This window comes from Arthrobacter sp. SRS-W-1-2016, assembly GCF_002009585.1.
GTDB lineage: Bacteria > Actinomycetota > Actinomycetes > Actinomycetales > Micrococcaceae > Arthrobacter > Arthrobacter bambusae_A.
The window spans coordinates 1-45,367 of sequence record NZ_MTPV01000012.1; the positions used below are offsets into that span (position 1 = coordinate 1).

Sequence of the window (45,367 nt, forward strand, 5' to 3'; positions counted from 1 at the left end):
TTCCTCGGCGTCATGTCCGGCCCCCTGGTCCGCTCCTCCTACCGCGCCGGACGCCTCTGGGCCACCGCGATGCGCAAAAAAGGCCGCGAAATCCCGGCCCACCTCGCCCACATCGCCGAAGGCATCCAGGACTCCGGCACCACCCGCCAGGAAGCCCGCACCCTCCTCGCACACCACGCATAGCACGTCGGCAAAAGCACGGTCAAAGGACCGGATCCCGGACAAATCCGGCGTCCGGTCCTTTGGCATAAATCACGTAGAATTAAGGCACTATGGCGAAATCCCCTGATTCCAGCAACTCGACAACATCGGCTGCCGACGCTCCCAAGCGCGGCTTGTTTTCCCGCAAGCCCAAGGAAGCCAAGGCCAAGAAGCCGAGCCAGCTGAAGCAGATCGGCGAGGTCTTCAAGATGACCCGCCGGAACGACCCCATCGTCGTGTGGCTCATGCTGCTGGCGTTCCTCGGCGTCGTTGCTGTCAGCCTCATCGTCGGGCTCCTCCTGAACAACTGGATCACTGGCTTGATCATCGGCATCCCCTTGGGCCTGCTGGCAGCTGTCTTCATCCTCTCGCGCCGCGCGGAACGGGCTGCCTTCGCGCAGATCGAAAACCAGCCCGGAGCATCCGGTGCGGCGCTGGGGACCCTGCGCCGCGGCTGGATCACGGAAGACCAGCCGGTCGCCGTCAACCCGCGCACCCAGGACGCCGTCTTCCGCGCCATTGGCCGTCCCGGCGTCGTGCTGGTCAGCGAAGGACCTTCGCACCGCGTCAAGCCGCTGGTCGACGCCGAGCGCAAGAAGCTCTCCCGCATTCTGCCGAACGTCACCATTCACGTGATCGAAAGCGGCCGAGGCGAAGGCCAAGTGCCGATCAGCCAGATCGCAAAGACGATGAACAAGTACAAGAACGAGCTCACCAAGGTTGAGGTCGGCGCTGTCAGCAAGCGGATCTCTTCGCTGGGCAACCGCCTGCCGATCCCCAAGGGAATCGACCCCTACAAGGCACGCCCTGACCGCAAGGCAGCACGCGGACGCTAACTACAACGCCAGCCGCCCGTTCCTGGAATCCCCCGGAACGGGCGGCTTTTTCGTCTGCTGTTATTCTTTGTCGCCGTAAAAGTTACATCCGAATGAGGATGGTATTCATGGCCCGGTCGTGGAGGCCGCGTTGGTCGGGGTCGAAAACGACCGCAGGAATCACCAGGCACAGGAGGACCGTCCTGACGAAGGCGGCCAAGGGCCCCGCCTGTGATCCTCCGAGCCGTACGACGTGGATCCCGGCCACCCGGTGCCCGATGCTGTAGCCCAGCGTGCCGATGAGAAGGATCTGCTCCACCGCAAACACTGCAAGCGTTGCCCATTGGTTGCCACCGAAGGCAAAGTTGCTGATCGCCAGGGCAATGACCCAGTCAATGCAGATCGCCAGGATGCGACGACCGGCCCGGGCCATGGAGCCGGGACCGGACTCGGGCAGGCCGAGCCGCGCTCCCGGGTACTTGGAAATTCCGGACGTGTCCGGCCCTGTGAGCCATGAACCAATATCTTTACGATCAACCACACGTCAAGCTTACGGCTTCACCACCCGATGCCCGGCGGCGGGGGCCGCGGGCAGTGGATCGTTCACGGTGCTCACAAGGAAACGGACACACGGACGAAAGACATAGACTGGCACTGCAGTAGACAAGTAGCGTTTACATGGCAGGCAGTTCTGTAACCTGCTCGAAACAATACTGACACTCCGGGGAAATCCCATTTCCCTATGGTTGGAGAAGTTGCTAGCCGCCGCTTCGGGGATACTTTTTTGTTTCCCTGCTTTCGGTTTGCGCTGGATCAGACGGCCCAAGGGCCTGTTACCTGTATGCGTTAGGAGCATAGATGTTCAAGACTGCGGACGAAGTCCTCAAGTTCATCAAAGACGAAGACGTAAAGTTCGTCGATATCCGCTTCACCGATCTTCCGGGCGTCCAGCAGCACTTCAATGTGCCGGCCAAGAGCGTCGACGCTGACTTCTTTGTCAACGGCCAGCTCTTTGACGGATCTTCCATCCGCGGTTTCCAGGGCATCGCCGAGTCCGATATGCAGCTCATCCCGGACGTCACGACGGCCTTCATCGACTCCTTCCGCATCGAGAAGACCCTCGCGTTGAACTTCTCCATCGTGAACCCGCGCACTGGCGACCCGTACCACCGCGACCCTCGAGGCGTTGCCGAAAAGGCCGAAGCGTACCTGGCCTCCACGGGCATTGCCGACACCGCATTCTTTGCTCCCGAAGCCGAGTTCTACGTCTTCGACAACGTACAGTTCGAATCCTCCCCGCAGGGTTCCTTCTACAAGGTCGACTCGATTGAAGCCCCGTGGAACACGAGCCGCGAAGAAGAAGGCGGCAACCTCGGTTACAAGACCCCGTTCAAGGGCGGCTACTTCCCGGTTGCGCCGGTTGACCACCAGGCCGACCTCCGCGACGCCATGTGCATCGCCCTGGACGAAGCAGGCCTCGAAGTTGAGCGCTCCCACCATGAGGTCGGTGCCGCCGGCCAGGCAGAGATCAACTACAAGTTCACCACGCTGGTGCACGCTGCCGACGACCTGCAGAAGTTCAAGTACGTCATCAAGAACACCGCATGGGAGTACGGCAAGTCCGTAACCTTCATGCCGAAGCCGATTTTCGGTGACAACGGCTCGGGCATGCACTGCCACCAGTCGCTGTGGAGCAACGGCGATCCGCTGTTCTACGACGAGAAGGGCTACGCCGGCCTCTCCGACACCGCACGCTGGTACATCGGCGGTCTGCTGAAGCACTCCTCTGCCGTGCTCGCGTTCACCAACCCGACGGTCAACTCCTACCGCCGCCTGGTCAAGGGCTTCGAAGCTCCGGTCAACATGGTCTACTCGCAGGGCAACCGCTCCGCCGGTATCCGCATCCCGATCACGGGCTCCAACCCGAAGGCCAAGCGCATCGAGTTCCGCGCTCCGGACGCCGCGTCCAACCCGTACCTGGCGTTCTCCGCCCAGCTCATGGCCGGCATCGACGGCATCCGCAACCGCATCGAGCCCCCGGCTCCGATCGACAAGGACCTGTACGAACTGCCTGCCGAGGAAGCCAAGGACATCCCCAAGGCTCCGGGCTCCCTTGAGGAAGCGCTTGAGGCCCTGCGCGAGGACAACGAGTTCCTGCAGGCCGGTGGCGTGTTCACCCAGGACCTGATCGACACCTGGATCGAATACAAGTACGAGAACGAGATCCGCCCGCTGTCGCTGCGCCCGAACCCTTACGAGTTTGAGCTCTACTACGGCGTCTAGCCAGACCACGCGGCGACATCGGGCATAGTCCGCAGACAGTCCGCAAGAATCCGCACACAGAAAAGCCGGCCTCAGGTTTCACCACCTGGGGCCGGCTTTTTCGTCCGCCGGGGCTCGTTCGGACCACCTTGATGTCCCCGCCTGGAGCGCCGCCCACGTCTCCTTCCCCAACGTGCCTTGGGAGCAGCGTGACGACTCTGGAAGCCGTGCATGCCAGACGGCCTGTGGCGCATGAGTCTTGCTCTACGATGCATCCATGACTCAACAACTCTGGCGCCGCCACATGGAGTGGCCGCTCATTGTGGCAGCCCTGGTTTTCCTCGCGGCCTACTCCGTCCAAGTCATCGGCAACCTTCAAGAACGGGCATCCGGCGTGGTGGACACGATCGTCTGGCTTACGTGGGCGCTGTTCGTTGTGGACTATCTGGCAAACCTGGTCCTCGCGCCGCAGAGGGGACGGTGGTTCATCAGGAACCTTCACGAGCTCTTGATCCTCGCCCTGCCTGTCCTGCGTCCTTTGCGCCTACTCCGGCTGGTGACCTTGTTGCGGGTGCTCCGAAAGACTGCCGGGACTGCGCTGAGGGGACGGATTGTGACCTTCGTGCTCGGAGCCGCCCTGCTCCTGACCTATTGCGGAGCGCTGGCTGTTCTCGATGTCGAAGAAAACGCTGACGGTGCAAATATCCGTAATTTCGGAGATGCCCTGTGGTGGGCGCTGGTCACAATTACCACTGTCGGCTATGGGGACCACTATCCGGTCACGTTCACGCGTCGATGCGTGGCGGCCGGCCTCATGGTCTGCGGCATCGCGGTCCTCGGAGTGGTCACAGCATCGGTCGCATCATGGCTGGTGGAGCAGGTTTCCCAAGGGGCGGCAAGCGCAACGGCAAAGGCGGAAGAACCCCTTCGACTCGAAGTCCGGCGGCTTTCCGAGCAAGTGGAACGGCTCGCCGCCCTCCTCGAGACAGAAGCCGTGGCGCCGTCGGATCATCCGCGTCCATAGCTGCTTTGGTCAAAAAGAAGAACGGCTGTGTCCGTTAAGACACAGCCGTCCTTGCCGTAAAGACCCCGGATCCCCGGGGCCGGACCCCCAAATTTTTCCTACACCCGCCGGCGCCCGCTAATCAACCTGAAGAGGAAGACGATAATCGCCAAGACGATCAGTATCGGGGCGATCCACAGAAGGAATCCCAGGGCCTTTACGGTTCCGCCAATGATAAAGAAAACGATCGCGATGACCGCGACGATTCCGAGGATGACATTCATGATGTACCTTCCGTTTCAGTCGTAAACATTCTGATGATTGCCTTTATCGTTGTGCAAACCTCAGCAACCTTACTGTAAGCATGCTTATTATTCTAATCCGGCAAGACCCTTTGACCCGATTGACGGCATAGGTGAGCGAGCGTCCGGCCAAACACCCGCATAGGTGAGCGAGCGTCCGGTTCTGCCAATCCGACGGCACTGTCGCCGCTGTGGACACCGTGGTACGTTCGGCATGATCAGGATGCTCAAGAGAGTCCTCATCCCTTCCGGCTCCTGGCGAAACTACTCAAAGCGGAGGCATACGATGACAACCTTGGTGATCTTCCATGAGGTCGACGACGTTGAGCACTGGCTGGGCTCACCGAAAAGGCAAGAGATCTTCGGACCCATGGGCTTCACGGTCCGCACGTTCGTGGATCCGGCAAAAACCAACCGGGTCGGGCTGATCGTCGAAGTCCCGGACATGGAAACGTTCCAACGCATGATGGAGTCCGATGCGGCGGCCGAGGCGATGAAATTCGACGGCGTGCGTCCGGAAACAATCGTGACGCTCGTCGAGTCCTAGATACGGCCTAGTCGCCGAAACCCCGGTACATGGTCCATTGCGGGCCGGCGGAACCGCCCAAGTACCTGCCCGCTTCGACAAAACCGGCCTTTGCGTAGGCAGCCTTGGCGGCGGGATTGCGTTCGTTGACGGAAAGCACGACGCCGGCCTGCCCGCCGCCCAGCCTCGCGGTCAGCTTCTGCGCTTCCCGGGCAGCGGCCGCAGCCGACAGGGCGCCCAGCCCCCTGCCTTGGTGCGGGTGGTCGATCAGGAACCCCCGCAAGAGCCAGGCCGAGTGGTCGTCGGGCCATCCAGCCAAGGTTGCGGCACACGCCTGCAAGGTGAAGACTCCTACGGCGGCACCGGCCGCTTCGATCACATACGGCAGGCGGCTTTCGTCCTCCAGACCCATGATCATCATCGTGAACGGGTCCCCGACGAAGTCTTCCTGTCCCGCAGCCAGTTCCATGGTGGCGACGTCGCCCAGCGTGACGGCGCGGGCGTCGTCGTCGAGGTCCTTCAGGGGAATGAGCCACACGGTTTCCGGCATCCTTCGAGCTTAGCCGTCGCAGAGCACTCCATGGCGCGGCTCAGGCCGGCGCTCACTGGCCGTAGAAGTCCTTCTCAAACACGGCCCGGGTCCGCCGGCTCAGGCGCAGATAGTCTTCTTCGAACACCGCGGCTTGCCCTGGAGCGTAACCACACCACCTGGCGACGGCCTCCAGATCCCTGCGGGAGGCCGGGAGGAGATCGGAAGCGCGCCCGGTGCAGATCACATTCGCGGAGCGGATTCGGCTCGCGAGGCGCCAGGCTTTGCGAAGCAACACGATGTCACCCTTGGCGATCAAATCCAACGACTCGATCGCGTCGAGGGCCTGGAGGGTGGATGTAGTCCGGAGTTGCGGCTGCTTCCCTGCATGTTGGAGTTGCAGCAGCTGCACAAGCCATTCGACATCGCTGAGTCCGCCCCTGCCGAGCTTGACGTGCCTGGCCGGGTCGGCGCCCCTGGGGAGCCTTTCCGACTCAACCCGTGCCTTCACGCGCCGGATCTCCCGCACATCCGTCTCAGGGAGCGATTCCGGGTAACGGATCGGGTTGATCAGCCGGACGAACTCCGCAGCCAATTCGTCGTTGCCTGCCATGGGTTGCGCCCGCAACAGCGCTTGTGCTTCCCAGATGAGTGACCAGCGACGGTAATACTCGGCGTATGACTCCAGGGACCGGACCATGGCCCCGTTCTTCCCCTCGGGGCGAAGATCGGCGTCGACGGCGAGGACCCGCTCGGCCAGGATGGCCGGTTTGAGGGGTTGGGTCAGCAAGGTGGAAATATGTCCCACAATGGCAAGGGCTTGTTGCTGGGCCTCGGCTTCACTCGCACCGGGAAGTGCGCGATGGACGTACATGACGTCCGCGTCCGAGCCGTAGCCAATCTCCCGCCCGCCCTGCCTGCCCATGGCAACGACGAGCACCTGTGTCTTGAGGGGTCCGTCGGAACCCACGATGGCCTCGGCGACATGCAGCGCGCCCAAAACGGCGGCCCGGTCGGCATCGGCCAATGCCGCGCCCACTGCGTCTTGCTCCAGGAGGCCCGCACTGTCCGCGATGGCTATCCGGAGGATTTCCCGGCGCCTGATGAGCCGGATCAGCCGCATCGCGTTCGCGGGATCGGCATGGCGCGACATCTTGGACTGGATTTCCTGCCACTGGGCTTCGAAGCTGAGCGGCAGGAGTTCCTTGTCGGCGCCAAGCCAGGCAACGGATTCCGGGGACACCTCCAGCAGATCGGCGATCAACCGTGAGTTGGAGAGCACATGGCAAAGCCGCTCAGCTGCCGCTTGGGAATCCCGGAGCATCCCGAGGTACCAGTGGGTGGTTCCGAGGGCTTCGCTGACGCGCCGGAAGGCGAGCAATCCGGCGTCGGGGTCTACGCCTTCGGCGAGCCAGCCGAGCAGGATGGGAAGCAGTTGCCGCTGCAGGGCGGCACGGCGGCTGACCCCCGCGGTGAGGGCCTCGATGTGGCGCATGGCGCCTTGCGGGTCGCGATAGCCGAGCGCCGCAAGCCTTCCTTGGGCGGCTTCGGGAGTGAGGCGGGCATCTTCGGTGCTCAACTTCGCGGCCGTGTTGAGGAGCGGCCGGTAGAAGATGCGGTCGTGCAGTTCTCGAACAGAGCGTTTTGTCTTCTGCCAGGTTTCGATCAGGGCGTCCGGATGTGGCCGCCCCGTGGAAAAGGGCCCCAGGACCGCCTTCGCAAGGAAACGGAGGGACTCTTGGCTCGTAGGCATGAGGTGGGTACGGCGCATCTGGAACAACTGGATGCGGTGCTCGAGAACGCGCAGGTAACGGTAGGCGGCGTCGAAGGCAGCGGCATCGACCCGTCCGATGTAGCCGCCCGCGGACAGCGCGGCTATCGCCGAGGTCGTATCCCGGCAGCGGAGCGTTTCGTCGGACTTTCCGTGGACGAGTTGCAGGAGCTGGACCGTGAACTCCACATCGCGCAGGCCACCGGGACCCAGCTTGATCTGGCGCTGTTCTTCCGCGGGCGCAATGTTGTTCGTCACCCTCCGGCGCATCGCCTGCACCGATTCCACGAAGCCTTCCCGCCCGGCCGAAGCCCACACGAGCGGCTGGACGGCTTTCTCGTAACGCGAACCCAGATCCCGGTCCCCTGCGATGGTCCGGGCCTTGAGGAGGGCCTGGAACTCCCAGCTTTCGGCCCACTTCGCGTAGTAACTCAGATGCGAAGGCAACGTCCGGACGAGGGGTCCCGATTTCCCCTCGGGCCTGAGGTTCGCGTCCACTTCCCACAAACCGGGTTCGGTCCCCGTGGACGAAATGGCGCGGGAGATCCCGGCGGCCAAGGCCGTCCCGATCGTCGCAGCCTCGGCGTCCTCCAGGTCCGGCGCCTCGATCACGTAGATGACGTCGACGTCGGAAATGTAGTTGAGCTCCCGGGCACCGCATTTGCCCATCCCGATGACGGCCAGCCCGACGCCGGCAATATCGGCGGGGTCGAAAGTCGCCGCGGCTTCTGCCCTGGCAACCGCCAACGCCGCTTCTATCGCCGCACCGGCGAGGTCGGCCAGTTCGGCGCCGACGGCGGGCATGAAGTCCTGGGGACTGGCTGCGCAAAGGTCCTTGATGGCCAGTTCGGTGAGCCCGCGCCGGTAAGCCGTCCGGAGGGCGGCATAGGCGGAGGCTCCCGTCGTCGCGGCAACGGGCCTGGGCGAGTTGGGATCTGCCTTCACCGAGCGGAGAAGCTTCCGCCGCAGCTCACCCGCATCGGCGGACAAAGGTTCCGGGCTGACGCGGACATCGAAGACGTCCAGGTGTTCCGGATGCCTGATCAGGAACTCCCCCAAGGCCTCGGATGCCCCCAGCAAGCGGTAAAGCGGCTCACTGCGATCCGGGTGCTCCCCCGCGAGCTGCCTGAGTGAGGGATGCTTCTCAATCAACCGGACGAGCGACTGGAGCGCGGTGTCAGGGTTCGCGCTCAGGTGCAGACCGGCAAAGATCGTTTCCTGGTCGATGCCGTCGAGTTCACGCGCGGCAAGGAAACGTTCACCTTTCTCGAGATCGCTGAATCCGGCCGAGATGAGCCGGCGGGCCAGGCTCACACTCACGGCTTAGAGAATGCCGAGATTGCGCTTGAGCTCGTAAGGCGTGACCTGGAGCCGGTAGTCCTGCCATTCCGCACGCTTGTTGCGCAGGAAGTGGTCAAAGACCTGTTCGCCGAGGATGTCAGCTACGAGTTCCGAATCCTCCATGGCGCGGATGGCATCGTGCAGGCTTGCCGGCAGCGGAGTGTGACCCATCGCCCTGCGCTCGGCCGAGGTCAGCGACCAGACGTCGTCTTCCGCGGCGGCCGGAAGGTCGTAGCCTCCCTCGATACCCTTGAGTCCTGCCCCGAGCAACACGGCGTAGGCGAGGTACGGGTTGGTGGCGGAGTCAATCCCGCGGTATTCGATCCGTGCGGACTGGCCCTTGCCCGGCTTGTACAGCGGGACGCGAACCAGGGCAGAACGGTTGTTGTGGCCCCAGCTCAGGTAGCTGGGCGCTTCGCCGCCGCCCCAGAGACGCTTGTACGAATTGACGAACTGGTTGGTGACGGCGGTGAATTCCGGAGCGTGGCGCAGGATGCCGGCGATGAACTGGCGTGCGGTCTTGGACAACTGGAATTCGGCGCCCGCTTCGTAGAAAGCGTTCGTGTCACCCTCGAACAGCGAGAAGTGCGTGTGCATGCCCGAGCCAGGGTGGTCGGTGAACGGCTTCGGCATGAACGTGGCGTAGGTGCCCTGCTGCAGGGCCACTTCCTTGATGACCGTGCGGAAAGTCATGATGTTGTCCGCCGTCTGGAGGGCGTCCGCGTACCGGAGATCGATCTCGTTCTGGCCGGGTCCACCCTCGTGGTGGCTGAACTCCACGGAGATTCCCACGGATTCAAGCATGGTGACGGCCGTGCGGCGGAAGTCCTGTGCCACGCCGCCCGGCACGTGGTCGAAGTAGCCGCCCTCGTCAACGGGAACAGGGACGCCGTTGGCATCGAGGTCCTGGGACTTGAGGAGGTAGAACTCGATCTCAGGATGCGTGTAGCAGGTGAAGCCCATGTCCGCTGCCTTGGCGAGGGTCCGCTTGAGCACGTTCCGGGGGTCGGCGGCCGACGGCTCGCCGTCGGGGGTCAGGATGTCGCAGAACATCCTCGAGGTCTGCTCGGTTTCACCGCGCCACGGCAGGATCTGGAAGGTGGAGGGGTCAGGCTGCGCCAGCATATCGGACTCGAAAACCCTCGCGAGGCCCTCGATCGCCGAGCCATCGAAACCCAGGCCTTCTTCGAAGGCGCCTTCCACTTCTGCCGGCGCAAGAGCCACCGATTTCAGGGAACCGACGACGTCGGTAAACCACAAGCGTACGAAGCGCACATCACGCTCTTCGATAGTTCGCAGAACGAACTCTTGCTGGCGGTCCATGGGGCCTCATTTCCGGGTCAACGTCCATGCCGCGGATTCGGAATTCGAAGCCGACGACAACTCAGCATTCACTCTACTAAGCATTGGCCCGGATTGGCTGCACCCTTGGTTCGCGTAACACAGCGTTTACAAATGTGAGGCTCCCCATGCGCCGGTGGCTAGGACGGCCGGTACCGCATACGCTCTATTCATGGCCCCAAGCAACAGTTCCGATTCCAGCATGCCCGCCGAAATTCCTGCTCCTTACGGAACGGGACCTGCCGCTGCAGGTTCCGGGGCTTCAGCGGATGCTTCGACGCCGAAGCCCGCCGCAAGGATCCGCACCCATCACCTTCAACAGGCCAAGGCCAAGGGTGAGCGCTTTGCGATGTTGACTGCCTACGAGCAGTACACGGCAGAGATTTTCGACCAGGCCGGCATCGAGGTCCTGCTGATCGGCGATTCGGCTTCCAATAACGTCTTCGGGAACGAAACCAGCCTCCCCGTGACTGTCGACGAACTCCTCCCCTTGTGCCGCGCGGTGGCTCGATCCGCCAAGCGTGCCTTGGTAGTGGCCGATCTGCCCTTTGGCAGCTACGAAGTGTCACCCGAGCAGGCAGTGGCAACAGGCGTCCGCTTCCTGAAGGAAGGCTTGGCGCACGCTGTCAAGATCGAAGGCGGCGCGTTCTACGCCGGAACGGTGCGGGCCATGGTCCAGGCCGGCATTCCCGTCATGGCACACATCGGCTTCACTCCGCAGAGCGAACACTCACTGGGCGGCTACCGCGTCCAGGGCCGGGGCGAAGACTCCTCGCGCCTGGTCGAAGACGCCGTTGCCCTTGCAAATGCCGGAGCATTCTGTGTGCTCATGGAGATGGTCCCCGCGGACACGGCTGCCGCCGTCGACGCCGCGATCGAGGTTCCCACCATCGGCATCGGCGCAGGCAACGCGACCACGGGACAGGTTCTGGTGTGGCAGGACATGGCCGGGCTCCGCGGCGGCAAGATGGCCAAGTTCGTCAAGCAATATGCGGACCTGCGCACCACGCTGAGCGACGCTGCGAAGGCCTACGCCGACGACGTCAGGTCCGGCCAGTTTCCCGGCCCGGAGCACTCTTTCTAGGACCGGAACCGGCCCTCGTCGCCGCTAGTCCTCGTCGTCTTTGTCCCAGGCTTCGTTGCGGGCCTTGACCTTTTCGAGCGCGTGCTCCGCTTCTTCCCGGGTCTTGTAGGGACCGATCAGCTGGGACCAGTCGGACATCGCGTCCTCTTCGATTTGGTGCGTCTGAACGTTGTACCAGAACTCCGCCACTGTTTCTCCTTTGCGATTCCCGCCGTAACCCCGGCGGGCCGATTGCCCGTCGAACGGGCCGATATTTAGCTACTTAGTTACTTGCGTCTCGTGCGTCCCTTATATGATCAATCTATGCCTTCTCCCGCTCTGACCGCACCCATCGGCACGCTCACCCGTGGAACCGTCAGCCCGCAGCTGCCCGTACCGGCGTCCATCCCGCGCCCGGAGTATGTCGGCAAGCCAGGACCCGCGAAGTTCACCGGGTCGGAGGTCAAATCGGCGGAAACCATCGAGAAGATCCGCATCGCCAGCAAAATCGCGGCGCAGGCGATCGTCGAGGTCGGCAAGCACATCGAGCCTGGCATCACAACGGACCAGTTGGACCGGATCGGCCACGAGTTCATTCTGGACCACCACGCCTACCCGTCGACTCTTGGCTACCGCGGCTTCCCCAAGTCCCTGTGCTCCTCGCTCAACGAGGTCATCTGCCACGGCATTCCGGACAGCACCGTCGTGCAAGACGGCGACATCCTGAACATCGACATCACGGCCTACATCAACGGAGTCCACGGCGACACGAACTACACCTTCCTGGTGGGCGACGTCGACGACGAGTCCCGGCTGCTGGTTGAACGCACCCAGGAGTCGCTCAACCGGGCCATCAAGGCCGTAGCCCCCGGCCGCGAAATCAACGTGATCGGCCGGGCCATCCAGTCATACGCGAAACGCTTCGGCTACGGCGTGGTCCGTGACTTCACGGGCCATGGCGTCGGCGAGGCGTTCCACACGGGCCTGATCATCCCCCACTACGACGCCGCACCGGCCTACAACACCGTGATCGAAGCCGGCATGGTGTTCACCATTGAGCCCATGCTCACCCTCGGAACGATCGAGTGGGACATGTGGCCCGATGATTGGACGGTAGTCACCCGCGACCACAAGCGGACCGCGCAATTCGAACACACCCTGTTGGTCACCGAGACCGGCGCCGAAATCCTGACTCTTCCTTAAGCTCTCCGGAAGGTCACCTGCAGCCGTTCGTGCTGCGACCTGCCCACCCCTCCTGCCATGAACGGAAACGCATTGACCAAGAAGGATGAGAAGATCCACAAGAACGGCCCGCTGATCGGCATCGACGTCGGAGGCACCGGCATCAAGGGCGGCATCGTCGACCTCAAGAAGGGCAAGCTGCTCGGGGACCGCCTCCGTATTCCGACGCCGCAGCCCGCCACACCCGAAGCTGTCGCCGAAGTGATCGCACAGATCGTCGAGGAGTTGTCGGCACGCGAGGATGCTCCGGCCCAGGGTTCGCCCGTGGGAGTCACCTTCCCCGGAATCATTCAGCATGGCGTGGTCCGCTCCGCCGCGAATGTGGACAAGTCCTGGCTCGACACCGACATTGATTCACTGCTCACCAAGCGTCTGGACCGTCCCGTCGAGGTCATCAACGACGCCGATGCAGCCGGACTCGCCGAAGCCCGCTACGGCGCAGGCGAAGGGGTCGACGGCACGGTCCTGGTGATCACGCTCGGTACGGGCATCGGCTCGGCCTTCATCTTCAACGGGCACCTGGTTCCCAATGCCGAGCTCGGCCACCTCGAGGTGGACGGCCACGACGCCGAAACGAAGGCATCCGCCGTCGCGCGCGAACGGGACGGCTTGAGCTGGGAAGAATACAGCGTGCTCCTGCAGCGCTATCTCTCCCACGTCGAGTTCCTGTTCTCCCCGGAACTCTTCATCATCGGCGGCGGCATTTCGAAGCGCTCGGACGAATACTTCCCCCACTTGGATCTGCGGACCCGCATCGTGACGGCGGAACTGAAGAACGACGCCGGGATCGTGGGGGCCGCGCTCGACGTCGCCCTCCACCACAAGCTGGCCAAGTAGGGTGGTGCCGGTGGTGGCTGCGGCTTCCCCTCCGCTGCCACCACCGGAGCTAAATGGGGCTCTTCTCGGAGCTCTTGCCCTTGGCGCTCTTCGCTGCATTCTCCGCCGCGGCGCTTTCGGCCTCGTGTCGGAGCAGCGCAATGGCTGATTCGAAGTCCTCAAGCGATTCGAAGGCCTGATAGACGCTGGCAAAACGAAGGTAGGCGACTTCGTCCAGTTTCTGGAGTGGCCCAAGGATCGCCAAGCCGACCTCGTGGGCGTCGATTTCCGCCGCACCGGAAGATCGGATGTTCTCCTCGACTTCCTGGGCGAGCATCGCAAGGTCGTCCTCAGTCACGGGACGGCCCTGGCAGGCCTTGCGAACGCCGTTGATGATCTTGATCCGGCTGAAGGGCTCTCCCACGCCTGAGCGTTTGATGACGGAAAGGCTGGTGGTTTCCACGGTGGTGAAACGGCGTCCGCACTCGGGGCACTGGCGCCGGCGGCGGATGGCTGAGCCGTCGTCGGCCATCCGGCTGTCCACGACGCGGGAGTCGGGGTTTCGGCAGAACGGACAATACACGCTGGGCCTCCCCGCTTCGGTTCCGGCACGCTGTCCGCCCGGCGTGTACCGGGAACGCAAAAGGTGCCGGAAGTTTGACTTCCGGCACCAGTTTACGGCTACATGAGTCCTAATGACAACACTGTAATTACTATATGTAGTGGTTGTGACCCATACATGTAGTGGTTTAGGCCCCCGCGAAACGAATCTTGACCGCGTCGCCGTGGCCAGGAAGGTCCTCGGCATCCGCGAGGCTCACGATGTGCTTGCTGACCTGTTCCAAGGCAGCCTTGTCGTAGTTGATCACTTGGACGGCACGCAGGAATGTTGTCACGTTCAGGCCGGAAGAGAAGGCTGCGGTGCCGCTCGTGGGCAAGACGTGGTTGGAGCCGGCACAGTAGTCTCCGAGGCTGACCGGGCTGTAGTCCCCCACGAAAATCGCCCCGGCGTTGCGGATCCGCGCGGCGACCGCGGCTGCGTCCGCCGTCATGATTTCCAAGTGCTCGGCCGCGTACGCATCGCAGACGGAGATGCCCTGCTTGAGGTCGTCTACCAGCACCACGCCCGACTGCGGGCCCGACAATGCCGTGGTAACCCGCTCGCCGTGCTTCGTAGTTCCGGCCTGCAGCGCCAGTTCCCGCTGCACCGCCGAGGCGAGTTCCTCCGAGTCGGTGATCAGGACGGACGCCGCCTTGGGGTCGTGCTCGGCCTGGCTGATGAGGTCGGCGGCGACGAGCGCGGGCCGGGCCGAAGCGTCGGCCAAGATGGCGATCTCGGTGGTGCCGGCCTCGGAGTCGATCCCCACGACGCCTTTCACAAGCCGCTTGGCGGTGGCCACGAAGATGTTTCCAGGGCCGGTCACGACGTCCACGGGCTCGATGGGCTGGTCCTCGCCGGTCCCGGGGATGCCGTACGCGAAGGATACGATCGCCTGCGCACCCCCGATGGCGTAGACCTCGTCGATTCCCAGCAGGGCGGCCGCGGCCAGGATGGTGGGGTGGGGCAAGCCGCCAAAGTCCTTCTGGGGCGGGGAAGCCAACGCGATCGAGGCGACGCCGGCAGCCAGCGCCGGAACAACGTTCATGATCACCGAGGACGGGTAGACGGCCAGTCCGCCCGGAACGTACAGTCCCACTCGCCCCACCGGTACCCAGTTCTGGCTCACGACGGCGCCGTCCCCCAGTTCCACATCGACGTTCGCCGGCCGCTGGCCGTCCGCAAAGCGCCGGGCACGCCTGATGGATTCCTCCAGGGCCGCCCGGACGGACGGGTCGAGGTTTTCAAGGGCTTCGGCAAGGGCCGTGGCAGGTACTCGGGGGTGGGATTGTTCCACGCCGTCGAACGCCAACGCGAACTCACCCAGGGCTTCGAAGCCGCGGGAGCGGACCGCCGCAATGATGTCCAAGACCTTTTGCTCGGCGTCCGCCATGGTCTGATGCTTCGCCCGGGGCACCACCGCCCGCAGTTCCGCCAAGGTCAGGGACCGTCCGCGCAAGTCAATGCGGCGGAAGTCCAGGGGCTGGGAAGCGGTGTCGGCAGGGTTCTCCGGAGAAATGGTCACCAGATCATTTTACGGGGCGAGCGGCGGTGCCTCGGGCTGCTTTCCCATCAAGCCGAAAAGAGTAAGGAGGAAGGTCACGAGGGCGGTTGCTCCCGGCCACAGCAAGAGTGCCGACGCCGCCCGCAATGAGAAGCCTTCACCCCCGCTTGAGGCTGGACCCCACCACTGCGCGGCCAACAGGCCCACCTGCCAGGCCACGAGTGCCCCCACGGCGCCACCCAGGACCGCCAGGAACGTGCGAATGCCGTGCCCCGGTTTCCGGACCTTGCTGTCGAGCAGGACTGCCGTGAAGCAGCCGGAAAGCAACAGCAGCCCGGCCAGGACCAGGTCCCTCGGAAGCCTGCCGGCCGAGGCTGTCGGATCGGCGAGGGCGGGATTTCCGGAGATCACGTTCAGGCCACCCGGAGCCAACAGCCACCACACCAGGCCAAGCCCAAGCCCGGAGGCGGCAGGCACGGCGAGCCATAGCCACAATTTGCGGTCCCGACTGCCGGTGTCCGTGCCGGTGTCCGGATCCGTGTCCCGCGCGGGACCGGAGTCGAGAAGGTTCGATGTTGGCTTGGTCATGACACAAACATTAACAAACGTTTCTGGATGCTCAACAAGCAAGCGCCCCGGCGGGCAGCGGAATACGCTGAATCCACCAGCGTTATTACCAATAGCTCACTCAGGAGATCGGCAAAGTGGCTTCGGACAATTCGGCTTTTGAAGGAACATTCAAACAAATGTTCCGCCGGCATGCCGCCGGGGTGGCCATCATCACTGCCGACCTCAACGGCAAGCCTTTCGGCTTCACCGCGACGTCTGTGGCTTCGCTGTCCGCCGAGCCGCCACGTTTCACCTTCAACATGTCCCGCAGTTCCAGCTCCTGGCCGGCCGTGGCGAATTCGACGTATATCGGACTGCACATGCTCGGCCTCGAGAACCAGGCCCTCGCAGACCGTTTCGCCCGCACCCAGGAACGGTTTGAAGGAGACCACTGGGAACCAGGCCCCTTCGATGTCCCCATCCTGAAGAACGTGGCCGGCTGGTTGATCGGCAAGATCCAGATGCGCCTGTCCTTCGAAAACAACGCGATCGTCGTGGTGGAGGTTGTCGACGGGCTTGTCGGCGAGGATGACACCCCGCTGCTGTACCACTCGGGCTCCTACGGCCAGCCGGTCCCGCTCGACTATGAGATCTAGTTAGCTGTCCAGGCAGGTCGGGCCGAGCAGTACCTTGAGGTCGCCGAAAAGCGACGGTGTGGGGTTCACGCGCAAGTGCACCGGCAGGCCCATGACCTCGACCTTGGAGTCGCCCTGCAGGTGGAGCCTGACCTCGGAGTTTCCCCGGTGCGTTGTCAGGACATCGCGAAGATCGGTGACGACGGCCTCGGTTGCCTTGTAGGTGGGCATCGTGATGACCAACGGGCCGCTGGTACCCTCGCTGAGGTCCGGAACCGAAAGCTCCATGCAGTTCAAGGTGACCGCACCGTCGTCGCGCCGCTGCAAGCGCCCCTTGACCACGACGATCAGGTCCTCCGCAAGGACCGAAGCGATGGGGCCGTAGACCTGGCCGAAGAACATGACCTCGATGGAGGCGCCAAGGTCTTCGATCTCGGCCCGCGCGTAGGCGTTGCCGCTTGCTTTGGCGATCCTGCGGCTGAGCGAGGTGATCATGCCCGCGATGGTGACGATGGCGCCGTCGTGCGGTCCGTCTTCTCCCAGGATCGAGGTGATCGACTGCTCGGCATGCTGGCTCAGCACGCCCTCAAGCCCTTGCAGGGGGTGGTCGGAGACATATAGCCCAAGCATGTCCCGCTCGAAAGCGAGCTTGTCCTTCTTCTCCCATTCCGGCAGGTCCGGGATCTCGGTACTCAAGGACGCTTGCGGCTCCTGGTCCTCGAATCCGGCGAAGAGATCGAACTGGCCGATCGCCTCATTGCGCTTGAGCGTGATGACCGAATCGATCGCTTCTTCGTGGACCATGGCCAATGCACGGCGGTGATGGCCGAGCGAGTCGAAGGCGCCGGCCTTGATGAGGGACTCGATGGTGCGCTTGTTGCAGACGACCGCCGGAACCTTCATGAGGAAGTCCTTGAAGGAGGTGTAGTTGCCTTCGCTCCCCCGGGCGGCCACCATGGCTTCCACCACGTTGACGCCGACGTTGCGGATGGCCCCCATCCCGAAGCGGATGTCTGTTCCCACAGGGGTGAAGTTGAGGCTTGACTCGTTGACGTCCGGCGGCAGGACCGTAATGCCCATGCGCCGGCATTCATTGAGATAGATGGCCGATTTGTCCTTGTCGTCGCCCACGGACGTGAGCAGGGCCGCCATGTATTCCGGAGCGTAGTGGGCCTTCAGGTACGCAGTCCAGTAGGAGATGACCCCGTATGCGGCGGAGTGGGCCTTGTTGAAGGCGTAGTCGGAGAACGGGAGCAGGATGTCCCACAAGGTCTTGACGGCATCCATGGAGTAGCCGTTGTCCTGCATGCCCTGGGAGAAGCCGGCGAACTGCTTGTCCAGTTCGGATTTCTTCTTCTTGCCCATGGCGCGCCGGAGGATATCGGCCTGGCCCAGCGAGTAGCCGGCCAGCTTCTGGGCTACGGCCATGACCTGCTCCTGGTACACGATCAGGCCATACGTTCCGCCGAGGATTTCGGATAGGGGTTCCTCGAGTTCCGGATGGATCGGGATGACCTCCTGGATCTTGTTCTTGCGGAGCGCGTAGTCGGTGTGCGCGTTGGCGCCCATGGGACCGGGCCGGTACAGCGCCAACACGGCGGAGATGTCTTCGAAGTTGTCAGGCTTCATGAGCTTGAGCAGGGACCGCATGGGCCCGCCGTCGAGCTGGAAAACGCCCAACGTGTCGCCGCGCGCCAGCAACTCGTACGACGCCGGATCGTCCAACGCCAGGTGCTCGAGATCCAGGTCGATGCCGCGGTTCATCTTGATGTTTTCCAGGGCGTCGGAAATGATCGTCAGGTTCCTCAGGCCGAGGAAGTCCATCTTGATCAGGCCAAGGCCTTCGGACGTCGGGTAGTCGAACTGGGTGATGACCTGGCCGTCCTGGATGCGGCGCATGACAGGAATGACGTCGATGATGGGGTCCGAGGACATGATGACGCCTGCGGCGTGCACACCCCACTGCCGCTTCAGCCCCTCGATGCCCAGCGCGGTCTCGAAGACCTTGGCGGCCTCCGGGTCCGTGCTGATGAGCTGGCGGAAGTCTCCCGCCTCCCCATATCGCTTGGCCTCCGGGTTCTGGATGTCCGCCAGCGGGATGTCCTTGGCCATCACCGCCGGCGGCAGGGCCTTGGTGAGCTGCTCGCCCATGCTGAACGGGTAGCCGAGCACGCGCGAGGAGTCCTTGAGCGCCTGCTTGGTCTTGATGGTGCCGTAGGTGACGATCATGGCCACGCGCTCGTCGCCGTACTTCCGGGTGACGTAGTCGATGACCTCGGAGCGGCGCCGATCATCGAAGTCGACGTCGAAGTCGGGCATGGACACGCGGTCCGGGTTGAGGAAGCGCTCGAAGATCAGACCGTGTGCCAGGGGGTCAAGGTCGGTGATGCGCATGGCATACGCCACCATGGAACCCGCACCCGAGCCACGGCCCGGACCCACCCGGATCCCGTTGTTCTTGGCCCAGTTGATGAAGTCGGCCACCACGAGGAAGTAACCGGGGAAGCCCATGGACGTGATGACGTCAAGCTCATAGTCGGCTTGCTTGCGCACCTTGTCCGGGACGCCGTCCGGGTAGCGGTAATCGAGTCCCGTGGCTACTTCCTTGACGAGCCAGGAGGTCTCGTCCTCCCCGGGAGGACAAGGGAACCGCGGCATGTAGTTCGCGCCTGTGTTGAAGGACACTTCGCAGCGCTCTGCGATCAGCAGGGTGTTGTCGCAGGCTTCAGGATGGTCACGGAAGAGCTCGCGCATCTCCTGCGGCGACTTCAGGTAGTAGCCGCTGCCGGAGAAAGCGAATCGCGAGCCGCCGTTGTCATAGGTGGGCTCAAGCAGCGTGGAGCCCGACTGGATCGCCAACAAAGCCTCGTGGGCCTTCGCGTCATGCTCATGCGTGTAGTGGAGGTCATTGGTGGCCACGAGCGGAAGCTTCAGTTCCTTCGCCAGACGCAGCAGGTCGCCAGTGACCCGCCGCTCGATGTCCAGGCCGTGGTCCATCAGTTCGCAGAAGTAGTTTTCCGCACCGAAGATGTCCCGGAATTCGGAAGCCGCAGCCAGCGCCTCCCGGTATTGCCCCAGCCGAAGGCGGGTCTGGACTTCACCGGAAGGGCAGCCGGTGGTGGCGATCAGGCCTTCGGAATAGGTGTTGAGCAACTCCCGGTCGAGGCGTGGCCATTTACCGAACACGGAGTCGAGGGAAGCAATCGAGGATGCCCGGAACAGATTGCGCATGCCGACGTTGTTGTAGCTCAACAACGTCATATGGGTGTAGGAACCACCACCGGAGACGTCATCCTTGCGCTGGCTCTCCTCGCCCCAACGGACGCGCTCCTTGTCGCCGCGCGCCGTGCCGGGGGTGACATAGGCTTCGACGCCGATGATCGGCTTGATGCCTTTGTCCGTGGCCTTCTTCCAGAAATCGAAGGCCCCGAACAAGTAACCGTGGTCCGTGGTCGCCAGCGCCGGCATCCCCAGCCGCTCGGTCTCATCGAACAGCTCGGTGAGACGGGCCGCACCATCCAGCATGGAATATTCGGTGTGGGTGTGCAGATGGACGAACGAGTCATTGCTGGAAGTCACCACGACAGTCTACCCGCCAGGGATCCCGCAGGTGGAGTGGCGCGCTGGAAGCGTGGATCGCGCTACGCGTTGCCGCTTTCAAGGAGTTCCAGGGCGTACCGCAGGTCCGCCGGATACTCGCTGGTGACTTCCACCCATTCGCCCGTCCGGGGGTGGTTGAAGCCAAGCCGCCGTGCGTGCAGCCACTGCCGGGTAAGTCCCAGGTTGGCAGCCAATCGCGGGTCGGCTCCATAGGTCAGGTCGCCCGCGCAGGGGTGCCTGAGGGCAGAAAAGTGGACCCGGATCTGGTGGGTCCTGCCCGTCTCGAGGTGAATCTCCACGAGGGTCGCCTTGCCATAGGCCTCGAGGACTTCGTAGTGCGTCACCGAGGGACGGCCGTCCTCGATCACCGCAAATCGCCAATCATGCCCAGGGTGGCGCCCGATGGGCGCGTCGATGGTGCCCTCGAGCGGGTCCGGCAGCCCCTGGACCACTGCGTGGTACACCTTGTCGACGGTGCGCTCCTTGAAGGCCCGCTTGAGTACCGTGTACGCGTGTTCGCTCTTTGCCACGATCATGACGCCGGAGGTTCCGACGTCGAGACGGTGGACGATGCCGGCACGCTCAGGCGCGCCGGACGTCGAAATCCGGTATCCCGCACCCGCGAGACCGCCAACCACGGTGGGGCCCACCCAACCCGGCGACGGGTGCGCAGCCACGCCAACAGGCTTGTCGATGACGACAAAGTCGTCATCGTCCAACAGGATATTCAGGCCTTCCACGACTTCCTCCACGACTTCCAAGGGATCCCGGCGTTCGGGAACGGTGACTTCCAACACGGAACCGGCAACGAGCTTCGCCGATTTTCCCACCGTGCCGGCGGAACCGGTCACGTTGCCCTCGGCGATCAGCAAAGCAGCCGCGGATCGGGAAATATCCATGAGTTTCGCCAAGCCCGCGTCGGCCCTGGCCCCGCCCAATTCTTCCGGCACCACGAAGTGCTCAGACATCGCCCGGAGCCTCTTCTTCCGGCGGGCCGGACGTTGCCGGCGCGGAATCGGCGGAGTCATGACGGGAACCGTCGAGTCCGATCCCCCGTATGGTCAGCAGGCAGATGATCACGACGCCGGAAACCACTGCCGAGTCGGCGATGTTGAAGATGGCAAAGTTGGGCAACTGGATGAAGTCCACCACGTGGCCCATGGCAAAGGAGGGTTCGCGGAACAGCCGATCTGTCAGGTTGCCGAGTGCGCCGCCCAGCAGCAGGCCAAGTGCCAGGGACCACCAGGCCGAGCCCAACCGGCGCACTTGGAACAGGATCACCACTGAAACGGCCGCCATCACGATGGTGAACACCCATGTGACGTTTTCACCGATGGAGAACGCGGCACCGGAGTTTCGGATGTAGTACCAATGCAGGAGCGGAGGAAGGACGGGGATCCGCTCGCCTTCGACCATGGTGCTGGTGACCCAGAGTTTGGTCAGTTGGTCGAAGGCGTAGGCGAACACGGCGAAGCCTGCAAAGACCCAAAGCAGTGCGGGACGCCACGTGTGGGCTTTGATGCGGACCGGCTCCGTGGTGCCGTCAGTTTGTTCGTCGCTCATAGTACTTTCATTCGGTAACTGTGGCTTCTGGCGCCTTAACAGGCGAAAGCCGGTGGCCGAGGAATCCCCAGCCACCGGCTTTCAGAATACTTGCTAGACCTCTGCGGCGGCTTCGCCGACCTCGGGGGCCGCAACTGAGCCGCGGGCATCCAGGTCACGCAGCTGGCCTTCGATGTAGGCCTTCAGGCGGGAGCGGTAGTCGCGCTCGAAGCCGCGGAGCTGCTCCACCTTGCGTTCGAGGACGCTGCGCTGCTGCTCGAGGGCACCGAGGATCTTGCGGGACTTGTCCTGGGCGTCGTTGACGAGGCTGGAGGCTTCGATCTGCGCCTCGGCGATGATCTTTTCCTTCTGCTGCTCGCCATCGGCCACGTGCTTGTCGTGCATCTGCTGCGCCATGGCCAGCAGGCCGGCTGCGGACTCAGCCGAAGGAGAACCAGCCGAAGGTGCGGCCGGGGCAGGAGCAGCGGCAACGGCCGGCTCCTTCTTCTTCTCGGCTTCGGCAGCCTTGGCTTCGGCTTCCGCCTTGGCCTGGGCGTCCTTGTCGGCCTTCACCGGCGCGGGCACCTTCTCGACCACGGGTGCCGATGCTGCGCTGGCCGGGACCGCGTTTCCGCCTTCGCCGAGCTTCTTGCGCAGCTCGTCGTTCTCCTGGTTCAAGCGCCTCAGCTCGACGACGATTTCGTCGAGAAAGTCGTCGACCTCGTCCTGGTCGTAGCCTTCGCGGAACTTGGTCGGCTGAAAGCGCTTGTTGACAACGTCTTCTGGCGTCAAAGCCATCTGGTCACCTCGTTGGTCTAGTTAGTCAGTAGGCCTTCCGGCCGTTCAAAACTACGGTACCTAAATATCATCTGATTCCCCCAATTCAACACCATCGTGTTGGGTCGGAGGATTTGCAGTCCACAAGCCGAAGAAATCAGATCGACGGCACATGGACTGCGGAAGAGCTACGCCAGCGAGTAGACGAATCCCATCGCGATGCTGACGACAATAAACACGATCAAAAATGCCAGGTCAAGGGATACCCCGCCAAGCTGCAGCGGCGGGATCAGCCGGCGGATCCGCTTCAGGGGCGGATCAGTCACCGAATAGACCACATGCGCGGCCACCAGCGCAGCGCCACGGGGGCGCCACTGGCGCGCAAACATCTGCACCAGATCAAAAACGAGCCTGATGATGAGGGTGACCAGGAACAGCAGCAATGCAATGTACAAAAGGCCGAAAACTATGCCCACGGGTTAGCTCAGATCTCCTAGTTCGCCACTTTTCTCGGTCAGTCCCTCTATTGCAACACAGATGCCAGGCAGATCGCTCTGCCTGGCATCCGTGATGACTTTGCTAGCTCTGGTTGAAGAACGTTGCTTGGGCTTCGCTGACCTTCTTGTCGTCGCCAAGAACTTCGACGTACGACGGCGACAACAGGAAAACCTTGCTGGTAACGCGCTCGATGCTGCCATGGAGTCCGAAGACCAGCCCGGCGGAGAAGTCAACAAGGCGCTTGGCATCTCCCTCACCCATGTCGGTGACATTCATGATCACGGGGATGCCGTCCCGGAAACTTTCGCCGATGATCTTGGCGTCGTTGTAGGAGCGGGGGTGGACGGTGGTGATCTGCCTCAGTCCGGAGGCGTCTTCGCGGCTCGATGCCGCACGCTTGATAGGTGTCACGGGTGCGCGGTATTCCTCTTCGGCGACAGGGGGGACTTCACGAACTACTTCACGTACAGGTGCAGGGGCGCGGCGCTCTTCACGATTGTGGTCGACAGACCGGTCCTCGTCCGTGTGCTGCACGTGCTGCTCAGACTCGTAGTGTTCATCGCCATCGGCGAGCCCAAGATAAACCATTGTCTTGCGCAGTGCGCCAGCCATGCTGGACTCCTATCGTGTCTGCAGTAGGCGGGCCGCCCATGACTTGACATAGCTGAAATCCCGGCCCGTCGCTTCCAATACTTTGACGCTACCCCACCCGCGGACGCGAACCGAGAATATCCGAGCCAATTCGCAGGTGTGTCGCGCCAAATTGCACGGCAGCTTCGAGGTCCTGGCTCATCCCGGCCGATATCCCCGCAGCGTCCGGATGCAGCTTCCGCAGATCCGTTGAAATGGCTGCGAGCTTCTCGAACGCCGCCTCCGGGGGCGCTCCGAGCGGCGCGACGGCCATCACGCCGGCCAGGCGCAGACCGGAAGCGGTGGCGATGGACCCGGCGAGGCGTTCGACGTCGGACGGGGCGGCGCCGCCGCGGTGGGCGCCGCCGTCGTGCTCAAGATTGACCTGGATGTAGCAATCAAGGTCCGGCCTGCCCGTCTCGGACTGTTGCCGCGCGACAGCCTTGGCCAAGGCCTCGGCGAGTTGAGGGCGGTCGATTGACTGCACGGAAAACGCGTACTTCGCCACGGACTTGGCCTTGTTGCTTTGCAGTTGACCGATGAAGTGCCAACGCACCGGGAGTCCGGCGAGCTCGGCGAACTTCGCGGATGCTTCCTGGTCCCGGTTTTCACCGACGTCCGTGACGCCAAGTGCCGCCAACCGGGCTACATCCGCCGCGGGATGGAACTTGCTGACGACTATCAGTTGCGGCTCTTCGCTTCGCCCGGCGGCGGTGGTTGCCGCGGATATCCGCCGGCGGACCACGGCTAGCCGTTCGCGCAGTTCAGCGGTCCGCGAGTCGTCCGGCCTGCTTTCCGCCGTTGGAAAAGCCTCACTCATGGGTCCACACCAAACCCGCGAAGCGGCCAGTCTGCTGACTGCGCCGGTAGGAGTAAAGCTTCGCGGTCTCCAGCGTGCACTCTCCCGAGTATTCGACCGTGACGCCGAGGGCTTTCAGCTGGGCACGCACACCGGCAGGCAGGTCCAGCGCGGGAGTGCCCCACGAGGTTGTCGACCAGGTTTCCGGGACAGCGGCAGCTACCTCGGACCGCAGCTCTTCGGGAACTTCGTAGCATTCGCCGCAGATGGAAGGTCCAACCCAGGCGCTGATGGTCGCGGCACCGCGGTCTCGCATATCCACCACGGTGGCGGAAACAATATCCGCAGCAACGCCGGGCCGCCCGGCGTGGACCACCGCAAGGACGGGGTCGGCTTCGTTGCGCACTTCGCCCAACAGGACGATGGGGACGCAGTCGGCCACCATCACCGCGAGGGGCTGCCCCCTGGACACCATGGCGTCGGCCGTCGGTCCGTCCCCGTGCGCGGAGATGAATTCGACGGCTTTCCCGTGGACCTGGTTCATGAATTGGAAACGGCGTTCGCCGAGCCCCGCTGCTGCTTCCAGCCGGGCCCGGCGCGCCATGACATCGTCAGGGTTGTCCGCCACGTGCAGTGCAAGGTTGCCCGCATCGTCATCGGAGAAGGCGACCGATATCCCCGGTCGTACTTCTTTTCGCCACCAAAACACTACTGGCTGACTCTCCTGGGTGGGTTTGAACGGACTGGCTACTTCAGGAAGTCCGGAACATCGAGGTCGTCGGTGCGGCTTCCCGAAAGGTCCGGTTCGACGACGGCCGGGAGGTCGACGTCGAAGCCCGAGTCGGCCGGCAAGGCCGACGGGCGCTGCTGGCCCCAGTTGCTCAAGCCGGAGGCCCCGACGCCGGCGGACACGTGCTGCGGCGCCGCATAGGCCGGGGCAGCCGACGGTGCGGGACGGTCCGGCGCCGCAGGGGCCTGGTGCTGGCCCGGCTGCTGGGCAGCGGACTGGTTCATTGACGGGGACGTCGCCTTGAGGTCGTCAAAACCGGCGGCGATGACCGTGACGCGTGCTTCGTCGCCCAGGGCGTCGTCGATGACGGCACCGAAAATGATGTTGGCCTCGGGGTGGGCCACTTCCTGCACGAGCCGCGCGGCCTCGTTGATTTCGAACAGACCCAAGTCGGAGCCGCCCTGGATGGAGAGCAGGACGCCGTGCGCACCGTCGATCGACGCTTCCAGGAGCGGCGAAGCGATGGCGAGCTCTGCCGCCTTGACCGCGCGGTCCTCGCCGCGGGCCGAGCCGATGCCCATCAGCGCGGAGCCCGCACCCTGCATGACCGACTTCACGTCGGCGAAGTCAAGGTTGATCAGGCCGGGAGTGGTGATGAGGTCGGTGATGCCCTGGACACCGGACAGGAGTACTTGGTCAGCGGAACGGAAAGCGTCCAGGACGGAGACGTTACGGTCGCTGATGGAGAGCAGACGGTCGTTCGGGATGACGATGAGGGTATCGACTTCGTCGCGCAGGGCGTCGATTCCGGCCTCGGCCGAACCGGCGCGCCGGCGGCCTTCGAAGGTGAAGGGCCGGGTGACGACGCCGATGGTCAGGGCACCGAGCGAGCGAGCGATCCGGGCCACAACGGGGGCGCCGCCGGTTCCGGTTCCGCCGCCTTCGCCTGCGGTGACGAACACCATGTCCGCTCCGCGGATGACCTCTTCGATCTCGTCGGCGTGGTCCTCGGCCGCCTGGCGTCCGACGTCGGGGTTGGCGCCGGCTCCCAGGCCTCGCGTGAGCTCGCGTCCGACGTCAAGCTTGACGTCCGCGTCGCTCATGAGGAGAGCCTGGGCATCGGTGTTGATGGCGATGAACTCGACGCCGCGGAGGCCGACTTCGATCATTCGGTTAACTGCATTCACGCCACCGCCGCCGATGCCGACGACCTTGATGACGGCCAAGTAATTCTGCGGTGCTGCCACGTTTCGTGCCCCTTGCTTGTGTCCTATAGCGAAACAGATCGAGTCCAACTTGAATTCTTGGACCTTAACCCTCTAGTTGAAGGTTATAGTTATGTCAAGTAACTCTTATGTGACGGTATGGGCTATGAATCCGACATTCAATGACCGCCTCCGCGTGTCGTGTGAAAGTCCGAAAAATAGCCCTGTGCGTCAGGCGAGATTACTTCGTGAAATGGCCTATTTGGTAAACGGATGCCTCGGCGTGCTGACATCGTAAACGTTCACAGGAACTTTTGGATTAACGGGAGCCTTGAGCAATGCCTCGAGGACGCGCGCCTTCAGCTCCTTCTCGTCCGCATTCCCCCAGACAACAGTCTTGCCGTCCGTCAGCTTGAGCTCGACGGCGTCCGGCGAGGTGGCCGACGCGCTGGCCATCTTCGCCAGAACATCCGCCGGCAGCGTCGCAAGTACAGCCGTGATCGCCCTGAAGAGACTCTGGTTGGCTCCCTGCCCGTCGATGAGGGGCAAGGCAACCGATGCGGGATCCGCGGTTGATCCAAGCTGGACGCCATCGACGTCAACCAGTGAATAGTTGTCACCGCTCTTGACCAGCGCCACGGGCACCCGCTCCACGACGTGGACCAAAAGTTCCGACGGCGGGCGGGCCTCCGTGCTGACGGAACGCACCTGGACGAGGGGTTTGAGCAGCGCGGCGATGTCGGCGTCGTTGATTTGCGGTAGGGGTTTCCCCTTCACCGGCTCAAGGGCCTTCTGGACGCTCCCTGCCTGGAGCAGCTTGGTGCCGTCGACAGTCACTGTGCGCACGGCGAACACCGGCGAGTAGACCGCCGCAACGATGATTCCGGCGACCAGCGCGACGACGATGGCCAACACCGTGAGCACCGTCCGCCGCCGCTTGCGTCCCTTGGGCTCCGGAAAGGCGAGCACATTGCTGTCCTTGACGCCCGCGGCTTCCGAAGGGCCTCCGGCGGGATCGTCGAGGCTGCGTTCTGCACTGACCACGCCGGGCTTGCCTGCCTGCGGCTTGAAAGTGGGTTTCCGGGTGTCAGCCACCCAACAACTCCACGATCCGGGGCCCGTAGGCCGTCACGTCGCCGGCTCCGACGGTCAGGACGATGTCGCCCTCGCCGGCCGCGGCGAGAACCGCGTCCAGTGCTTCCTGTCCGCCGGCCACGAGCCTGCCACTCTTCAGTCGGCCCGTGATCAAGGTACTCGTGACTCCGGGTATGGGATCCTCGCGGGCAGGATAGATGTCCAGCACGAGGGCCGTGTCCGCCTCGCCAAGCGCTTCCGCAAACTGCTCCGCGAATTCGCGGGTGCGCGAAAACAGGTGCGGCTGGAAAAGCACATGCACCTTGTTGCCGCCTGCCACCGAGCGGGCCGCCGCCAAGGCCGCCCGGACCTCCGTGGGGTGGTGGGCGTAGTCGTCGTAGACACGCACGCCCCTCCCCTCCCCCTTGAACTCGAATCGCCGCGAGGCTCCGGTGAAACGGCCGAGGGCGGCCGAGGCAGCTTCGGGCGCGACGCCGAGCTCGACGGCGACGGCGAACGCGGCCGCCGCATTCAAGGCGTTGTGCCGCCCGGGCACCTGGAGGTCAAGCGCGTACTCCTTTCCGTCGACAGAAACCCGGACATCGCCGGGTCCCCCGTCGTGGAGGCGGATATCGGCGTCCTTTGATGTCCCGTAGCTCAGCACCCGGGTATTGCCAGCTTCGCGGGTCCGTTCCGCGAGGGCCCGGGCACCCTCGTCGTCCGCGCAGGCAAAAAGGACCCCGTTGGCGGGCAGCAGCGCAGCGAAACTGTCGAAGGAGGCATGGACCGCCTCCGGCGTGCCGTAGTAGTCCAGGTGGTCGGCTTCGACGTTGGTGACGACGGCTATGAGGGGCCGGTAGTTCAGGAAGGAGCCGTCCGATTCGTCGGCTTCGGCAACGAAGATGTCCGAGGTGCCGTGCGCCGCGTTCACCCCGAGGGCGGGTACGTTGGCGCCGATGGCGAACGAGGGATCGAGGCCCGCTTCCTTGAGCAGGACAGCCACCATTGACGTCGTGGTGGACTTGCCATGCGTGCCGGCCACGGTCACCACCCGGTCCGTGCCCATGGTTGCGGCGAGGGCTTCCGAACGGTGCAGCACCGGCAGGCCGGCGGCCCGGGCCGCCTCCAGTTCCGGGTTGTCGGCTTTGATGGCCGAACCGGCGACGACGGTCTGTGCGTCCCCAAGGTTTTCCGCGGCGTAGCCAACTGCGATCCGTGCCCCGGCGGACCGGAGGTCATGCATGACGGGCAGGTCCTTCGCGTCCGAACCGCTCACGGGTACGCCCCGGGCCACCATGATGCGTGCGACGGCTGACATGCCCACGCCGCCGATGCCGATGAAGTGGACCCGGCCAAGGGAGCCAATGTCTGCGAGGGGCTGGGTCATTCGCTTACCGCTTCCAAGACGAGACCAGCCATCCGCTGATCAGCATTTCTGATGCCAAGTCCTTTTGCCTTGCTGGCCATGTCCTCGAGGCGGGCCTGATCCGTGAGCAAAGGAATCACCTCGGCTTTGAGCCATTCCGCGGTCAGTGCCCGGTCGTCGACCAGAAGCGCCGCCCCGGCCTTGACCAAGGCGGAGGCGTTCAGTGCCTGCTCGCCGTTTCCGATGGGCAGCGGAACGAATACCGCGGGGAGCCCGACGGCGGCAACCTCACTGACCGTTGCCGCGCCGGACCGGGCAAGGAGGACGTCCGCTGCCGCGTAGACATTCTCCATGCCGTCCACGTATTCCACCTGGTGGTAGCCGTCGGCCGCCAGGGGGGCGCCGTCGTCGTTGGTCACTGCCTTGCCCCGGCCGGTGATGTGCAGCGTCTGGATGCCGGCTTCCGCCAGAGCGGCGACCGCGCCGGCGATGGTGCGGTTGATGCTCTGGGCGCCGGAAGAACCGCCCGTCACGATGAGTGCGGGCTGTCCGGCGTCCAGGCCCAGGGACTGCCTGGCCTCCGCACGCCAGGCCTCACGGTCCAGACCGGCGATGGCCTTGCGCATGGGCATCCCCACGTGGCGGGCATGCCGCAGCCGGGTCTCGGGGAAGGCCACCCCGACATGCTTCGTGAACATGGCTCCCACCCGGTTGGCGAGCCCGGCGCGCGTGTTGGCCTCGTGGATGACGATGGGGATCCTCCGACGCCAGGCCGCGAGGTACATGGGAGTGCAGACGTAGCCGCCGACGCCGAGGAGGACGTCGGCGTGTGCGTCGTCCAGGATTCGTCCGGCTTGCTTGACCGCCGCCGCCAGCCTGCCGGGCAGTTTGAGCAGATCCGCGGAAGGCTTCCGGGGAAAGGGAACCCGATCGATCGTGGCCAACTCGTAGCCGGCGGCTGGAACGAGCCGCGTTTCCATGCCGTTGGGCGTGCCGACGGCAAGGATCCTGGCGTCCGGCCGCAGCGACGTGATCGCGTCGGCAATGGCGAGCAACGGGCTGATGTGTCCGGCGGTCCCGCCGCCGGCGAGGACCACGGAGAGGGGTTTAGGCTGGGAATCCTTGGTTTGGGAATTCATGGAGTGCTATGTACGCTTTCGTGCAGTTTTCGCAAGTCGCCAGCGCGGCTTGGAACGGCTGGCAGGAGCCATTTGGGCGCGGGCCAAAGACAACACTACGCCCACGCCGCATAGGGACATCACCAACGCTGAACCGCCATAGGAAATGAAAGGCAGGGGAACGCCGATCACCGGCAGCAGGCCGGCCACCATGGCCATGTTGATCGCGGCCTGACCAAGCATCCACGCCATGATTGAGCCGCCGAGCACGCGGGCGAACAAGTCTTCCTGGTGGCTGACAACCCGGTAGATGGCAACGGCAAGCAGCGCGAAAAGCACCAGGACCACGATGGTCCCCACGAGGCCGAGCTCCTCCCCGATGACAGCGAAGATGAAGTCGTTGTGGGCTTCGGGAATCCACTGGTATTTTTGCCGGCTCTGGCCAAGGCCAACTCCGAACCAGCTGCCTGAGGCAAGGGCGCTGAGCCCCTGTTCGCTCTGGAAGCCGATGTCACTCGCCCCCGCGCAGCTCTGCCCCATCCACGAGGTGATCCGGCACATCCGGTTTCCACTGGTCACCGCAAGTACCAGTGCCGCCGCAGCGGCAACACCCCCCGCCCCGGCGAAGAGCTTCAGGTTGACGCCGCCGAAAAACAGGCCGGCCGCCATGATCAACATGACCACCAACGACGTTCCAAGGTCGTGCCCCAGGACAATCAAGGTAATGATCACGCCGGAGACCGGAACGATCGGGATCAGTGCGTGCGTCCACTTGTCGAGGAGCTTGGCCTTGACGGAAAGGACCGTGGCCATCCAGAGCACCAGCGCGAACTTGGCGAATTCCGATGGCTGAAAGGTGAAGCCACCGATCTCGATCCAGTTCTGGTTGCCCAGCACGCGCTTGCCGATAATGAGGACCAGCACCAACAAGGCGCCGGCAAGAATGATCGAGGGCCACGCGAATCTCTTCAGCCACAGGACGTTGACCCGTGAAAGCACCAGCATCGCAACGATGCCGATGGCGGCGAACATGCCTTGCTTGGTGGCGATCGAATAGGGAGACTCGCCGGCCGCAATCGCTTCGACACTGGACGCCGAAAGGACCATGATGATCCCGATTGCCGTGAGCGCGAGCGATGCGCCGAGAATCAGGTAGTACGTGGACCCGTTCCTGGATTTGCCGCTTCCCTCAAGCGTTGACCAGAAACCAGCTATCCCGGAGCGAATGCGGAATAGCAGGGAGGCTCGGGCAACGCCGGCCGCGCCTCGAGCGGGGTCTGCGTTCCCGGCCCGGGTCCGCCCGGGACCGCTGCGCGTGGGCGTGCTGACCATTGTTACTCCTCGGTGGTCTGTGCCTGGCCTTCCACAAGCTCGCGCACTGCCCGGATGAAAGCATCGCCACGGTGAGCGTAGGAAGAGAACTGGTCCATGGAGGCAGCCGCCGGGGCCATCAGCACGGTATCGCCGGACTCGGCGATACCTGCTGCCGACTCGACAGCATGGGCCATCACGGTGTCGCCGAAGATCGGAGACGGTTCCGCGGCGGCACCAGCTGAATCGGCGGACTGCACCATTTCAGTGTCGCCCTTGGGCTGCCCGATTACGGGCACATCCGGCGCGTGTCGCTTGAGGGACGCTTCCAGGTCAGTGGTGTCCGAGCCGATCAGCACCACCGCCTTGAGCCTGGGCGCGTTGCTTTTGACCAGCTCGTCGTAGTTGACGCCCTTGGACAAACCGCCCGCAATCCAGACGACCTTGGTGAACGCCGCCAGTGCCGCCGACGCGGCGTGCGGATTGGTCGCCTTGGAGTCGTTGACCCAGAGCACGCCGTTCTGCTTGGCCACAGGCTGGATGCGGTGGTCTCCCGGAAGATAGTTCCTGAGCCCCTGGCGCACTGCGGACGGTTCGACGCCGTAGGCCCGCACCAGCGCGGCCGCGGCCAGCGCGTTGGCAACCATGTGGCGCGGCGCAGCGGGACCCAGATCAGCCATGGACGCAAGTTCCTCTGCCGAACTCTTGCGTTCTTCGATGAACGCGCGGTCCACCAGCAACCCCTCGACGACGCCGAGCATGCTGACGGCCGGCGTCAAGGTGGTGAAACCGATTGCCCGGCAACCTTCGACCACGTCCGCGTTTTCCACCATGCGTTCGGTCTCGATCTGTTCAGCGTTGTAGATGCACGCCTTCTGGGTGTTCTCGAAGATCCTTGCTTTGTCGGCAAGGTAGGACTCGTAGGAACCATGCCAGTCGACGTGGTCCTCGGCGACGTTGAGGCAGACGCTGGCCACCGGGGAAAGGGATTCGATCCAATGCAACTGGAAGCTGGAAAGCTCAACCGCGAAAGCGTCATACTCCACGGGGTCGCGGAGCGCGTCCAGGATGGGAGTGCCCACATTCCCCACGGCGATTGCTTTGAGCCCGGCTGCCTGCAGCATGGCTTCGGTCATGCCCACCGTCGTGGTCTTGCCGTTGGTGCCCGTGATCGTGAGCCAGTCCGCCGTCTTGCGGCCCTTGCGTTCGCGGACCCGCCACGCGAGTTCGACGTCGCCCCACACCGGCACGTGGGCCCGTTTGGCCGCTGCCAGGAGGGACTGGTCCGGCCGCCAGCCGGGAGACGTCACGACGAGTTCGGCCTTTTCACCGTCCACGCGGGGCAGCGTTGTGACGGCGTCCTGGCCAAGGAGGACGTCGGCTGCGCCGACGATCTTCAAGGTGTCAGCCTGGGCGAGGGCTTTTGCGCTGGTGGCGGCGTCAACCACCACCACCCGTGCGCCGAGTTCGATCAAGGTATCGGCGGCCGCGAAACCGGAGACGCCAATGCCTGTCACGACGACGCGCAGGCCCTTCCAGTCGGAATCCCAACTGACGAGGTTCCGGAGCCGATCATTCGCCGATGGCTTGGTTTGAGGACTTGCGCTCACAGCAGCACCACCCATTCAGCATAGAAAATACCCAGGCCCGCGGCCACGAACAGGCCGCAAAGAATCCAGAATCGGACAACCACCGTGATTTCGGCCCAGCCCTTGAGTTCGAAGTGATGCTGGAGGGGGGCCATCTTGAAGACCCGCTTGCCCTTGGTGACCTTGAAGTAGCCCACCTGGATGATGACCGACAGCGTGATGAGGACGAAGAGTCCGCCGATGATGCCCAGGAGGAGTTCGGTGCGGGAGAGGATCGCAAACCCGGCCACTGCGCCGCCGATGGCCAGGGAACCGGTGTCTCCCATGAAGATCTTCGCCGGAGACGTGTTCCACCACAGGAAGCCCACCAGGGCGGCACTGCAAATGGCCGCCAAGAGCGCCAGGTCGAGCGGGTCGCGGACCGAATAGCAGCCGCTGCCTGCCTCGCGGGGTGAACCGCAGGCCTGGTTGTTCTGCCAGATCCCCATGAGCGTGTAGGCCCCGAAGACCATGATGGAGGCACCGGCCGCAAGGCCGTCCAGCCCGTCCGTGAGGTTGACGCCGTTGGTTGCGGCAGTGACGATCAGGTTCGACCAGATGACGAACAGGATGGCCCCGAGGACCGTCCCCCCAAAGGCCAGGTTCAGCCAGGGAATGTCCCGCACGAGGGAAATGTGCGTGGAGGCCGGCGTGATTCCCTGCGAGTCGGGGAAGTTCAGGACCAGCACTGCGAAGACAATGCCGACGAAGGCCTGGAGGATCAACTTGGCTTTGGCATTGAGTCCGAGGCTGCGTTGCTTGGAGATCTTGATGAAATCGTCGAGGAAGCCCACGAATCCCATCCCGACCATGAGGAACAGCAAGAGCAGGCCCGAAGCCGACGGGCCCGCTGATCGTGGATTCATCATCCACATGATCAGGTGGGTCAACCCATAGCTGATGAGCACTGCGGCCACGACGACGGTACCGCCCATGGTGGGAGTACCGCGCTTGGTGTGGTGGGACGTGGGTCCGTCGTCGCGGATGAACTGGCCGTAGCCCTTGGTGACGAGGAAACGGATGAAGAGTGGCGTACCGACCAAAGCCACCAGGAGGGCGACGCCCGCGCCGATCAACAGTGCAATCACAGCAGCTCGTTCCCTTCATTTGCGGCAGTTGTAGCCGCGGTGTTCGCACTCGTTCCGGCCTGTGGGGGTAATGCTATCCGATCCCCCAAATACCTTAGGCCGACCCCGTTCGAGGACTTGAAAAGCACCAGGTCACCGGGTGCGAGCTCGGCCTGCAGCAGTTCGTAGGCCTCGTCGGCCGTTTCGGTGAAACTGCATTCCTCGCCCCAGGAGCCCTCCTGGATCGCGGAAATGTACAGCGCCCGGGCTTCGCGGCCAACCACGACGAGCCTGGAAATGTTCAAGCGGACCACTTGCGTGCCCACTGCCGTGTGTTCGCGGATGGAGTCTTCGCCAAGCTCCAGCATCGCGCCCAACACCGCCCAGGTACGGCGTCCCTGGCCGAGGTCGGCGAGGGTGCGCAAGGCTGCACGCATGGATTCCGGATTCGCGTTGTAGGCGTCGTTGATGATGGTGACGCCGTCTGCCCGCTCAGTGCGTTCCATTCGCCACCGGCTGGCCGGCGACTGCTCGCTCAGCGAGTCGGCAATCGCGGCGGCGGGGAGGCCCGCCGCGAACGCGGCGGCCGCGGCGGCCAGCAAGTTGGTGATGTGGTGCGCACCGATGAGCTTGCTGTGGACGCGGTGCGGCACCCCGCCGTCGGGCAGGTGGAGTTCGAATTCGGGGTGGCCGTCGCCGTCGATATCGGCGTTCCTCGCTTCGACCGCGGAACCGGATACGCCCGTGGCCGTGGTCCCCAGCACTGTGGCCCGGGTGCGGGAGGCCATCGCCGCGACCCGCGCGTCGTCGAGGTTGATGACGGCGGTTCCATCGATACCCAGGGCCTCGACGAGTTCGCCCTTGGCCTTGGCGATGTTCCCCACGCCACCGAACTCGCCGGCGTGGGCGCTGCCGACGCACAGAACGACGCCGATGTCCGGTTTGACCATCTCGGCAAGGTACTTGATGTGGCCCACGCCGGTGGCGCCCATTTCGATCACGAGGTAGCGGGTGCCGGCATCGGCTCCGAACACGGTGAGCGGCACGCCGACCTCACCGTTGTACGAACCTTGCGGGGCCACAGTGGCCCCGGCCCGGGAAAGAATGCCCGCGAGCAGGTCCTTGGTAGTGGTCTTGCCCGCCGAGCCCGTGATGCCGATGACAGTGAACGGCTCCCCCTGGGCGGCACGTGCGGCACGGATGCGGCGCACCGACTCTGCGGCCAGGGCTCCCATCGCGATCACGGCGTCATCGACGACGACGGCGGGGTAGGGCCGTCCGTCGTCGTCGGAAACGTCGCGCTCGGTCAGCGCCAGAACGGCACCGCGCTCAAACGCGGCGCCCACGTAGGCATGGCCGTCGGCGTTCTCTCCGGGCTTGGCCACGTACAACGATCCGGCAGCCGCCTCACGGGAATCGGTAACGACGGACACCGGGACAATGCCCGGGTCCGCTGCCAATCGGCCATTGGTAATATCGGCGATCTCCGCCGCAGTAAGTGCAATCATCTCGGTCTAGGACTCTATCCGCTCGTCCGTGGAAACCTTGAATCCCCTGGCTGTCAAGGCAGCCCGGAGCTCCACCCGGTCATCGAGGGCAAGGTTGACGCCCTTCACTTCCTGCCAGACTTCATGGCCCCGCCCTGCGATCAGGATGGTGTCTGCTTCAGCGGCCAGGTCCACGGCTTGGCGGATGGCAGCGCCCCGGGGGAACGCCTCGATGATTTCGCACGCCAGGTCCTCTGATGCGCGGGCGGCACGCGCCCCGGCGAGGACTTCCGCGCGGATCGTCGCGGCGTCTTCGTCATGGGGATCGTCGTCGCTGACAATCACGACGTCGGCGAGCCGGGCGGCGATGGCGCCCATGGTCGGCCGTTTGCCCTGGTCACGCTGTCCTGTGGCCCCGAAAACGACAATCACGCGGGATCCGGGCGCTTGCGAACGTACGGCCTTCAGCGCCCTCGCGAGGGCATCCGGGTTGTGCGCGAAATCGACAACGGAAGCCGGGGCTTCGGAGATCAGCTGCATCCGGCCCGGCACGGAAACGGTGAAGGGGTCGTGCCTGTCCAGGGCCGCCTGCAGGGCCTGCGGGTCGATGCCGGAGTCGAGCACCATGATGGTGGCCAGGGCCGCGTTGGCGACGTTGAAGTCCCCCGGCAGCCCTGTATGGACACTCAGGACCGTTCCATCCCGGTGGCGCAATTCGAAGTCCGTTCCAAGCCCGCGTTGCTTGACCGACTCCACCGCCCAGTCAGCGTCGCCCCCAGGCGTGGCCGACAGCGTGGTCACGGGAATTCCTGCCTCGTCGGCCAGCAAGCGCCCCCAGGGGTCGTCCACGGTCACTACGGCACGCCGTGCGTGCGCGCTCGTGAAGAGCTCCGCCTTGGTCCGGAAGTACCCGTCCATGCTTCCGTGCAGGTCGAGGTGGTCTTGTGTCAGGTTGGTGAAACCGGCAACATCGAACGTCACCGAGTCGACCCTGTGGAATGACAGGGCGTGGGAGGACACTTCCATGGATGCCGCGTCGAGACCACGTTCACGCATGAGGGCGAGCAAGGCGTGGACATCCGTGGACTCGGGCGTCGTCAGCAGGCTCGGGATGGCTTCACCCCCGGCAAGGATTTCAATCGTCCCGATGAGGCCGGGGTTCATGCCCAGGGCGCGCAGGAGGGAGTTGATGAAATACGTCGTCGTCGTTTTGCCGTTCGTTCCGGTCACTCCGAAAAGTGTGGGCGAATCCCCGTCGAGCGGCTGGCTGCGGTATATGAGGGCAGCGAGGGTCCCGACGGCGGCCCGGGGGTTCCCGACGATCAGCACCGGAACGGCAAGGTCGTCAAGTGCCAATTGCCGGGCGCCCTCTTCATCGCTCAGGACCGCCACGGCACCGGCAGCCACCGCTTGGGCGACGAAGTCGGCCCCGTGACGGGTGGCTCCGGGCAGCGCCAAGTACAGATCCCCCGGCTCGACAGTGCGCGAGTTGAGGGATACACCGGTCACCGATGTGCCGCCCGTGTCCGGGGGCAGCGCGATTCCAAGGGAGGCAGCAATGGCCTCGAGGGGAACAGGCGCCACGACGGCTGGACGGAAGCCGGGGTTGTCCGTAGCCGGCGGGTTCCCTGTAGGGATCGATACGGCGTCATTCTGCTCTGACAAGGTGGTCTCCGTTGGTACTCGTAATACTGGCCGCGGGAGAATCATGGGACTCCCCGAACGGCATGGGTGGATCGTAAAGTGGCCGGACAGATGCCCAACAAGCTTACTTGGCGAAACTGGGCTACTTGCCGTACTGGCGTGATGTGCCGTGCTGGCTACTTGCCGTATTGCGGGAACCGCGCCGGAGTGCCGGTGGACGGCGGGACGTTGTAGGTGCGCAGCACCTGGCCCATGACCGAGCGGAAGATCGGTCCCTGGGTGATGCCGTAGATGTTCCCTTTGGGGCGCTGGACAACCACCTCGACAATGAACCGTGGATTCTCCATGGGAGCCATTCCGATAATGGACGCGGTGTAGCCGTCGAATCCTGGCAGGCCATCTTCACGGGGCGCTTCGGAGGTTCCGGTCTTGGCACCCACCCGGTATCCGTCGATGCCGGCGTCTTTCACTTCGCCCATCGTGACGTTGCTCTCGAGGATGTCACGGACCTGTTGGGCCGTGTCCGGGGTGACAACCTGCCGGGAATCCTTGGCGGGCACCTTGTTCTCCACACCGTCGGCTCCCACGTAGCCATCGATGAGCCGCGGTTGGATCATCACGCCGCCGTTCGCCACGCTTTGGTAGGCCCGGACGGTCTGGAGCGTGGACTGGGAAACACCTTGGCCGAACAACACGGTGTATTGCTGCCGGTCGTCCCATTGATCCGGCTTGGCGAGAATGCCGGTCGATTCGGCGGGAAGTCCGATGTCCGGAGCTTCGCCGATGCCGAAGCGGGTGAGGTAGTCGTAACGCTGCTGCTTGCTCAGGCGGCTGCCGATCATCACGGTACCGGTGTTCATTGAATAGCCGAGGATACCGGCAAGGGTCCTCTGCTCAGTACCGTGCACGAAGGCATCAGTGAACGTCTGACCGTCAATGGTCAGGGCCGGTGGAATCGTGACGGTGTCCAGCGGGCTGGACTTCCCTTCGTTGATGGCGGCCGATGCCGTGATCATCTTCTCGACGGAACCAGGCTCGTAGGCCGCCGTCACGGACCGCACGCCGCGGTCCGCGGCCGCGACCTTCCCTGGGTCGTTGGGGTCGGGAGCGTTCGTGTCCGCCATCGCGATGATGTTGCCGGTCTTGACGTCCTCGACCACGATCGATCCCCACTCGGCATTGAGCTGGTTGACCTGTGTCTGGATCGCTTGCTGCGCAAAGTACTGGATGTCCGTGTTGAGGGTCAGTTTGACGTCCTGGCCGTTCACGGCGGGTGTCAGCAGGTCGGTCGCCACGGGAATGCGAAGCCCGTCGGCGCCGATCTCGAAGACCCGCTTGCCGTCCTTGCCGCGGAGGAGGGCGTCCTGGGTCTGCTCAAGGCCGGCCTGGCCGGTGGTGCCGTCCTTGAGGAAGCCGATGACGCCCCCGGCGACGCTCCCGTTGGGATAGACACGCTTGCTGACGCCTTCCGAAACCACCCCGGGGATGTGCAGCTGTGAAATCCGGTCTTCGACGTCCGGCTTCACTTCCTTGGCCACGACGTTGTATTTCTTGACGCCGGTCACCGCCTGGGTGACCTGGTTGACGTCCATCCCCAAAGCGCTGGCAAGTTCGGCAATGCCCTGGGACCTGGAGATCGTGTCTATGGCCTGGGTCTGGGTGTTGAAACGAGGAAACTGATCGGTGTTCGTATTGACCGTTTGGTCCACCACGATGTCGTAGCGGATCACACTGCTGGCGAGGACGGTGCCGTTGGCGTCAAGGATCTTGCCGCGTTCGGCGGGCAGGATGGTGGTTGTCAGCCTGTTGTTATAGGCCGCCTCGGCCAGGCCTCCGACGTCGAGACCCTGGACCAGGAACAACTTTCCCCCGACCACCAGCAACAGCGTCAGCATGATTCCGAGGCCGATGCGCAGGCGCTTCTTCGCCACCGGCGTTCTCTTGTTCTTCGGTTTGCCGGTTTTCTGCACCACGTCGATTCCTTGCTGCTTGCCTTGCTGTTTACCTGAAATCAGGTCGGCTGGACGCTACTGCCCGGGTACCTTCTGCTGTGGAACCGGGACCGAACCACCGTGAAGATCCACAACCGGCGGCTTGGGTGCCGCAGGAACCACGGGCGCCTGCGGTTTGGCCGTCGTCGGGTCGGCCGTCCCGCTGGGTTTGCGGCTGTCGAGCGAATCATTCTTGGCGGGCGCGGAAGGTTGCACGCTGGACGGGCCTGCAACCGCAGGAGCAGCGATGACGGCACCGGGATTCTGTCCCTTGGTTGCCGGCGTGGCTTTACCTGTGACTGTCAGAGTGTCCAGATCGATCTGGCCCGTGGCAGTGGAAGCTACCATTCCCAATTCTGCGGCCTTGGCGGCCAGATTCTGGGGAGCTTGGTAGTTCTGGACCTGCTGTGTCAGATCCTGGTTCTGCTTGTTCAGGGACGCATCGTCGTTCCTGAGCTTCACCAAGTCGTATTGGGCCGTGGAAACCGAGATGTTCAGCACAAGGACCGTCATCAAGGCGGCCGCCAACACGCCGAAGCAAAAGACGACGAAGGGAGTCCGCCGTCGTCCGGGAACACTCTGGACGAGAGAGAGCGGGGTCCGCGCCTTGCGGGTCGCGTCGCGCTCCGGTCCTCGGGCGGGCAGGGCACGCGCGGTGTTGCCCACAGTGGTCGGCAGGATCTTCGCGGCAGCGGTGCTCATGCTGTTCTCCTCGCTTTGATGCGTTCCACGGCCCGCAGGCGGGCAGATGCCGCACGCGGGTTTTCGGCGATTTCTTCGGGTGTCGGCACTTCCGTGCCCTTGGTCAAGGTTTTGAATTCCGGTTTGTGCTCCTCCAGCTCCACCGGGAAACCGAGCGGGGCCGATGACTTGGACCGGGACTGGAAGACGGACTTGACGATCTTGTCTTCGAGGGAGTGGTACGACATCACCACTACCCGTCCCCCCATCGCTGAGGCTGAGAGAGCGGCAGGAACTGCTCTCTCCAGGACGTCGAGTTCCTCGTTGACTTCAATCCGCAAGGCCTGGAAAGTCCGCTTGGCCGGGTGCCCACCGGATTTCGCAGCCGCCGCGGGAACAACCCCGCGGATCTGCTCGACGAGTTCGCCGGTGGTGGCGAATGGCTTGGAGGCCCTCGCCGTGACGATGCGGTTGGCGATCCTGCCTGCGAACTTCTCTTCGCCCCACTTGCGGATGATCCGGACCAGGTCTTCTTCGGAGTAGTTGTTGACGACGTCAGCGGCAGTCTGGCCGCGGCTGGTATCCATCCGCATGTCCAGGGGCGCGTCGTAGGAGTAGGCAAAACCGCGCTCCCGCTCGTCCAGTTGGAGGGACGACACGCCAAGATCCATGAGGATCCCGTGCACTTCGGGGATGCCAAGGTCGGTAAGGACATCTTCGATCTCGTCGTAGACCGCATGGACGAGGTCGGTGCGGCCCGAAAACGGTTGCAGTCGCTCTCCGGCGAGGGCGAGGGCCTCTTCGTCCCGGTCTATCCCGACAAGGTGCAGGTCGGGGAACCGTTGCAGCATCGCTTCGGAGTGGCCGCCCATTCCCAACGTGGCGTCGATGGCCACGGGCGTTTCGCCGCGGCTGCGGGCCGCTTCAAAACCGGGGGCCAACAAATTGATGCACCGGTCCCTCAGGACCGGTACATGTCGCTCCGAGGTTGGTTTTGGCGCGTCTTGCTCCTCCATGCGGCCTCCTCAGAGCTGAATTGTTCGTCTGTCAGTCGGGTGGGTCGCTTCTTGAGCCGGATCCCCATCCGCGCCTATCGCAGCGTCTGCCTGGCTCCGGGGAAGGTGAGCCAGGAAAACAATGTGATGGGCGGCTGGAGATCCCGTCCAAGAAGCATTGCTGTTTCCTGTCCCGGTTTCTAAATGAACCCGGGAAGGTTGTCGTCGTCGGTCTCCGAGAAGGCGGCTTCCTTCTCGGCCAGGTACTCGTCCCAAGCCTGGGCATCCCAGATCTCTGCGCGGGTTCCGGCGCCGATGACCGCCAATTCCCGCTCGAGACCTGCGTAGCTCCGGAGCGCCGGCGGAATCGTCACGCGCCCCTGCTTGTCAGGTACCTCGTCAGAGGCTCCGGACAGGAAAACCCGGATGTAGTCACGCGACTGCTTGGAGGAGATAGGGGCCTCCCGCATGGATTCGTGAATACGTTCGAATTCCCGCTGGCTGAAGACGTAGATGCAACGCTCCTGGCCCCTTGTGAGCACCAAGCCGTCAGCAAGTTCCTCGCGGAACTTGGCGGGAAGGATGATCCGGCCCTTTTCGTCCAGACGGGGAGAATGCGTGCCAAGAAACACTGGCCCACCGCCCCCATCCGTAAAGGTGCCCGTACCTGCCCCACGCCGCCACTACCCTCTTACTTGCTCCACTTTACTCCACAAGCCCCCACAGTCAACGCAATCCGGCGTGTTTCTGCCCCACTTTCGAATGCTGAAGCCTGAAAACACAGGGATTCCAGAGGTGGTTGGCGGTGGAGGGGGCTTGGCGCGGCGCTGCGGGCGGCCGCACGACGGCGGCTTCGGGGTCGCGCAGGCAGGCTCGCGAGGCGCGGCCAACCTGGGGTTAAATGCGAAAAGACCCGATTTTCGGGTCTTTTCGCAATCAGGCCGGAGCCTGGTGGTGCAATGTGGAGGACTCGTCATCCGTGAACGACAAGCCTCCGGATGGAGCGCTCTTACTCCTCGCCGCGGCGGCGCTCGTCCCAGCGTTCCTCGAGGTTGCTCATGAAGGAGTTCCGCGCCTTACCTGGCTTGGCACTCTTCGATTTGCGGCCGGCTGCCCTTCTCAGGGTGGCGAAGTACACGCCGGCGCCCATGACAATGAAGCCCAACACCCCAAGGAAGATGTTCTGCAAGGACACACCTACCAACAACAAGAGAATCCCGGCGATAGTGCCTAGAACGCCAATAACGATGTGCCTGGTCGACCATGAGCGAATGGGGTCAGAGCCCATTGAATTGGCAAACTTCGGATCGTCCTCATGCAGTTGCTTCTCGAGTTGCTCGAGGAGCTTCTGTTCGTGCTCCGATAGGGGCATCGCGACCTCCTTTAGTCGGCCAGCGCCTGGATACGCCGCGGCCGTTGCCTCTGTTCCCTAGAAACGGATGAACCCAAAAAAGGGTTCCCGAAGACCGGGTCTTGTGAACACGGTCTCACGGAACAGACACAACAGAGCAATTTATCCAGACGGTCTAAATCTGTGTATCTCTAGGATAGTTTGTTGGCCGCTGTTCTGAAAGACACGCCGGAGGCACGCGGGAGGCTCATCGCCGCCTAGGGAGAGCCCTCCCCATCAGGCTCCGCATGCGGTTCCAGAAGTGCCGCCGGAAGGACCGTTTTGTTGCCGAATCGCTCGGTGACACGATCAAGCGCCTGCTCGGCCGCACGCCAGTTGTCGTCCCTGCGGTCGAGGCTCAACTGCAGAGAGGCATGCTCTGCAGGTTCGAGCTGCTCGGCCCGGACTCCAACAAGGCGCACGCTCATGGGACGCTCCCCCAAAGACGCCAGCAACTGGCTCGCCACCTGATAGATCAGTTGGGCGCTGTCCACCGGCGTATGCATTGTCTTGCTGCGGCTGATGGTCGAAAAATCCGCATACCGTAGCTTCAGCGCTATGGTCCTGGCCACCATTCCCGCAGTCCGCAGCCGTGACGCGGTTCGGTGGGAGAGCCTGAGCAACTCACGGTGCAGGAGAGCGTCATCCGGGGTGTCCATAGCGAACGTTTCCTCGGAGCCGATGCTCTTTTCGAGGCGCGTGGGCGTGACTGGCCGCGGGTCCAGGCCCATCGACAACCGGTGGACATGCTCTCCCGAAGCGCCGAGGACCTTTTTCAAGGAAGAAGGCGGCGTGGCCGCAACATCGGCCACGGTCCGGATGCCCAATCTCGCGAGCACATCGGCGGTCTTCGCCCCGACGCCCCACAAGGCGTTCACGGGCAGGCTGTGCAGATAGGCCACGGTCTGTCCCGCCTCAATAAGCAGCAATCCGTCGGGTTTGCAGCGTGTAGAGGCAATTTTGGCAACGAACTTATTGGCAGCAATACCCACCGACGCAGTGATTCCCAGCTCTGAGGCAACGCGGCGCCGGATCAAATGGCCGATCTGGAGGGGCGGACCAAGCCTCCTGATCGCGCCGCCGACGTCCAGGAAGGCTTCGTCCACGCTCAACGGTTCCACGAGGTCCGTTATTGATTCGAATATTCCCATCAACTGCCGGGACACCTCGTAGTAGAGGCTGTGGCGGGGCTCGATGATGACCGCCCGGGGGCACATCCGCATGGCGTTGGCCATGGGCATCGCAGACTTCACGCCCAACGCGCGCGCTTCGTAGGAAGCGGACAGGACAACCGAGCGATCCACCGGAAAGCCCACAATGACGGGTTTTCCCTTGAGTTCGGGCCGGGTGCGCAATTCCACCGAGACAAAAAAGGCATCCATGTCCACGTGGAGGATGCTGGTGCGCCTCAGTTCCCGCAGGGCAGCGGGATCCGGAGCGACTTCCTGGCGGGGGCCCCGCCCGTTGTCCTCTGCTTGTGGTCTCACAGGGAAATCCTATGCCGCGGCGCTGGTTACTGGACGCCGCGTCCGGCGTCCTAAACTGGAGGCAGCATCCGGCGTCGTCCCCAGGAGGAAATCCCTGTGAAGCTCTTTGGAAAGCCTCAACCCGTCAGCCTGGCCCTGTTGGCCACGGGCGTCGCGTTGACCATATCGGCTTGCGGGTCGTCCCCGGCAAGCACGGCATCCCAAGGGGCGGCGCCCGCATCGTCAGGGGCGGTCACTGCCTCGGCAAGTCCGGCGCCGGCTACCACGTCCACACCCGCGGCCGGAGCTGCGGCGACAGTCGGCGCCCTGGTCCCTGGATTCCCGCAGCAACTGATTCCCTTGATGCCCAAGGCGGCGGTCGAATCCAGCAGCTTCGACAAGAACTCCTCCCCGGCGTCGGTGGCCTTGGTCGGCACTGTTTCGTCCCCGTCGGACGCAGTCGTGGCCTTTTATACCTCTGCGCTCACCGCGCAGGGCTTCAAGGAAGTTCCCGGCAACACTGTGGGAAGTATCAAATCAAAGGATTTCCTCCGTGGCGACAATGAAACGGTGAATATCTCGGTGGTGGAAACCGCAGGCAAATCCACGTTCACCATCGGTGCCAACGTGGCCGCCGGGTCGATCAAGTGACCACAGAGAACCTCGGCTCGGAACAAAGCCGTTTCGTGGCCGATGTCGCAGCCAAACTCAACGGCTTCCTCGGCATGCAACAGGAAACCATGGCCACCATCTCCCCCGACGTGGCTCCCCTCATGGGTTCGATCTCAAGCCTTGTGACAGGTGGCAAACGGCTCCGGGCCCTGATGTGCTACTGGGGGTGGCGAGGCGCCGGAGGAGAGTCCGCACATCCGGACATCATCACTGCCGGCTGCGCCTTGGAACTCTTCCAGGCGGCAGCCCTGATCCACGATGACATCATCGACCGCTCTGATACACGGCGCGGAGGCCCCAGCGTCCACAAGCGGTTCAGCCAGCTCCATGAGGGCGAAGGCTGGGCCTTGGACAGCGAACGGTTCGGTCATGCGGCCGCGATTCTCACCGGAGACCTGTGCCTGTCCTTCAGCGAGGAGGCCTTCACGGAGATTGGCGGCCGGGCCGCCTCCGGTACACCCGCGCGACGGATCTTCAACCTGATGCGCGCCGAGGTCATGGCCGGCCAGTACCTGGACATCCTGGAGGAAGTCGCCGGCCCGGTCCGGGACCGCGCAGGCGCAGTCCACCGTGCCCAGTCCATCATCCGTTTCAAGTCGGCGAAGTATTCGACGGAACACCCCTTGGCCCTTGGAGGCGCCCTGGCCGGTGCCGGCGACAAACTCCTGCAAGGCTATTCAGCCTTCGCGTTGCCATTGGGTGAGGCCTTCCAGCTGCGCGACGACGTCCTGGGAGTATTCGGAGACCCCGGAACCACCGGGAAGCCTGCGGGAGATGACCTCCGCGAAGGCAAGCGGACCGTACTAGTGGGCTTCGCCATCAACCAGGCCGGTGCCGCGGATTCGAAGTACATCGATACCATGCTCGGAAGGCAGGACCTTGGCGAGGCCGAGGTTGCCGAGATCCGGCGGATCATCGTGGATTGCGGTGCGCTCGAAGCCACGGAATCAATGATCGAGGAACTGAGCAACGAGGCTTTCGAGGCCTTGGAGCGCCTCCCCCTGGCTGAACTCCCGCTTACCGCACTCAGGCAATTGGCCGAAGCCGCCGTCAGCCGCGCCGCGTGAACTCTTGGATAAATCGAGGTTAAGGGCAGCTTAAATACCTGCCTTAAATACAGTGGTGGGGGGGGGGGGGGGGGGGGGGGGGGGGGGGGGGGGGGGGGGGGGGGGGGGGGGGGGGGGGGGGGGGGGGGGGG

General features: G+C 63.8%; 43 protein-coding genes and 1 pseudogene. 11 read left to right on the top strand and 33 right to left on the bottom strand.

The window, feature by feature from the left end:
• Together BMF89_RS02720 and BMF89_RS02725 are read left to right on the top strand one after the other, a co-directional pair.
• Positions 1-183 (top strand): annotated as a pseudogene (locus BMF89_RS02720) (lipoyl synthase); the annotation flags it as partial.
• Positions 184-272: 89 nt separating this feature from the next.
• Entirely contained in the window at positions 273-1,037 is a 765-nt protein-coding gene (locus tag BMF89_RS02725; protein ID WP_078105545.1) for a DUF4191 domain-containing protein, read from the top strand.
• Positions 1,038-1,119: 82 nt separating this feature from the next.
• On the opposite strand, the gene BMF89_RS02730 is transcribed toward BMF89_RS02725, so the two are convergent.
• Positions 1,120-1,557, bottom strand: coding sequence for an RDD family protein (locus BMF89_RS02730; RefSeq protein WP_078105546.1), 438 nt, complete (start codon positions 1,555-1,557; stop codon positions 1,120-1,122).
• A 317-nt stretch (positions 1,558-1,874) separates the two neighbouring features.
• Between BMF89_RS02730 and glnA the strand changes: the two genes are divergently transcribed.
• Together glnA and BMF89_RS02740 are read left to right on the top strand one after the other, a co-directional pair.
• Entirely contained in the window at positions 1,875-3,299 is a 1,425-nt protein-coding gene (glnA, locus tag BMF89_RS02735; RefSeq protein WP_078105547.1) for a type I glutamate--ammonia ligase, read from the top strand.
• Positions 3,300-3,555: 256 nt separating this feature from the next.
• Positions 3,556-4,302 carry a potassium channel family protein gene (locus BMF89_RS02740; RefSeq protein WP_078105581.1) on the top strand — a complete coding sequence of 249 codons (747 nt, stop codon included), beginning with the start codon at positions 3,556-3,558 and terminating at the stop codon, positions 4,300-4,302.
• A 98-nt stretch (positions 4,303-4,400) separates the two neighbouring features.
• Here the strand turns inward: BMF89_RS02740 and BMF89_RS21505 are convergent, their stop codons facing one another.
• A complete protein-coding gene (locus tag BMF89_RS21505; protein WP_139359516.1) occupies positions 4,401-4,565 on the bottom strand; it encodes a DUF2207 domain-containing protein in 165 nt (54 codons plus the stop codon).
• Positions 4,566-4,869: 304 nt separating this feature from the next.
• On the opposite strand from BMF89_RS21505, the gene BMF89_RS02745 reads away from it, so the two are divergent.
• Positions 4,870-5,130: a hypothetical protein gene (locus BMF89_RS02745; RefSeq protein WP_078105548.1), complete on the top strand. Its 261-nt coding sequence runs from the start codon at positions 4,870-4,872 to the stop codon at positions 5,128-5,130.
• A gap of 7 nt (positions 5,131-5,137) precedes the next feature.
• Here BMF89_RS02745 and BMF89_RS02750 read toward each other — a convergent pair whose 3' ends face one another.
• From BMF89_RS02750 to BMF89_RS02760, 3 genes are read right to left on the bottom strand one after another with little or no spacing between them, the layout of a single operon-like run.
• Positions 5,138-5,659 (bottom strand): GNAT family N-acetyltransferase, encoded by a 522-nt coding sequence (locus tag BMF89_RS02750; protein WP_078105549.1) that lies wholly within the window; start codon positions 5,657-5,659, stop codon positions 5,138-5,140.
• A 52-nt stretch (positions 5,660-5,711) separates the two neighbouring features.
• A complete protein-coding gene (locus BMF89_RS02755) occupies positions 5,712-8,723 on the bottom strand; it encodes a bifunctional [glutamine synthetase] adenylyltransferase/[glutamine synthetase]-adenylyl-L-tyrosine phosphorylase (protein ID WP_078105550.1) in 3,012 nt (1,003 codons plus the stop codon).
• A gap of 9 nt (positions 8,724-8,732) precedes the next feature.
• A complete protein-coding gene (locus tag BMF89_RS02760; protein ID WP_078105551.1) occupies positions 8,733-10,073 on the bottom strand; it encodes a glutamine synthetase family protein in 1,341 nt (446 codons plus the stop codon).
• Between the two features lie 190 nt (positions 10,074-10,263).
• Between BMF89_RS02760 and panB the strand changes: the two genes are divergently transcribed.
• Positions 10,264-11,175: a 3-methyl-2-oxobutanoate hydroxymethyltransferase gene (gene panB, locus BMF89_RS02765; RefSeq protein ID WP_078105552.1), complete on the top strand. Its 912-nt coding sequence runs from the start codon at positions 10,264-10,266 to the stop codon at positions 11,173-11,175.
• Between the two features lie 24 nt (positions 11,176-11,199).
• Here the strand turns inward: panB and BMF89_RS21510 are convergent, their stop codons facing one another.
• Complete coding sequence (locus BMF89_RS21510; RefSeq protein WP_139359517.1) at positions 11,200-11,364, bottom strand: SPOR domain-containing protein; 165 nt, start codon at positions 11,362-11,364, stop codon at positions 11,200-11,202.
• A gap of 114 nt (positions 11,365-11,478) precedes the next feature.
• On the opposite strand from BMF89_RS21510, the gene map reads away from it, so the two are divergent.
• Together map and ppgK are read left to right on the top strand one after the other, a co-directional pair.
• Positions 11,479-12,357, top strand: coding sequence for a type I methionyl aminopeptidase (gene map / locus BMF89_RS02770; protein ID WP_078105553.1), 879 nt, complete (start codon positions 11,479-11,481; stop codon positions 12,355-12,357).
• Between the two features lie 72 nt (positions 12,358-12,429).
• A complete protein-coding gene (gene ppgK / locus BMF89_RS02775; protein ID WP_078105554.1) occupies positions 12,430-13,233 on the top strand; it encodes a polyphosphate--glucose phosphotransferase in 804 nt (267 codons plus the stop codon).
• A gap of 49 nt (positions 13,234-13,282) precedes the next feature.
• On the opposite strand, the gene nrdR is transcribed toward ppgK, so the two are convergent.
• From nrdR to BMF89_RS02790, 3 genes are all read right to left on the bottom strand, one after another.
• Entirely contained in the window at positions 13,283-13,795 is a 513-nt protein-coding gene (nrdR, locus tag BMF89_RS02780) for a transcriptional regulator NrdR (protein ID WP_078105555.1), read from the bottom strand.
• Positions 13,796-13,961: 166 nt separating this feature from the next.
• Entirely contained in the window at positions 13,962-15,335 is a 1,374-nt protein-coding gene (hisD, locus tag BMF89_RS02785; protein WP_078105556.1) for a histidinol dehydrogenase, read from the bottom strand.
• 9 nt (positions 15,336-15,344) lie between these two features.
• Positions 15,345-15,902, bottom strand: coding sequence for a hypothetical protein (locus tag BMF89_RS02790; protein WP_078105557.1), 558 nt, complete (start codon positions 15,900-15,902; stop codon positions 15,345-15,347).
• A 116-nt stretch (positions 15,903-16,018) separates the two neighbouring features.
• On the opposite strand from BMF89_RS02790, the gene BMF89_RS02795 reads away from it, so the two are divergent.
• On the top strand, positions 16,019-16,519 hold the full coding sequence (locus BMF89_RS02795; RefSeq protein WP_078105558.1) for a flavin reductase family protein: 501 nt from the start codon (positions 16,019-16,021) through the stop codon (positions 16,517-16,519).
• Here BMF89_RS02795 and dnaE read toward each other — a convergent pair whose 3' ends face one another.
• The 24 genes from dnaE to BMF89_RS22725 all read right to left on the bottom strand — a co-directional run bounded on the left by dnaE (position 16,520) and on the right by BMF89_RS22725 (position 43,934).
• On the bottom strand, positions 16,520-20,077 hold the full coding sequence (gene dnaE, locus BMF89_RS02800; RefSeq protein WP_078105582.1) for a DNA polymerase III subunit alpha: 3,558 nt from the start codon (positions 20,075-20,077) through the stop codon (positions 16,520-16,522).
• 62 nt (positions 20,078-20,139) lie between these two features.
• A complete protein-coding gene (locus BMF89_RS02805; RefSeq protein ID WP_078105559.1) occupies positions 20,140-21,066 on the bottom strand; it encodes an RluA family pseudouridine synthase in 927 nt (308 codons plus the stop codon).
• Positions 21,059-21,661: a signal peptidase II gene (gene lspA / locus BMF89_RS02810; RefSeq protein ID WP_078105560.1), complete on the bottom strand. Its 603-nt coding sequence runs from the start codon at positions 21,659-21,661 to the stop codon at positions 21,059-21,061. The genes BMF89_RS02805 and lspA overlap by 8 nt, the downstream gene beginning before the upstream one ends.
• A gap of 93 nt (positions 21,662-21,754) precedes the next feature.
• The gene (locus BMF89_RS02815) at positions 21,755-22,438 is read right to left on the bottom strand and encodes a DivIVA domain-containing protein (RefSeq protein ID WP_078105561.1); all 684 of its coding nucleotides are present in this window, start codon (positions 22,436-22,438) and stop codon (positions 21,755-21,757) included.
• A 167-nt stretch (positions 22,439-22,605) separates the two neighbouring features.
• Positions 22,606-22,893, bottom strand: a complete 288-nt coding sequence (locus BMF89_RS02820; RefSeq protein ID WP_078105562.1) for a YggT family protein — start codon at positions 22,891-22,893, stop codon at positions 22,606-22,608.
• A gap of 103 nt (positions 22,894-22,996) precedes the next feature.
• Positions 22,997-23,527: a cell division protein SepF gene (sepF, locus tag BMF89_RS02825; protein ID WP_078105563.1), complete on the bottom strand. Its 531-nt coding sequence runs from the start codon at positions 23,525-23,527 to the stop codon at positions 22,997-22,999.
• Positions 23,528-23,615: 88 nt separating this feature from the next.
• Entirely contained in the window at positions 23,616-24,365 is a 750-nt protein-coding gene (locus BMF89_RS02830; RefSeq protein WP_078105564.1) for a YggS family pyridoxal phosphate-dependent enzyme, read from the bottom strand.
• Positions 24,358-25,053: a polyphenol oxidase family protein gene (locus BMF89_RS02835; RefSeq protein WP_078105565.1), complete on the bottom strand. Its 696-nt coding sequence runs from the start codon at positions 25,051-25,053 to the stop codon at positions 24,358-24,360. Before BMF89_RS02835 ends, BMF89_RS02830 begins: the two co-directional genes overlap by 8 nt.
• 38 nt (positions 25,054-25,091) lie before the next feature.
• Positions 25,092-26,321, bottom strand: a complete 1,230-nt coding sequence (ftsZ, locus tag BMF89_RS02840; RefSeq protein ID WP_078105566.1) for a cell division protein FtsZ — start codon at positions 26,319-26,321, stop codon at positions 25,092-25,094.
• A gap of 216 nt (positions 26,322-26,537) precedes the next feature.
• Complete coding sequence (locus BMF89_RS02845; RefSeq protein ID WP_078105567.1) at positions 26,538-27,374, bottom strand: cell division protein FtsQ/DivIB; 837 nt, start codon at positions 27,372-27,374, stop codon at positions 26,538-26,540.
• Entirely contained in the window at positions 27,367-28,740 is a 1,374-nt protein-coding gene (gene murC / locus BMF89_RS02850; RefSeq protein WP_078105568.1) for a UDP-N-acetylmuramate--L-alanine ligase, read from the bottom strand. Before murC ends, BMF89_RS02845 begins: the two co-directional genes overlap by 8 nt.
• Positions 28,737-29,858, bottom strand: coding sequence for an undecaprenyldiphospho-muramoylpentapeptide beta-N-acetylglucosaminyltransferase (gene murG / locus BMF89_RS02855; protein WP_078105569.1), 1,122 nt, complete (start codon positions 29,856-29,858; stop codon positions 28,737-28,739). Before murG ends, murC begins: the two co-directional genes overlap by 4 nt.
• A gap of 6 nt (positions 29,859-29,864) precedes the next feature.
• Positions 29,865-31,169 carry a putative lipid II flippase FtsW gene (gene ftsW, locus BMF89_RS02860; RefSeq protein ID WP_078105570.1) on the bottom strand — a complete coding sequence of 435 codons (1,305 nt, stop codon included), beginning with the start codon at positions 31,167-31,169 and terminating at the stop codon, positions 29,865-29,867.
• 2 nt (positions 31,170-31,171) lie between these two features.
• Positions 31,172-32,773: a UDP-N-acetylmuramoyl-L-alanine--D-glutamate ligase gene (murD, locus tag BMF89_RS02865; protein ID WP_078105571.1), complete on the bottom strand. Its 1,602-nt coding sequence runs from the start codon at positions 32,771-32,773 to the stop codon at positions 31,172-31,174.
• The gene (mraY, locus tag BMF89_RS02870; RefSeq protein WP_078105572.1) at positions 32,755-33,864 is read right to left on the bottom strand and encodes a phospho-N-acetylmuramoyl-pentapeptide-transferase; all 1,110 of its coding nucleotides are present in this window, start codon (positions 33,862-33,864) and stop codon (positions 32,755-32,757) included. The genes murD and mraY overlap by 19 nt, the downstream gene beginning before the upstream one ends.
• Positions 33,861-35,351 carry a UDP-N-acetylmuramoyl-tripeptide--D-alanyl-D-alanine ligase gene (gene murF / locus BMF89_RS02875; RefSeq protein ID WP_078105573.1) on the bottom strand — a complete coding sequence of 497 codons (1,491 nt, stop codon included), beginning with the start codon at positions 35,349-35,351 and terminating at the stop codon, positions 33,861-33,863. The genes mraY and murF overlap by 4 nt, the downstream gene beginning before the upstream one ends.
• Before the next feature lie 6 nt (positions 35,352-35,357).
• Entirely contained in the window at positions 35,358-36,968 is a 1,611-nt protein-coding gene (locus BMF89_RS02880; protein ID WP_253190672.1) for a UDP-N-acetylmuramoyl-L-alanyl-D-glutamate--2,6-diaminopimelate ligase, read from the bottom strand.
• Positions 36,969-37,150: 182 nt separating this feature from the next.
• The gene (locus BMF89_RS02885; RefSeq protein WP_253190671.1) at positions 37,151-38,947 is read right to left on the bottom strand and encodes a penicillin-binding protein 2; all 1,797 of its coding nucleotides are present in this window, start codon (positions 38,945-38,947) and stop codon (positions 37,151-37,153) included.
• 54 nt (positions 38,948-39,001) lie between these two features.
• Positions 39,002-39,667, bottom strand: coding sequence for a hypothetical protein (locus BMF89_RS02890; protein WP_078105575.1), 666 nt, complete (start codon positions 39,665-39,667; stop codon positions 39,002-39,004).
• Positions 39,664-40,662 carry a 16S rRNA (cytosine(1402)-N(4))-methyltransferase RsmH gene (rsmH, locus tag BMF89_RS02895; RefSeq protein WP_078105576.1) on the bottom strand — a complete coding sequence of 333 codons (999 nt, stop codon included), beginning with the start codon at positions 40,660-40,662 and terminating at the stop codon, positions 39,664-39,666. Before rsmH ends, BMF89_RS02890 begins: the two co-directional genes overlap by 4 nt.
• 179 nt (positions 40,663-40,841) lie before the next feature.
• Positions 40,842-41,273 (bottom strand): division/cell wall cluster transcriptional repressor MraZ, encoded by a 432-nt coding sequence (gene mraZ / locus BMF89_RS02900; RefSeq protein ID WP_059389147.1) that lies wholly within the window; start codon positions 41,271-41,273, stop codon positions 40,842-40,844.
• A gap of 377 nt (positions 41,274-41,650) precedes the next feature.
• On the bottom strand, positions 41,651-42,013 hold the full coding sequence (locus BMF89_RS02905; RefSeq protein ID WP_078105577.1) for a DUF3040 domain-containing protein: 363 nt from the start codon (positions 42,011-42,013) through the stop codon (positions 41,651-41,653).
• A 236-nt stretch (positions 42,014-42,249) separates the two neighbouring features.
• Positions 42,250-43,452, bottom strand: a complete 1,203-nt coding sequence (gene dinB / locus BMF89_RS02910) for a DNA polymerase IV (protein WP_253190673.1) — start codon at positions 43,450-43,452, stop codon at positions 42,250-42,252.
• A gap of 182 nt (positions 43,453-43,634) precedes the next feature.
• The gene (locus tag BMF89_RS22725; protein WP_306872089.1) at positions 43,635-43,934 is read right to left on the bottom strand and encodes a hypothetical protein; all 300 of its coding nucleotides are present in this window, start codon (positions 43,932-43,934) and stop codon (positions 43,635-43,637) included.
• Between the two features lie 25 nt (positions 43,935-43,959).
• Here BMF89_RS22725 and BMF89_RS22730 point away from each other — a divergent pair, with 25 nt between their 5' ends.
• Both BMF89_RS22730 and BMF89_RS02920 read left to right on the top strand, forming a co-directional pair.
• A complete protein-coding gene (locus tag BMF89_RS22730; protein WP_306872086.1) occupies positions 43,960-44,148 on the top strand; it encodes a hypothetical protein in 189 nt (62 codons plus the stop codon).
• Positions 44,149-44,222: 74 nt separating this feature from the next.
• Positions 44,223-45,236, top strand: coding sequence for a polyprenyl synthetase family protein (locus BMF89_RS02920; RefSeq protein WP_253190674.1), 1,014 nt, complete (start codon positions 44,223-44,225; stop codon positions 45,234-45,236).
• Positions 45,237-45,367 lie beyond the last annotated feature (131 nt).

Excerpts from the sequence above, each read along its gene's own strand:
- BMF89_RS02745 (WP_078105548.1), top strand. The coding sequence starts at position 4,870 with ATGACAACCTTGGTGATCTTCCATGAGGTCGACGACGTTGAGCACTGG.
- murF (WP_078105573.1), bottom strand. The coding sequence starts at position 35,351 with ATGATTGCACTTACTGCGGCGGAGATCGCCGATATTACCAATGGCCGA.
- BMF89_RS02890 (WP_078105575.1), bottom strand. The coding sequence starts at position 39,667 with ATGAGCACCGCTGCCGCGAAGATCCTGCCGACCACTGTGGGCAACACC.
- map (WP_078105553.1), top strand. The coding sequence starts at position 11,479 with ATGCCTTCTCCCGCTCTGACCGCACCCATCGGCACGCTCACCCGTGGA.
- rsmH (WP_078105576.1), bottom strand. The coding sequence starts at position 40,662 with ATGGAGGAGCAAGACGCGCCAAAACCAACCTCGGAGCGACATGTACCG.
- murG (WP_078105569.1), bottom strand. The coding sequence starts at position 29,858 with ATGAATTCCCAAACCAAGGATTCCCAGCCTAAACCCCTCTCCGTGGTC.
- BMF89_RS02815 (WP_078105561.1), bottom strand. The coding sequence starts at position 22,438 with ATGGCTTTGACGCCAGAAGACGTTGTCAACAAGCGCTTTCAGCCGACC.
- ftsW (WP_078105570.1), bottom strand. The coding sequence starts at position 31,169 with ATGGTCAGCACGCCCACGCGCAGCGGTCCCGGGCGGACCCGGGCCGGG.
- BMF89_RS02750 (WP_078105549.1), bottom strand. The coding sequence starts at position 5,659 with ATGCCGGAAACCGTGTGGCTCATTCCCCTGAAGGACCTCGACGACGAC.
- murD (WP_078105571.1), bottom strand. The coding sequence starts at position 32,773 with ATGGGTGGTGCTGCTGTGAGCGCAAGTCCTCAAACCAAGCCATCGGCG.
- BMF89_RS02805 (WP_078105559.1), bottom strand. The coding sequence starts at position 21,066 with ATGTCTGAGCACTTCGTGGTGCCGGAAGAATTGGGCGGGGCCAGGGCC.
- BMF89_RS21505 (WP_139359516.1), bottom strand. The coding sequence starts at position 4,565 with ATGAATGTCATCCTCGGAATCGTCGCGGTCATCGCGATCGTTTTCTTT.
- BMF89_RS02725 (WP_078105545.1), top strand. The coding sequence starts at position 273 with ATGGCGAAATCCCCTGATTCCAGCAACTCGACAACATCGGCTGCCGAC.
- BMF89_RS02760 (WP_078105551.1), bottom strand. The coding sequence starts at position 10,073 with ATGGACCGCCAGCAAGAGTTCGTTCTGCGAACTATCGAAGAGCGTGAT.
- BMF89_RS02920 (WP_253190674.1), top strand. The coding sequence starts at position 44,223 with ATGCAACAGGAAACCATGGCCACCATCTCCCCCGACGTGGCTCCCCTC.
- panB (WP_078105552.1), top strand. The coding sequence starts at position 10,264 with ATGGCCCCAAGCAACAGTTCCGATTCCAGCATGCCCGCCGAAATTCCT.
- sepF (WP_078105563.1), bottom strand. The coding sequence starts at position 23,527 with ATGGCTGGCGCACTGCGCAAGACAATGGTTTATCTTGGGCTCGCCGAT.
- BMF89_RS02740 (WP_078105581.1), top strand. The coding sequence starts at position 3,556 with ATGACTCAACAACTCTGGCGCCGCCACATGGAGTGGCCGCTCATTGTG.
- glnA (WP_078105547.1), top strand. The coding sequence starts at position 1,875 with ATGTTCAAGACTGCGGACGAAGTCCTCAAGTTCATCAAAGACGAAGAC.
- BMF89_RS02905 (WP_078105577.1), bottom strand. The coding sequence starts at position 42,013 with ATGCCCCTATCGGAGCACGAACAGAAGCTCCTCGAGCAACTCGAGAAG.
- lspA (WP_078105560.1), bottom strand. The coding sequence starts at position 21,661 with ATGAGCGACGAACAAACTGACGGCACCACGGAGCCGGTCCGCATCAAA.
- BMF89_RS02790 (WP_078105557.1), bottom strand. The coding sequence starts at position 15,902 with ATGACCAAGCCAACATCGAACCTTCTCGACTCCGGTCCCGCGCGGGAC.
- BMF89_RS02830 (WP_078105564.1), bottom strand. The coding sequence starts at position 24,365 with ATGAGTGAGGCTTTTCCAACGGCGGAAAGCAGGCCGGACGACTCGCGG.
- murC (WP_078105568.1), bottom strand. The coding sequence starts at position 28,740 with ATGACCCAGCCCCTCGCAGACATTGGCTCCCTTGGCCGGGTCCACTTC.